This window comes from Brevibacterium sp. ACRRH, assembly GCF_022346365.1.
Classification (GTDB): Bacteria; Actinomycetota; Actinomycetes; order Actinomycetales; family Brevibacteriaceae; genus Brevibacterium; species Brevibacterium paucivorans.
On the sequence record NZ_JAKRMN010000006.1, the window covers coordinates 114634 to 168023 of the forward strand.

Here is a 53390-nt window from a genome sequence, read left to right on the forward strand (position 1 = left end):
ATCAAGCAGAAGCTAGACCGCTACAACGAAATCTCTGACGAGATGTCGAATCCGGACGCCGACTTCGACGCTCTGATGGAAGAGATGGGCAAGCTGCAAGAAGAAATCGACGCGGCCGACGCGTGGGACTTGGACTCGCAGCTCGACCAGGCGATGGACGCTTTGCGTTGCCCTCCGGGAGATGCTGATGTTCGTGTGCTCTCCGGTGGTGAACGTCGTCGTGTCGCTCTGTGTAAATTGCTCCTGGAAAAGCCTGACTTGTTGCTCCTCGACGAGCCTACTAACCACCTCGACGCAGAATCGGTCCTGTGGCTTGAGCAGCACTTGAGCACCTACCCAGGCGCCGTAATTGCCATCACCCACGATAGGTACTTCCTTGACCACGTGGCCGAATGGATCGCTGAAGTTGACCGCGGTCACCTGTACCCGTACGAAGGTAACTACTCGACGTACTTGGAGAAGAAGAAAGAGCGCCTCCAGGTGCAGGGTAAAAAGGACGCGAAGCTCCAGAAGCGTCTGTCAGAAGAACTCGAATGGGTGCGTTCGAACGCTAAGGCTCGCCAAACTAAGTCCAAAGCGCGTTTGGCTCGGTATGAAGAAATGGCGGCCGAAGCCGAGAAGATGCGCAAGCTCGACTTCGAAGAAATCCAGATTCCACCAGGACCACGCTTGGGTAACGTCGTTATCGAAGCTGAAGACCTTCACAAGGGATTCGACGACCGAACCCTCATCGATGGGTTGTCTTTCTCACTGCCACGCAACGGAATCGTCGGTGTGATTGGTCCAAACGGTGTCGGTAAGACCACGCTGTTTAAGACCATCGTGGGACTTGAGCCACTGGATGGCGGAAACCTCAAGGTCGGTGAAACTGTAAAGATTTCCTACGTTGACCAGTCCCGTGGCGGAATCGACCCAGAAAAGACCCTGTGGGAAGTTGTCTCGGATGGTCTGGACTACATCCAGGTGGGTGCGGTCGAAATGCCGTCGCGTGCATACGTGTCAGCATTCGGCTTCAAGGGTCCAGACCAGCAGAAGAAAGCCGGTGTTCTGTCCGGTGGTGAACGCAACCGCCTGAACCTGGCGCTCACCCTCAAACAGGGTGGAAACCTGTTGCTTCTTGACGAGCCCACGAACGACCTCGACGTCGAAACCTTGAGCTCACTTGAAAACGCTCTTCTTCAGTTCCCCGGTTGTGCTGTGGTCGTTTCCCACGACCGCTGGTTCCTCGACCGTGTAGCCACCCACATTCTCGCGTGGGAAGGCACAGAAGAGAACCCAGCCAACTGGTACTGGTTCGAAGGTAACTTCGAAGCGTACGAAAAGAACAAGGTCGACCGATTGGGTGAAGAAGCCGCACGCCCACACCGCGTGACGCACCGTCGCCTCACTCGCGACTAATCACAAACGTGTGGCCCTGCTTTTAGCAGGGCCACACATGTATTTACTGACTTTCTTTTACACGCACCATGCCCTGCTGGGCAACGGAGGCAACCAGATCCCCACTGTGGGTGAAGATGCTTCCCATACCCAGACCTCGGCCACCTTCTGCTGCGGGGGACCGGTAGTCAATGAGGTGCCATTCGTTGAGGTTGATGGGGCGGTGCCACCACATGGCGTGGTCGAGGCTGGCCATGCGTAAACGCGGGTCCGACCAGCTGAGCCCGTGGCGTCGCAGAATCGATTCCAGCAGGCTGTAGTCACTGGCGTATGCTGCGGTCGCGGCATTGATAACGCGGTTGGTGCTCAGAGGAGCAATAGCCCGTAGCCAATAGCGAGTGTGCGAGGTTTTTGCTCCGGAGAACCCAGTGTAAAGCTCCGGATCCACCGGGCGGATGTCGAACGGCCGGCGCGCAATCCAGTTCTTGATCAACGCGTTGTTGGTTTCGCCTAGAATTTCGTTCAGATCCTGCAGTTCTTCGGGACCTGGAATGTCATCAGGGAACGCGTTTGAGTGTTCAAGGCCGTCCTGTTTGGTTTGGAACGACGCAATCGCCGAGAAAATGGGCACCCCGTTCTGATAGGCCTGCACGCGGCGAGTCGAAAAGGATCCTCCGTCGCGCAAGTTCTCGACGCCCAGGAACAAGTCCGTATCATCGCGTCCGGCGCGTAAAAAGTAGCCGTGAATCGAGTGGATGAATCGGTCTTCGCTCATGGTTTGGGACGTCGCCGCTACGCACTGCGCAAGAACCTGTCCACCGAACAGCCGACCGCCTGGCTTCTTCTGATTCCACGCTTTGAAACAGTGAGTTTCACCGCCGGGTGCCGGGCCGTCGACTCTTTCGAGGCTGAGCACCTGCATAAGTTCACTCACGTTTTCTTCCATTTGAACCTTCATGCTGTGAATCCTAGTGTCACAGCGGTCTGTACAGGAAACAGGCTCCGCGATTGTTCGTGTTAATGTGCGGAATCGAACACTAACTGTGCGCAGTCCAACAATGTTTATGCTGTGGTTCGCATAACACAGGTGGCAAGATAGTGCTATGGCATTCCAATTAGTAAACCCACTGCTGACGGGCGAGTTTACCCGTGTTCTTCTTGAGTTGCGCTGGGGTGACATGGATGCATATGGGCACATCAACAACGTCACGCAGATGCGACTTCTGGAAGAAGCTCGAGTTCGCGCATTTGGTTCCCCGACAGCTGATAGGGATGCCGCTGTTGTTCCTGGCCCGCACGGAACGGTGCCATCGTGTGTGGGGCTCGAGATCCCTCCGGTGTTTGCCGAGGTTGCGCACACCCACGACATTTTGGTGGCTTCCCACGCGATTGAGTACCGTGCGCCTATTCCGTATCGCGAAGGCCCGGTGGCGATTGACACGGTGATCAGCAAAGTGGCCCCCGTTGTCATGACTGTTGGATATGTGATTGCAGAACCGGATGGGTCGAAGGCGTACACCGTCGCCGAAACGGATGTTGTTTTTGTCGACCGTGAGAGCGGGCGTGCTCAGCGTTTGCAAGAGGAGCACGCGCAGGCCCTGCGCTCGGTCGTGAATCCTGGACCACCTATGCGAAGGCGGAAATAAATGAGCATCGAGTTGCCAAGTTCCGAGGTTCTTGCTGACCTCAACCAGTACTTGTCGAGGGTTTTGCGTATCGACGAAGATGCGGCAGTGCGCATTACGGTTCACGGTACGGTCGCGGTTATTTCCACTGCGCCTCTGTTTCCGGTGGGCCTGGGCGATGACATGCCTCTGGCCCTGGCCATGCGCATGGTTCCGATTGTGTCGTGCGCAGATGGCAATATCGACGAGGTCGTGCCAGCTAGCGCTGTTGTCGACAGGTTGGTGCGTTCATCGAAGACTGACTCTTTGGAGTTGCGGGTGCCTCCGCAGCGAGTGCAAAAGTCGTGGACGGGTATCGCGCCACCGCGTACGGGTTGGGCTCCCGTCGCCGAGGTCGACGCTGAGTCCCTGCGCGACGTCGCCGATGCTGGGGTTAAGGAAATTACCGAGGGTGTTCCCGAAGGTGCGGGCGCTCACGCCGTGAGCGCACTGCGCACCGCCGTGTGGAAGCGACCGATCGAAGGTATCAGTGACGCGGTGAAGTCGCCTGTACCGGCAGGGTTGGCGTTTGCGATGGACGCGTGTGGTTTTCTGCGGGTTTCACGCCCGGTGAAGGTTTTCGCAGCACCTCAGTGGTTGCGTCTGTCTGCGCCTCACGGCCACGTGCTTACTCGTGTGTAGTGGGGTCCGGCTGGCCTTGTAGAGGTGGGGCCGGATAGTCGTGTGGGGTCGACGAGCCAGCCCTGATGTCCAAACGGGTGCGACCGTCTAGCGGGTCTGGCGTATTGATCATGGCTGCGGCGGCGCGTTCAAAGTAGTCCCACATGAGCTGGTCGTACATAGGCGGAAGTTTGACCGTGTCCAGTGCTTTGCGCATGTGGTGGAGCCAGTGGTCTCTGGCTTTTGAATCAACCGGGTACGGGTTGTGGCGCATGCGTAAACGTGGGTGACCGCGCTCTTCCTGATACGTGGTGGGGCCGCCGAAGTACTGCTCGAGGAACGTCTGAAGCCGGTGCTTTGCGCCGTCGAGCTCATGCCCTTCGGGGTACATGCTGATGAGGAATTCGTCCTCAGCGACTGATGCGTAAAACGCGTCGACAAGCGTGGTGAACGTGGCGTGGCCACCCACGGCGGCGAACACGCTGTCCGGGCGTTGCGGTGTGGTCATGAGTCACTGTCCTTGTTTTCGGTGCTGTCCGAGGTGGTTGTGGCTGTGTGTGTCTGTGGCCCGGGCACGGTGCCGATGAGCGACTGCGCTGGAATGGCGATGGTGATTCCACGTTTGCGCAGTTCGCGCTGGATCTCCGCTCGGAACGCGCGCGCTACACCCCACTGTTCATTGGGCTTGGTTTTGATGACGGTACGGATCGTGACGGCGTTTCCGCTGATTTCTTGAACACCCCAGATCTCTGGATCTTCCAGGATGGAAGGCGCTAGGTCAGGTTTGTTGCGCATCGATTCGACTGCTGCGTGAATGGCTGCGTCGACGACTTTTTGATCGGCATCGTAGGGGACTGGAAGGTCCATAACTGCCCGTGCCCATCCTTGCGATTGGTTACCGACGCGCAGAATCTCGCCGTTAGGAATGTGCCAGAGTGTCCCGTCGATCCCACGGACTTTAGTGGAGCGTAGACCTACGTCTTCGACGACTCCCACGGCCTCACCCAGGTCCACGGTGTCGCCAATCCCGTACTGATCCTCGGCAACGATAAAGAAACCGGAAAGGTAATCGCGGACCAATGACTGTGCGCCAAAACCAATTGCGACACCAGCGACACCTGCCGATGCCAGGATCGGAGCTGGGTTGTAGCCCAGTTCCTGCATGATCATGAGGGCCATGATCACGAAGATGATGATGGCGGCGATCGAGGATAGTAGCGAGCCGACTGTTCGAGCACGTTGTCCGCGGCGTTCTACCGAAGCCGGGTCGGTCTTGATGACACGGTCGCGAGCGTCCCCACCAAAGCGACGCGAAGAAACAGCCGTGGTTCCTTCTGCGATCTTGCGCGCAAACTTTCGAATGACAAAGCGCACCACGAACGTCACAACGATGGCAAGTACCACCAAGATGGCGATGCGGAGTGGCGCTCCGATCAAGAAGGTCCACCACTTGTCGACACCTTCGGCAGCACGATTCACCGTGTCGGAAATGGGAGTGGGCTGGGGTGTTGAAGCAGCAAGTAAGTAACACATACGTTGTTCAACCATAGACACTGAACCTGGACTTTCAATCAGGCGTCCCTCGAGTGCGACTGAGAGGTTTCACGAACTCTCAGAGAGCGCTCGGTGACGTCGAGTAGTTCGTGCATGATACGACGAGCTCCCTTGTGCGCGTCGGGGTGTGTTTCCAGCCATTCGCGAGTGCGTGAGGCAGTCGCGCGTGATGCTGGCGGGTGCAAACGGAGCGTGAGCGTCTGGGCGATTTCAAGTGTGCGGGTATTCCACCAGTCTTCGACGTGTGCATAGAAGAGGTCGGCGAAGCTGTTTTCGTCACCGCTGTCAATGAGTGTTCCGTCAGCCTGTTCAATACCCATGGAGAAACCACTTGTCACAGCAGTGATGACGGCGTTCGGGAGCGACGTGTCACCGGTAGCCAGGTCGTAAGCGCGCTTCTTGCTGTTGGTGGTACAGCGTGCGCTACGTGCTACGTGAGCGAACCGAATACCGGAGGCGGTGTTGTCCTCGTTCATGAGCGCGTCGATGTCTTGATCGCTGATTCGATCGTGGAGGGCCAAGTACGACACGATGCCCCATGCCAGGTCCTTGTCGATCGTGATTCCGTCAGGAGCATCAAGATTACCGGTGTGGATACCCTCGAGACGATCAAGTTGTTCCGGGGTAGTCGCGTGCGTGACAAAAGCCTTAAACAGTTGGAACTGCTGGTCGCTGTTTTCCGGGGACCTGAGCGTGGCTTCCCACAAGAAGTCGGCAACGCGAGCAGAAAGCTCAGCGCGTTCTTGCGGTGACGTAAAGCTCTCAACTGCGGTTTTAAGCTGACGGATTTGAACGGTCAACCCGGTCGAATGGGTCACTGCGTCAATATTTGCCTCGAGCAGTTCGATGTACCTCGCGAGCGGAAGCTCAGCATCGCGCACCATATCCCACACGGTCGAAAGAACCAAGAGCTGGGCCAGTGAGTCATCAATGCCTGACAAGTGTGCAAGCGCAGTTTCCAGGCTTGCGTCGTCGAAACGAATCTTTGCGTACGTGAGGTCAGTGTCATTGACCAAGACGAGGTCAGGCTTGGGAGTGTCAGGTGGCAGTGGAACAGATGTCACTGCCTGGTTGACGTCGAGGTGAATGAGCTCTGTACGCACAAGTTTGTCACCCTTTAAGGAGTACAAACCTACAGCCAACCGGTGGGGGCGCAAGGACGGTGTTGGCTGCCGTTCAATCACCCACGGTTCTTGGTGAATCAGAAGCTCAGTGAGAACCCCGTCGGAAACCTTCAGTTCGGGTGTGAGGAGGTTGACACCTGACTCTTGTAACCACACACGCACCCATTCGTCGAGGTCACGTCCCGACGCTTCTTCAAGCTCAACCAAAAGATCACGCAGTTCAGTGTTCTTCCACGCATGGGTGTCGAAGTAGGCTTTCAAGCCAGTGAAGAAGTTCTCGCGACCCACGTACGCAACCAACTGTTTGAGCACAGAGGCGCCTTTCGCGTACGTGATGCCGTCAAAGTTCACTTCGACATCGTGAAGATCTGCGATATCAGCTTCGATGGGGTGCGTGCTGGGAAGCTGGTCTTGTCGGTAAGCCCACGCCTTCTCCAAAGTCGCGAATGTGGTCCAAGCGTCACTGAAACGGGTTGCTTCAGCCGTTGCCAGCGTGGACATAAACTCAGCAAACGATTCGTTCAGCCACAGGTCGTTCCACCACTTCATAGTCACCAGGTCGCCAAACCACATGTGTGCAAGTTCGTGGAGAATTGTCACGTCGCGACGTTCAACGGTGGCTTCTGTTGCACGCGAACGGAAGACATAGGATTCGACAAACGTCACGCATCCGGCGTTTTCCATGGCGCCTGCGTTGAACTCTGGAACGAAAATCTGATCGTATTTTTCAAACGGATACGGCGTCTGGAAGTGTTCTTCGAAGAACGCGAACCCGGCCTTGGTCGTTTCAATGATGTTGTGGGCGTCCAAGTGCGACGCCAGCGAAGCACGACAGAAAACTCCCAAAGGCACAGTTTCACCGTCACTGCTCACAAGCGAGTCACGAACGCCAGTGTATGGACCGGCCACAATCGCGGTGATGTAGCTCGAAATCGGGGGAGTGGGAGCGAACTGCCACACGGCTGACTTTTGCGACTCGGCAAGGTCTGCGAACTCGCCGAGGTCGTGCGGATGTGGCGTGGGTGAGTTTGAGAAAACTTCCCAATGTTTGGGAGCGATGACGTTGAACGCAAACGTGGCCTTCATGTCAGGCTGTTCAAAAACAGGGAAGACGCGACGGGAGTCTGGTACTTCGAACTGCGAGTACAGATACGTTTCATTGTCAACAGGGTCGACAAACCGGTGAAGACCTTCGCCGGTGTTCATGTAGAAGAACGTGGCGTCGATGGTGAGAACGTTGTCTTTTGCCAAGCCAGGGAGCGCAATCCGCCCTTCAGAGACAACCTGCGAGACATCGAGTTCTTCACCGTTGAGAACAACAGAAGTCACGGTGTCGGTGATTGCGTCAATGAACGAATCGGTGCCGTCTTGAGCTGAAAACCTCACAGTTGTGATGGTCCGAAACGTGTCACCGTGACCATCAAGAACTAGAGTGATGTCATAGGAGTCAACGTTGATCAGTTGCGCACGCGTGCGAGCATCGTCACGGGTGAGGTTCAGTTGAGACACGTAGGCTCCTAACGTCAGAAGATCGATGTTCTCCCATTCAATCACGGGGGACTGACACAGTTTTTTAACGCGAACTTCTCACACGCGAAAGGTGATGCAGAATGGCGAAAGAAACCCTCCACTTGTGGTTTGACCCTACGTGCCCGTGGGCATGGATGACGTCGCGATGGGCGTTGGAAGTCGAAAAAGTGCGCGACGTCGAAGTCCAGTTCCACGTGATGAGCCTGTCCGTCCTCAACGAAGGACGCGACCTCGACCCGGAATATGTCGAGCTCATGGACAAGGCGTGGGGCCCGGTCCGCGTCATCATTGCCGCAGCCCAGGACTACGGAAACTCGGTCATCGCAGACCTCTATACGGCCATGGGAACTCGCATCCACCTCGGCGGTAATAAAGACTTTGACCAGGTGATCAACGAGTCGCTTGCCGAGGTAGGCCTGCCGGAGTCACTGGCGGATGCCGCGCACACGGACACGTACGACGACGCCCTGCGCGCCTCGCACAACGAGGGAATTTCGCTGGTAGGCGAAGACGTGGGTACACCCGTGATCGCAGTGGGCGACGTGGCGTTCTTTGGGCCCGTCGTCACGCCTGCCCCCAAGGGCGAAGACGCAGGGAAGCTGTATGACGGCACACTCCTGGTAGCAAGCACCCCCGGATTCTACGAAATCAAGCGCACGCGCACCGTTGGCCCGCAGTTCGACTAACACACACGAAGGGACGCTTATGAAAATCCACCTTGGAACTGACCACGCCGGATTCGAATTTAAAGAGACACTCAAGAAGCACCTCGAAGACAACGGTTACGAAGTTGTGGACCACGGTGCCCACGAATACGACGCGCTCGACGACTACCCAGCATTCTGCATCGCGGCCGCACAAGGTGTCGTGGCCGACCGGGCAGAAGGATTGGACTCGCTGGGAGTTGTCATCGGTGGGTCAGGAAACGGCGAACAGATGGCTGCCAACAAAGTGAAAGGGGCCCGTTGCGCGCTGTCGTGGAATCCCGAGATTTCCCGCCTTGCCCGCGAACACAACGACGCATGGCTGGTCTCCGTGGGTGCCCGTCAGCACAGCGAAGACGAAGCGATCAGCATCGTTGACGCGTTCATCCGCACCCCATTTTCCAACGACGACCGCCACGTGCGCCGCATTGGAATCATGAGTGAGTTTGAGGAGTCCGGGCGCGTCTAAGACTCGCACCCCAACCCGCACCCCCGCCGAGGTGGTTCCCACAGATCTGTTGGGGGGCACCTCGGCCTTTTAATACCAAAAAATAGGCAACGCCTGCGGATGGTGGGCATGCACAATCGACAGGAATACGACCGCATCAAAGAGCAGGTGTACGGTCACCGTGTACGGAAGCGACTTGGTGCGCGTGAAGATGACGGCCTGGACCAGGGCGAACGGGATCGTGATGAGCGGGGCCCACGACCGGTAACCCAACTCCCACAGGAACGACACGAAAATAATCGACGTGACGATGTTTGCCGGCCAAAACGAAAAGTGTCGGTGCAAAAGGGTGAAGACCGTGCAGATGAAGAACAGCTCGTCCCAAATGCCAACGGCGTTCACCCCAATGAACAGGCGGGAGATTTCGCTGGGGGTGACCACGGCCGGCCAGTTGAGATACGCGCCGGAATAAAAGAAGTAGCGGGGGAGGACCAACCAGCCCACGATCACTACGAAAGTCAGCCACCCGAATTCCAAACGCGACCACTTTCGACCCTTTCGGGTAGGGAAGCGGATGGCGTGATCGCGGTACACCCACCGGCTCAATGCGTACGGCACGAATACCGAGGCGCCGAGGACTGCGCCCATAAGGAACATGTTGGGCCATGAGATGTCGGCCTCGAGGGAGATCGTGCGCAGAATGCCCAAACCCAGGGCTATCAGCAAGATGTCCTTGGCAAACGGCTTGTCTGCGCACCATGACAGCGCCACTGAGGCTGCCAAGGCGGCGAATCCCCAGACGCGCAGAGGCTGGTCATACAGGCCAAAAAGCATGACAGCCGAACCGGCCAACAGGGCAACAGCTGCGTACTTTGCCAGGTCCGTTCGCGTGAAACTGGGCGGGTTCGTCGCATGTGGGTTCGTCACACTGTGGACAATACCCAAGGTTGCGAGGTGAATCAGGCCGCGCGTCCACATGAACGCGTGTAGTGTGATCTGTATGACACGATCAAAGGTGATTCGTTCCACGACAAAGCGACTCGACACTGTGCACTCTGCTTCATATTTCGCGCAAGAAATGGTGGCTGAACTTGATGCGCTTGGTGTGGAGCGTGACGCGCAGTACCTTGCGCAACGTGCGGCGCCATTGGGGCAAGCTAGCGCTGAACTGGTGACCGCGACCTTTTACAGTTTTGCTCCCGCTTATGTTTCTGCCCACGTTCCCGCGTGCTGGGAACAGGCGGCGCCGGAGGAGATCCACGCGACCCGAGTGCGTGCCGCGGAAAAGATTGTCGAAAAGTTGGTAGCGGGGCCAGGTGGTAGCGAACTACTGGAGTCCATTCCGCACATTCGCCGGGCGCTCGCCCCTGTTCTTGAGGCAAGTGACGTGTGCGGGAAGCCGTTGTATGCGGCGCATGTGAATGCGCGAAAGTCGGCTGGTGATGACGCTGGTGAGTTGGTGCAACTGTGGTGGGACATCACCTTGTTGCGTGAGTTCCGAGGTGACGCTCACCTGGCAGCCCTCGTTGCCACGGGCGTTGGGAGTGTGGAGTCGATCGTTTTGGACTCTGCCACGGGTAAGTCCTTTGCTCCGTATTACATGCGAAAGATGCGTGGGTGGACGTCAGAAGAATGGGCCGAGGTGGCAGAAAAGTTAGCGATGGCCGGTTTCCTTACCAGCGCGGATGATGAGGCGACATTGACGGAGGAGGGTGTCAAGCTGCGGGCGCATGTTGAAGCTCTCACCGACATGGGTGTGGCAAGTACGTGGGATGCGCTGTCGGATGAACAGGTGTCTGACTTGCAAGGTTTGGCGACGTTGTGGGCCACGGCTGTCGCGAAGTCGGAAATCATTCCGCCGAAGTTGTTTGGGTAGTTAGTAACCGGTAGCGACCAAGGTGACTTTAACGAAAAAGTCCCGGAACACGTGTTCCGGGACTTTCTGTGTGTTGTCGGGGTGACAGGATTTGAACCTGCGACCCTTCGCTCCCAAAGCGAATGCGCTACCAAGCTGCGCCACACCCCGTGTTTAGACAACTTGAAAAGCATATCCCATAAATCGGCGAAAGCAAATTCCGGCGTGGCGGATGGGTGGGTCTCTTCGGTGGAAGTCCCGAGGTGGGTGCCAGGTAAGTGCTCTGACCTGCGGAAACGTATTTTTGTGGCCAGGATTTGGTTTTTGGCGAGCGGTGTACTAGAGTTGGTTGAGCGCTCGGGGATGTAGCTCAATGGTAGAGCCTCAGTCTTCCAAACTGATAGTGCGGGTTCGATTCCCGTCATCCCCTCGGATGTGAAGTCCCGAGGCACTGTTTCGAACAGAGCCTCGGGACTTTTGCTTTGCGCAGAATCCTGCTGAACCCACAGGGCTACAGGCGTTTCCGATGTGCGTAAAGCGTAGATAAACCATTAGAATGGTCAGTTGTGTTCTGCGGGAGTATTGCCCGCGTAAGTTTTAACGAGAGGTAAAAAGTGAAGAGCTCCGTCGAGAAACTCGACCCAACACGGGTCAAGCTCAGCGTTGAAGTACCGTTTGCCGAACTCAAGCCGAGCATCGACGAGGCCTACAAGCAGATCGCTCGTCAGATCAACGTGCCCGGATTCCGTCGCGGTAACGTGCCTGCGAAGCTGATCGACCACCGTGTTGGCCGCCCAGTTGTCATGCAGGAAGCAGTCAACAACAGCCTCGATGGATTCTTCCGTCGTGCAGTTGAAGAAAACAACGTAGAGCCACTGGGCCAGCCTGAAGTAGAGGTATCGGAAGTCCCTGGCTTGGACGGAAAAGACGAAGGCGAACTGAAGTTCACCGTTGAAGTGGACTGCGTGCCAGAGGTTGAACTGCCTGCATACTCCGACATCAGCGTTGAAGTTGAACCCATCGAGGTCACTGACGAAGACGTAGAAGCAGAGCTCGATGCGCTGCGTAGCCGTTTCGGCACCCTCAACGCAGTAGACCGCCCAGCCGCAAACGACGACTTCGTGACGCTGGACCTGGTTGCTCTCGTCGACGACGAAGAAGTGGACTCCGCAAACGACGTGTCCTACCAGGTTGGCTCCGGCACCATGCTCAAGGGCATGGACGAAGCACTCGAAGGCCTGTCCGAAGGTGAAGAAACCAGCTTCGAAACCCAGCTCGCAGGTGGCGAACACGAAGGTAAGGACGCTCTCGTCAAGATCACCCTCAAGTCCGTTAAGGAACGTGAGCTTGCCGAGGCCGACGACGACTTCGCACAGATGGCCTCAGAGTTCGACACCATGGAAGAGCTCCGCGAGGACCTGAAAGAAACTGCCAAGCGCAACAAGGAACTTGAACAGGGCGTTGAGGCACGCGACAAGGTCCTGGAAGCTCTCCTCGAAAAGGTCGACGTTCCTGTGCCGGCCAAGCTCGTTGAAGCTGAAGTCAACCGTCACTTGGAAAACGAAAACCGCACGGAAGACGACGAGCACCGCAAGGAAGTCACGGAAGAAACTGAGCGCACCATGCGTACGCAGTTCATTCTCGACGCCATTGTGAAGGCTGAGTCGATCGAGGTTTCGCAGCAGGAACTCATCGAGTACATCATGACCGCATCGCAACAGTACGGCATGAGCCCGCAGGACTTCATGCAGGCACTCGGATCGCAGGGACAGGTTATGGCCCTGCAGGCCGACGTTGCACGTCGCAAGGGTCTCGCAAGCGTTCTGTCGGAAGCCAAGGTTGTGGACACCGAAGGCAACGAGGTCGACATGACTGCCTTCACCACCCCAGCCGCTGACGAAGAAGAAGTTGTAGAAGCTGAAGCCGAAGCAGAAGAAGCTGTTGAAGAAGCAGAAGCTGCTGAAAGCACAGAAGAAAAAACGGCAGAGGAGACCGACAAGTAGTCGCCACTGCCACAAAGCCCGCCACGCACACCCGGTGCGAGGCGGGCTTTTCTATATCCCACCTCGGCTGACTCTTTCACGCTGATGGCGAACAACGGGCGTACTGGGACTAAAACTGGCCGCAAGCGGGTTAAAGTTCGTAGAAATTACCTCTATTACAGGAGTGAAACGTGACGAACCACGAATGGACAATGGATGTCCCAGGCTCCGGCATGGGCCTGGACGACCACATCTACAACCGTCTGCTCAAAGAACGGATCATCTGGCTGGGTTCCGAAGTGCGTGACTCCAACGCAAACGCTATCTGCGCGCAGATGATGCTCCTGGCAGCTGAGGACCCTGAAAAAGACATTTGGTTGTACATCAACTCTCCAGGTGGGTCCGTGACCGCCGGCATGGCGATCTACGACACCATGCAGTACATCAAGCCCGACGTGGGAACCGTCGCAATGGGAATGGCCGCGTCGATGGGTCAGTTCCTCCTGTCCTCCGGTGCTAAGGGCAAGCGCTTTGCGACCCCGCACGCTCGTATTCTCATGCACCAGCCACTGGGTGGAATCGGCGGTACTGCGACCGACATTAAAATCCAGGCCGAACTGATTCTTCACATGAAGCGTCAGATGGCACAGATCACCGCAGACCAGACGGGTAAGACGGTTGAGCAGATCCTCAAGGACAACGACCGTGACCACTGGTTCACTGCAGATGAAGCCCTGGACTACGGCTTCATCGACAAAGTGGTGACCCACGCTGCCGATGTTCCAGCAGCTGCATCCAACTGATCGGAGACTTTCATGACACACATTGACCCATGGGCAACCGCTGGAAACTTGCCGACGTCGCGCTACGTGATGCCTCAGTTCGAAGAGCGTACGCCGTACGGTTTCAAGCGCCAGGACCCATACACCAAACTGTTTGAAGACCGAGTGATCTTCTTGGGCGTGCAGGTGGACGACACCTCGGCCGATGACGTGATGGCTCAGTTGCTTGTGCTTGAGAGCCAGGATCCTGACCGCGACATCACGCTATACATCAACTCGCCAGGTGGGTCGTTTACTGCGCTCACCGCGATCTACGACACTATGCAGTACATCAAGCCAGAAATCCAGACCGTGTGCTTGGGGCAGGCGGCCTCTGCTGCGGCGGTATTGCTGGCGGCGGGTGCGCCTGGAAAGCGTCTTGCTCTGCCGAATGCGCGTGTGCTCATCCACCAGCCCGCAATGCAGGGGCAAGGTCAGGGGCAGGCGTCAGACCTTGAGATTCAGGCGAACGAGGTCTTGCGCATGCGTCGCTGGCTTGAGGAGACGCTCGCTAAGCACTCGAACAAGAGTGCCGACGAGGTGTCGAACGACATCGAACGCGACCTGTTCCTCACCGCCGAAGAGGCAAAGAGCTACGGCCTGGTAGACCAGGTGCTCAGCAGCCGTAAAGGTGTGAAGTAACGGCTGTGAAGTAATGGTTTACGCGAAGCTGGCTTAAGCTAGCCGGTCACACGGCGCAAAGCGAGCAGGACGGCGCATTATATTGCGCAGTTTCGCTCGCTTTGCGCCGTTTCGCAATCTAACTGGAGTAAGCCCAGCGACACACCGTTACAGGAAAACCGCCAGCTTAAGCGCGTTTGTGCAAGCATGGAGCGAGCGGGCGTACTACTCTGGGTATGAGTTCTGTGAAAGGTTGTGACAGTGACACGCGCAGGTGCAGATTTACTTAAATGTAGTTTTTGCGACAAAACGCAAAAACAGGTCCGAAAGCTCATTGCGGGTTCGGGCGTATACATTTGCGACGAATGCATCGGTCTGTGCAACGAAATCATCGACGAAGAACTCAACGCCGGTAAAGAACCTGACCAGGCAATCGAACTCCCCAAGCCACAGGACATCTTCGACCACCTCAACGACTTCGTCGTAGGCCAAGAATCCGCCAAACGCGCTCTCTCAGTAGCGGTGTACAACCACTACAAACGCATCAACGCGATGCGGTCTGGCGATAAACCTGAGGTCGAAATCGCTAAATCCAACATCCTCATGGTTGGCCCAACCGGTTCCGGCAAAACCTACGTGGCCCAGACTCTCGCCAAGAAACTCAACGTACCTTTCGCAGTCGCCGACGCCACTTCACTCACCGAAGCCGGATACGTAGGTGAAGACGTCGAAAACATCCTGCTCAAGCTACTCCAAGCCGCTGACTTCGACGTCGAACGCGCCCAAACCGGCATCATCTACATTGACGAGATCGACAAGATCTCCCGGAAGGCCGAAAACCCGTCCATCACCCGTGACGTATCCGGCGAAGGCGTCCAGCAGGCACTCCTGAAAATCCTGGAAGGAACCCAGGCCTCCGTTCCTCCCCAAGGTGGTCGCAAGCACCCACACCAAGAGTTCATCCAGCTCGACACCACCAACGTACTCTTCATCGTGGCCGGCGCATTCGCTGGCCTCGAAGAGATCATCTCGGCACGCAAGGGCAAGCACGGAATCGGGTTCGGCGCGCTCATCCAGTCCAAGGAAGACGACGTTAACCACTTCGAGGACCTGCTCCCAGAAGACCTCCTGAAGTTCGGTCTCATTCCTGAGTTCATCGGCCGTGTTCCCGTGATCGCAACACTGGACAACCTAGACCGTGAAGCACTCATCGCGATCCTCACAGAACCACGTAACGCACTGGTCAAGCAGTACCAAGCCATGTTCAACATGGACGGCGTGGAACTCGAATTTGAACACGAAGCACTCGAGGCTATCGCCGACCTCGCCCTCCTACGCGAAACCGGTGCGCGCGGACTTCGTTCAATCCTCGAAGAAGTCCTCCAGCCCATCATGTTTGAACTGCCCAGCCGCGACGATATCGAACGCGTCGTCATCACGCACGACGTGGTCAACAGCAACGTCGCACCCACACTCGTCCCTAAAAAGGCGCGCAAAAGGCCGTCCCGAAAGACGGCCTAAAGCGAAAACAACCTCGGTCTAGTAAGTTTCTGCCGGCTGCACCACAACGAAACCAGGACCGTGGAACATCAGCTGAATCGTCTCTCCAGACTCACGCCCAATAAACGTTCCAACCGAAGCGTCCACCTTAATCTGAGGTGCTAGATTCGCTGACCAGCACACCGCAGCCTGCGGGTCCACATACGTTGGAGTCTGCGAACAGTCGAGAATCATGGGGTCACCGTAACAGCACACCGAGGCGCTACCTTGCCCCGACATCTCAATGTTGAACAGCCCCGACCCAGACGCCAACGCACCCATGCCACCTCGGATACGCTTGATATCCCAGTTGAGGTGCGCATCAAACGCCAACAACTGCGACGAGTTCACCGTCAACGCATCCTGGTCACCCTCGAGCTGCATGAGGAAGATGTTCGCCGCGTTCCGCGCGTAGAAAACCTCCCCGTGACCCTCAACACTCATCATAGGAGTGTCTTCGCTGGTCAGCTGCTTTTTAAAGAACTCGCCAACCGAACGCGAGCCCTTGTGACGGAACGTCACATTGCCCTGGTATGCAACCATCGCTCCCTTCGTCGCAACCATAGGCGCGTCGGGGGTGATGTAGGTGCGCAACATTCGCTTGGACTGCAGAGTCCAACGTTCGGTGTTGTTCTTTTCCTGGTGGATGTCGGCAAACAGTTCACTACGCATAGTGCCTCCGTTGATTATTTTTCTTCGACAGCGAACTCGATGTCAGTGACAGTGGGTTCGGTCTGCGCGTCGTCAACGGTGAGTTCCCACTCGCGAATACGGCCCGCAGCTTCCAAGTCGCCCCGCGCGGCCTCTGCCATCGCCACCACGGCGGCGGTTGCGCGCAGAGTCGCTGAGACGACCTCGGTCTTTTGGGAAACCTTCGCCTCGGTCTTGGCGCGGCGAACCTCTGCCAGGATCGTTGCGATGGTTTCAAGGTCCACGCCCGAGGTGTCACCGACCGTGATTTCGGTGGCACCTGGCCATGTGGTTCGGTGGATAGATCCGTCATGCCACCACGACCACACTTCTTCAGTGACGAACGGCATGAACGGAGCAAAGAGACGCAACAGCGCGTCAAGTGCGGTCGCCAGGGTCACGTGGGCCGACAGCTGAGCCTGTTCGCCCTGCGCACCATATGACCGGTCCTTAACGAGCTCCACGTAGTCGTCGGTGAACTCCCAGAAGAACGACTCGGTGACACGTAGCGCGTGAGCGTAGTCGTACTCGGCGAAGTGCGCACCCGACTGCCCGATCGTGGCACGCAACTTGGTCAGCAACGCCTGGTCAAGCGGATGAGTCACGTGGTCAAAGTTCTGGACGTGACCTGCGTGAACCCCCTGAGCCAAGGCAAACTTCGACGCGTTCAGCAACTTCATCGCCAAACGGCGACCGATCTGCATTTGCGACACGTCATATGCGGTGTCACCGCCCAAACGCGCGCTTGCTGCCCAGTAACGAACCGCGTCGGGCCCAAACCCAGGCTTGGTTTCCGCGATGATGTCGCTGGGCACAACCACGTTGCCCTTGGACTTGGACATCTTCTTGCGGTCCGGGTCCAGAATCCACCCGGACAGCGCAGTGTTCGTCCACGGGATCGAGCCGTGAATTGAATTGGCACGAACCACCGTGGAGAAGAGCCACGTGCGAATAATGTCGTGCCCCTGCGGGCGCAGATCGAACGGGAAAACCTTGTTAAACAGGTCGTCGTCCGTGGACCATCCACCAATCAGCTGTGGTGTCAGGCTCGACGTTGCCCATGTGTCCAGCACATCTGGGTCGCCCGTGAAGCCACCTGGCTGGTCGCGCTGCTCATCCGTGAAGCCCACAGGTGTGTGGGCCTGTGGGTCCACTGGCAACTGGTCATCGTGTGGAACGATCGGGTCGTCGTAATCCGGCTGGCCCTGCTCATCGAGGCGGTACCACAGCGGAATCGGAACGCCGAAGTAGCGCTGACGTGACACCAGCCAGTCACCGCTCAAGCCCTCCACCCAGTTTTCATAACGCGAACGCATAAACGCAGGGTGCCAGTCGATTTCGCGACCCCGCGCAATCAGAGCGTCACGGAGTTCCGCGCTTCGCCCACCGTTGCGGATGTACCACTGACGCGAAGTGACCACCTCAAGAGGCTTGTCACCCTTTTCATAAAACGGCACGGGGTGGGTGATCTGCTCAATGGGGCCGGTGAGGTCACCGGACTCTTCCAGCAGCTCAGCGATCTCCTTACGAGCCGTGAAGGTGGTCTTTCCGGCGAGCTTGCCGTACACGTCGGCCGCGTCAGCCTTTGCGGAACTCGCAATCCATTCCGGAACCTCGCGGCTCAGGCGCCCGTCACGGGTCACCACGGCACGCGTTGGGAGGTCCAACTCACGCCACCACGTGACGTCGGTGAGGTCACCAAACGTACACACCATGGCGATACCCGTACCCTTGTCGGACTTAGCGAGTTCGTGCGCCTTGACCTCAACCTCAACACCGAACAGCGGCGACACAACCGTCGAACCAAAGAGACCCTGGTAACGCTCATCGTCAGGGTGGGCCACAAGCGCCACAACTGCAGGAATGAGCTCTGGGCGCGAAGTCAGAATGACAACCGGCTCACGTGCTGTGTCGGCCAGACCGTCAGATCCAGTGGGGAAGAACTTGACCTTGTGGTACGCGCCCTCCTTTTCGCGGTCCTCGAGTTCGGCTTGCGCAACCGCGGTCCCAAACGTCACATCCCACATGGTGGGTGCGTCCTGTGAGTATGCCTGCCCCGCCTTCAAATCGTGCAAGAACGCACGCTGGGAGACAGCGCGGGACTTGTCGTCGATCGTGCGGTACGAATAGTTCCAGTCGACGGACAGCCCAACCGAGCGGAACAACTGCTCGAAAACCTTCTCGTCTTCAGCCGACAGCTTTTCGCACAGCTCAATGAAGTTGAGGCGAGAAACTGCCACAAAGTCGCGTGGGTTCTTCGCAGGTTTCTCCGGTGGCGTGAAGTCCGGGTCGTAGGCCAGTGAAGGTTCGCACTTGACGCCGTAGTAGTTCTGTACGCGACGTTCGGTTGGCAGGCCGTTGTCGTCCCATCCCATGGGGTAGAAAACGTTCTTGCCGGTCATGCGCATGTAGCGTGCCATGACGTCGGTGTGCGTGTAACTAAAGACGTGGCCCACGTGCAACGAACCAGACGCGGTTGGTGGGGGAGTGTCGATCGCGTAGACCTCTTCACGTGTGGTGTTACGGTCGAACGCGTAGACCTGTTCCTCACCCCACTTTGCGTCCCATTTTTCGGAAAGCCCTTCGAGGGCTGGTTTATCTGGAAGGTGCACCGAGTCGTGTGTGCTTGGGCCGTTATTCATAGCAATATCTTTTCACCTGGGTTGGGCAAAGGCCAAAGATCTTTTACAGTCCGGAGTTGCGCGCCACCTTGTGCTGTGCCGCCTGCGCGATAGGGCGAATGACCATGAGGTCGACGTTGAAGTGGTGCGGACGCGTCAGCGTGTACACGACAGCGTCAGCAACGTCCTCGGCCGTCAGCGGGCGCTCAACGCCTTCGTACACCTTGTCCGCGGCCTCCTGGGACCCCAGCCTCTTGAGAGAAAACTCGTCGGTCGCGACCATACCCGGGGCAATTTCCATTACGCGGACCGGCTGTCCCGCAAGTTCCAGCCGCAGGGTTTCCGCGACCGAGGTGGTGCCGTGCTTGGCAGCGACGTACCCACCTCCGCCTTCATAGGCAATGTGCCCGGCTGTGGAACTCATGATGCAAATGTCACCTCGGCCGGAGTCGACCAGGGCTGGCAGGAGCGCCTTCACTGCGCGCACAACACCCAGCACGTTGATGTCAAACATCTTCTTCCAGTCGTCGACGTTGGCATCTTTGACTTCATCGGTGCCCAGGGCGAATCCAGCGTTGGCCACGAGCGAGTGGACAGGTCCTTGGGCGAGCACTTCTTCAGCCATCCGGGTGACATCTTCGTCACTGGTCATGTCGGCCACGATGTAGCTGGCACCGGTTTCGTCTGCAAGCGCTTTGAGTTTGTCTTCACGCCGAGCAACCGCAACAACGTTCCAATCAAGAGCTCGGAGCTGGCGAACGGTGGCCGCGCCTATTCCAGAGCTGGCACCAGTGACAACTGCGCGTAGTTTCTGTTCAGTCATTCGTCCTCCTCCATGTACGTCCCACACTACACACGTATACACGGGCTTCTATGCGGTAAGCTAATACCGCTACGATCCGGCCATCACCGGGGAGCATCCGGAAGAAAAGCGGTTGTACAAAAGCATGCGTATATAGGCAGCAGAGCATTCGCCCAGTAGAACCGGACGGGTAGGCCCGTAACAGCCTTATGAGCGATCTGTCCTTGCCACCTCGGGAAGAACAGATAAGCGGGGTGGTACCGCGGTGGCCAACTGGCCTTCGTCCTCGCACGGATGACACCGTAAATCGGGTCAAGTGCGAATCACTCGGCCCCTGAAAGTTAAAGGACGCTCATGACCGAAACAACCGGCTCAGAAGCTCACACCCAACGGGTGTACCCCCAGGCGACGACGTTTACTGGCGGGCTCACACCCAGCCCCACATTTCCAGAACTAGAAAAAGACATTCTTGCTTACTGGAACGAAAACAACACATTCCGCAAGTCCGTCGAACAACGTGACGCTGGCGTCGACGGTGAAAACGAGTTCGTTTTCTACGACGGTCCTCCGTTTGCGAACGGTCTGCCACACTACGGCCACCTGCTGACCAGCTACGTCAAGGACGTCGTTCCGCGCTACCAGACCATGCGTGGGAAGAAAGTCGAGCGACGCTTTGGGTGGGACACGCACGGCCTTCCCGCCGAACTCGAAGCCATGCGTCAGTTGGGCCTGAAAACCAAGGACGAAATCCTGGACATGGGCGTCGAAAAGTTCAACGACGCCGCGCGTGCTTCCGTACTCAAGTACACCAACGAGTGGGAAGAGTACGTCAACCGCATGGGTCGCTGGGTCGACTTCGAAAACGACTACAAGACACTCAACCCCGAATTTATGGAATCGGTGCTGTGGGTGTTTAAGACCTTGTACGACAAGGGCCTTATCTACGAAGGCTTCCGTGTTTTGCCCTACTGCTGGTCGGATGAGACACCGCTGTCGAACCACGAACTCCGCATGGACGAAGAGGTCTACAAGGACCGTCAAGACCCGTCGGTCACCGTCGGTTTGACGTGCTCGGGTGGCCCGCTCGAACGCCTGCACGGCGCTAAGTTCCTGATCTGGACCACCACACCGTGGACCCTTCCTTCTAACCTTGCGATCGTGGTGGGCTCGGACATCGACTACGTGGTTGTGGAGTCCGAGGTGCCAACCGGTACCGCTGAAAGGTACGTGATCGCTCAGGCTCGGCTGGCAGCGTACGCAAAGGAACTGGGGGAGGACCCCACGGTTGTTGAAACGCTCAAAGGCTCCGACCTTTTGGGCCACACCTACAACCCGCCGTTCACCTACTACGAAGGCCACGAAAACGCCTTCCGGATCCTCGAAGGGGACTTCGTCACCACCTCGGACGGTACCGGACTTGTTCACACCGCGGGAGCGTTCGGTGAGGACGACTACGTTGTCACCCAGGCTGCCGGCATCGAAGCCGTCATGCCCGTGAGCGCGAGCGGCCAGTTCACCGCGCCAGTGAAGGAATTCGAAGGCCTGCAGGTGTTCGAAGCTAACGCGCCACTGATCCGACAACTCAAGAACGCCACCAAACAGGACGGCGAAACAGGATCTGTGTGGGACGGCACCGTGCTGGTACGTCACGAAACCTACAACCACTCCTACCCTCACTGCTGGCGCTGTAAAAACCCACTCATCTACAAGGGAGTGAGTTCGTGGTTCGTCGAGGTCACCAGGATCAAAGACAAGATGCTGGCCAACAACGAAAAGATCACGTGGGTGCCGGACAACGTCAAGCACGGCCAGTTCGGAAAATGGCTCGAAAACGCACGCGACTGGTCGATTACCCGTAACCGTTTCTGGGGAAGCCCCGTTCCCGTGTGGAAGTCAGACAACCCGGAATACCCACGTCTGGACGTCTACGGTTCGTTTGAAGAGATCGAACGTGACTTTGGTCGACTGCCAACCGGGCCCGACGGCAAACCAAACCTGCACCGCCCGTACGTCGATGAACTGACCCGCCCTAATCCGGACGACCCCTCTGGGAAGTCCACCATGCGTCGCGTCGAAGACATCTTGGACGTGTGGTTCGACTCCGGTTCCATGCCATACGGGCAGGTCCACTACCCGTTCGACAACAAAGACTGGTTCGAACACCACTACCCGGCCGACTTCATCGTTGAGTACATCGGGCAGACACGCGGGTGGTTCTACACCCTGCACATTCTGGCGTCCGCACTGTTCGACAAGCCAGCGTTCATGGACGTGATCTGCCACGGAATCGTCCTGGGCTCGGACGGGCAGAAGATGTCGAAGAGCCTGCGCAACTACCCGGACGTCAACGAAGTGTTTGAACGTGACGGCTCTGACGCGATGCGCTGGTTCCTCATGTCCAGCCCCATCTTGCGCGGTGGAAACCTCATCGTCACGGAACAGGGAATCCGTGACGGGGTTCGACAGGTGATCCTGCCAGCGTGGAACGCGTGGTACTTCTTTGCCACGTACTCCAACACGGCTGAATCAGCAGAAGGCGAAGACACCCGCGGCTACAGCGCCAAGAAACGGTATGAGTCGAGCCAGGTTCTGGACCGCTACCTCCTTGCTAAGACTCACGACTTCCTGGTGGACTTCCAGACGGCCATGGACGCGTATGACTTGTGGAATGGGTGCCAGCTGATCCGTGAGTACTTGGATATTCTGACCAACTGGTATGTGCGCAGGTCGCGCCGTCGTTTCTGGGACGGCACCGTGGCCATGCACGAAAGCTTCGACGTGTTCTACACGTGTTTTGAAGCGTTCATCCGTGCTGCGTCCCCACTCATGCCGTTCGTGGCAGAAGAAACTTTCCGTGGCCTCACGGGCGAAGAATCGGTCCACTTGGCTGACTACCCAGACGCAACGCTGTTCCCTGCAGATCCCGATCTGGTTGAACGCATGGACGCAACCCGCGGCGTGTGCTCGGTTGGCTCGAGCCTGCGCAAGGCACAGCACCTGCGCGTGCGCCTGCCACTGTCCACGCTGACGGTCGCAACTGACATCGAGCTCGGCGAGGACTTCACATCCATCATCGCCGACGAGCTCAACGTGAAATCCGTCGAGGTACTTCGCATGGCCGAAGCCGCCGAAGCCGGATTCTCACTCGACCACAAACTCACGGTGAACGCCCGCGCTGCCGGCCCGCGTCTCGGGAAGGACGTGCAGACGGCCATCAAGGGTTCAAAGACCGGCGACTGGTCGGTCAACGACGGCGTGGTGGTCTCCGGTGGGATCGAGCTTGTGGAAGGTGAGTACACCCTAGAAGAGGTCGCCGAGGCGGCAAGCGACAGTGTAGTTCTGGCACCTACCGACTCTGGTTTCGTGGCGCTGGATACGACTGTGACGCCGGAACTGGAAGCGGAAGGACTGGCACGTGATGCCGTCCGCGCAATCCAGAACATCCGTCGTGAGCTCGACTTGGATGTTTCTGACCGCATCCGCGTCACCCTCTACACCGACGACGCAACCGCGCAGGCACTCACTCCGCACCGCCTGCTCATTGCAGGTGAAACGCTGGCTCTGCAGTTCGAACTCAGCACAGATGAAGCAACGGGTGACGATCTGCACAGTGCGAATGAACTGAACGCGAACATTCGCGTGGTGAAGGCCTAATGGATCTCACGTCTGAACTCGCCCGCGCCCAGGCTCTCCTGCAGGCGCGGGCCGGTGAAACTGAAGTTGAACTGCGTCTAGACGCTACACGCCGAGCGTGCGAACTTCTAGGTGACATACACACCTCGGCGCCGGTGATCACGGTGACGGGCACCAACGGTAAAACGTCCACAGTGCGCATGATCGACACGCTCATCCGGGCCCACGACCTGCGCACGGGACGGTTTTCCAGCCCGCACATGCAGAACCTCACCGAGCGTTTCAGCGTGGACGGCGAGCCCGTAAGCGCCCAGAAGTTTGTCGAGATTGTCGACGACATTCAGCCGGTTCTTCACATCGTTGACCAGGAATTGGCCCAGTCGGACCGACCGCCTCTGACGTTCTTTGAAGCGCTCACCGTGGTTGCGTTCGCCATCTTCGCCGACGCTCCAGTCGACGTCATGATCCTCGAAGTGGGCATGGGCGGCGAATGGGACTCCACAAATGTCGCTGACGCTCAGGTGTGCGTGTTCACCCCTGTGAGCCTGGATCACCAGCAGTTCCTGGGAGACACGGTCGAAGAGATCGCGCGTACAAAAGCGGGGATTCTCAACCGCACCGTGGACCCGTCGCCTGCCCCGCACCCGGTTGCGGTGGTGGGCCCCCAGGTTCCCGAGGTGGAAGATGTGTTCGCCTCGGAGTTCGCTGATCGTGGTGTTGAGTCCAGGTGGCTTGGTCGCGAATTTGGTTTGCAAAGCCGGGTCAACGCGGTCGACGGCCAAGTGATTCACGTGCGCACTCAGCTGGAGGATTACCCCGACCTGTTCTTGCCGCTACACGGTGAGCATCAGGCGGTCAACGCGACAGTTGCTCTGGCCGCGGTCGAAGCATTCTTGGGAACAGAAGACAAACCGTTGAACGTTGACGTGGTTGGTGAAGGTATGAGCGCTGTGACCTCACCTGGGCGTGTTGAGATTCTGCGGTCAGAACCCACGGTGATTGTCGATGGCGCGCACAACGCGCACGCTGCCCAGGTTCTCGCTGAAACGGTGGGTGACGCTTTTGACTTCGCCGAGGTCGTGGCAGTCGTCGCGATGTACGCGGACAAAGACCCGCACGGCGTCTTTGAGCACTTGAGTCGATTCGCGCGACGCGTGATCGTGACGCAGGTCCAGTCTCCTCGTGCCATGGGGGCCGACGAGCTCGCTCACGCAGCCGGCGAATGGTGGGATGCCGACGACGTTTTAGTCGAAAACGACATGAACTCCGCGCTCATGAAGGCGCTCGATTTGGCGCTCGATGAGTCGGGGACGGGTGTTGTTGTGACCGGGTCGCTGTCAACGGTGGGCGAAGCCCGCACGCTCTTAGGACGGAAGGAGCAGTCGTGAGCCAAGCGCTTCCTACACTGCCTCTGAAGTCGAAGCTCCCGGTGTTGTGTGGCACGATTCTGATTTCGGAAATCCTGGTGGTCTACCTGGCGTTCCTCGTTGGCTACGGACTGAGACCAGTGTCGTTAACGTGGCTCATCGTGGGAGCTTCGGTGATCACCGTTTTGTGTGTGGTTGCAACTGCCACCTTGCCACGAAAAGCTATGGGTTCGGGTGTTGGACTCACGCTGGGTCACATAGCTCAAGCATGTGTCCTTCTCACAGCCTTCGTCATGCCCATGATGCTCATTGTGGGTGTGATCTATACAGCCATGTGGGTTGTGGCGGTGTATTGGGGCAAACGCATCGACCGTGAAGCCACAGAATGGGCCAAGGAAGAGATTGCCGCGGACGCCCAAAAGAAAAGCTAACCTAGTAGTGGTTGCTCAATTTCAACGTTAGGAGAATATTCGTGAGCGAACGGACTCTTGTCCTCGTCAAACCCGACGGCGTGAGGCGCGGTTTGATTGGTGAAGTCATTTCACGCATCGAAACCAAGGGCTACACCATCGAACGTTTGAAGATGATGGAAGCCTCACGTCAACTTCTCACGGAACACTACGAAGAGCACGAAGGTAAGCCGTTTTTTGAGCCGCTGGTCGACTTCATGGCCTCCGGCCCAATTGTGGCCATGGTTGTTGAGGGCGACGGTGCAATCCTCGGTTTCCGCACGCTCGCCGGGGCCACCGACCCAACGACAGCTGCTCCAGGTAGCATTCGTGGCGACCTCGGACGTGACTGGGGGACCGTGGCACAGCAGAACGTGGTCCACGGTTCAGACTCGTCGCTGTCGGCTGAACGTGAAATCGGCCTGTGGTTCCAAGACTGAGCCACCCGCATCTGTGAATACGAGTCACCCCGGCGCCCACGCGCCGGGGTGACTGCGTGTGGTTTGCTTTTAGAAGAGCGTGCTGAAGTAATCCCAGAAGCGAATCACAATCGACACGTAGATAACAAAGACCAGCACCACGCTGATGAGAAGTGAACTCGACGCAAATACGCGGACAGTGACGTTGTCGCGAATGCGTGTTCCAAAGTTACCCACTAGCGCGTTATAGCCAGTTGTAGTGCAGAACAGCGGAATGGTGACCGTCCACACCACGATGCACCAGGGACACCCGATTCCAATCACCCAGATTGAACTGATGTACAGGAATGTCACCAGGGCCACACCGCCCAGGAGCCCAATGTTCAGGCCAACCATCACCCAGCCGGGAATCTGTGCACGACTGATCAGCAAGACTCCCAGCAGAAGAGGAAAGACAAACGCGGCGATTCCTAAGAACTGGTTAGGAAAGCCAAACAGCTGTGATTGCGGGTACTGCATGACGCCACTGCACGAAAAGAACGGGTTCATATCGCACGACAGGATGTACTCCGGATTCTCAAGCTTCTTCACCTTTTCAATCGAAAGGTCATATGAAGCAAGGAGACCGATCACTGAGAACGCGACCATGTAGATCCCATGGACCACAGGATTGAGAAGCCACGATGACGACTGTGTTTCCAGGGCCTGGGGGTGCTCATCTGTTTCAGCTACTTTTGCACTCACGCAGTTAAGCATGCCACGGGGAGGCGTCACCGTGCACGCGATCGCAACGTGTGGCACTGTGCCGTTCACTGAATGGACAGCAGTGACGGCGCGTATCCAGGGTTTGTACATGAACCGTGTGACATAATGATGGACGAGCGAGGTTGAGCACCAGACCTCGAGCTTCCACCTTGTGGGTCTTGATCCGCGTGGTTAAAGAGAAGCAGGCCACCGCGCCATTGCGCGAGCCTCACTGCTCAAGAGTTTTTGCGTACAAACGCGTAGACAGTGTCAGTTCCCGGACAGTGTGCGAAAGGTGCATCGCGTTCTGGAAGGGTCAGGAGTTTAACAAAATGAATACACAGGACCTCGATCCTAAGGCCGGCATTCTTGCCGACCTCGAAAATTTACGGAAATCCCGCGGTAAAACTGGTGTCGAAGATGACCACCAGGAAGCTACTGAAGTCAATCAAGAAAACCGCGATGCCCTGGAGGACATCGCTCGAGTAGCTGAAGACAAACGTAAAGAAGCGACAGCGTCAACAGAGTCGGTAACGACCACTGAGGACGATCAGAAACCCGAAACTCAGCAAGAACGCCGTCCGCTCGACCCGCTTTCGGCGATTTTCTCCAACCTGCCCGGGCAGGTAGCGCAACCCGAAAACCTGGTAACCACCTCGGCGGGGGATTCTTATGACCCCAAAGCGGTATTTTCCGCTGCCCAACAGGACGAAGACGAAGAGGTGGAGCCCATCAAGGCTCCTAGCTCAAATATCCTGACGTTTCAACAGCCCCAGGCGGAACTCGGCGAAGTCGTTGACCCCACGTGGACCGGCGATGACGACGATGCCAACGACAGCGACGACGAGGACAACGACAGCACGGACGACTCTGACAACACAGACGAGTCCGGTGACAATGATCGGCGACGTCGTCGCCGTGGTGGTCGAGGTCGTCGCTCCCGGTCGCGCGATGACTCCGGGAACTCGGAAGGTAAAGACTCCTCGGCTAAAGGCGACAGGGACTCCGACAGTGGCAAGCAGGCTGACTCAAAAGAGTCCGATGATGACGACAACCACGAATCGTCACGCCGTCGCCGTCGCCGCCGAGTCCGCAACGCGGAAGACTCCGTCACTGGTGTGAAGGGCTCTACCCGCCTCGAAGCGAAGCGTCAGCGCCGTCGCGAAGGGCGTGAAGCTGGCCGTCGCCGTCCGCTCATCACGGAAGCGGAGTTCCTTGCACGTCGCGAATCAGTCGAACGCACCATGATCGTGCGTGAGCACGACGGGCGTACGCAGTTGGTGGTGACCGAAGACGGAATTGCGGTAGAACACTACCTCTCGGAAGCCAAAGCGCAGGCGTCGCTGATTGGCAACGTGTATTTGGGTAAGGTGCAGAATGTGCTGCCCAGCATGGAAGCGGCGTTCGTTGACATTGGCAAGGGGCGCAACGCGGTCCTCTATGCCGGTGAAGTGAACTGGGACGTTCTGGGAATGGACGGAAAGCCTCACCGTATTGAAGTGGCACTCAACCCAGGTGACTCGGTACTGGTGCAGGTAACCAAAGACCCCATCGGACACAAGGGCGCCCGACTCACTAGCCAGATTTCTTTGCCTGGTCGCTTCCTGGTGTACGTCCCCAACAACTCCATGACGGGAATTTCGCGCAAACTGCCAGACAAGGAACGTCAGCGTTTGCGTAAGTTGCTGGGCGATGCCGTCCCAGAAGGTAACGGTGTCATTGTTCGCACCGCCGCTGAAGGTGCCAGCGAAGAAGAGCTCACACGTGACATCGAGCGTCTGGCCAAGCGTTGGCAGACGATCGAGAAGAAATCGACTTCGACAAAGGTATTGGCTCCACAGCTTCTGTACTCAGAGCCAGACATGATCGTGCGCATTATTCGTGACGTGTTCAATGAAGACTTCTCCAAGCTGGTCATCGACGGTGACGGTGTCTATGACACGATCCATGAGTATGTGGAATCGGTTGCGCCGGATCTGGTGGAACGCGTTGAACGCTACACAGGCGAATACGACGTTTTCGACCACTTCCGCGTATCCGAACAGATTGAAAAGGCGCTGTCACGCAAAGTGAATCTTCCTTCTGGTGGTTCGCTCGTCATTGACCGCACAGAGGCCATGACGGTTATTGACGTCAACACGGGAAAGTTCACCGGTTCCGGAGGCAACCTCGAAGAAACGGTGACCAAGAACAACCTTGAAGCGGCCGAAGAAGTGATTCGCCAGCTTCGCTTGCGTGACATCGGCGGAATTATCGTCGTTGACTTCATCGACATGGTGCTGGAATCCAACCGCGACCTTGTTGTGCGACGCTTGGTTGAGTGTTTGGGACGCGACCGTACAAAGCACCAGGTGGCAGAAGTGACGTCGCTTGGGCTTGTCCAGATGACGCGTAAACGAATCGGAACTGGTTTGGCTGAAAGCTTGGTTGCCGCTGGCGAAGACCTGTCCGGACGCGGGCTTGTCCTACCAGGAACCGAAGTCGACAACTCCAAGCAGTACAAGTCACGGAAGAAGCGTTCCCGGTCAAACGAGAAGTCATCTAAGCCTTCGAGTAACGAGCTCACTGCTATTGCCGCTGCCACAATGCGTTCTCGTCAGGACGAAAGCACGGATTCGCAAGATGAAACGCAGGCTTCGGAGCCACGCAAGCAAGAGGTCACCGAGCAAAAGCCACAGAAGCCGGAAGCCGAAGAGCCCAAAGTGGTTGAGCCTGAAGTGCGTGAACCCGAGCCGATTGTGCACGCACCCGGCACGGTGATGATTGGGGACGACACTGAAACGAAGATTCAGAAAGCCGAACCCAAGAAACGTCCTGCTGTGACACCAAAACCTGAGAAAACTCAAGGCGGGGAAACGCAAAAGCCAAAGGACGAGACCCCGGCTCTTCCAGTACTCATCATCGGAGACGACGAGTAGCTCGACGTCTGCTGTTTGAAGTTGCAGTTCAGCCCGTCAGTGCGAAGTGATTTCGCGCTGGCGGGTTTCTGTTTTGCAAGTTCAGAGTTACACCCCAGATAACGGTTCGATAACACAGTGTGGCCCACGACACATTTCATGTTGCGAAAGTCGAAGGTACCCGTGAATCTATTGTGAGATGTAACTCACACTAAGGTGGTGGACGCATTGAGTAATGCGAATCAAATTGAAGAGGCGATTAACACCGGTTTTGAACCGATCGCCACGGGACTCGAAAAAATTGTTTTCTTCGCAGTCCCAGTAGCTGGAGGTGATCTCCCGCTCGTGCTGGTCTGGCTGATTGTCGGTGCGACGATCTTTACGATCATCACCGGATTTATCCAGTTCCGCGGATTCGGCGTCGCACTGGAAGTGGTGAGAGGAAAGTTCTCATCAAAGGACGACCCAGGTGAAGTGACGCACTTCCAGGCTCTCGCGTCTGCGGTTTCCGGAACGGTGGGTCTGGGTAACATCGCCGGTGTTGGTGTTGCTATGTCTGTCGGTGGTCCAGGTGCGGCCTTCTGGATGATGGTTGCAGGTATCTTGGGTATGGCTACCAAGTTCGTTGAATGTACGTTGGGTGTGAAATACCGCGAAATCGATGAAGATGGCGTGGTTCACGGTGGTCCATTCAAGTACTTGCCTATTGCGTTTAAGCGCTTCGGTGGCCCAGTCGCCAAGGCCCTCACGGGAATCTTCGCTATCGCGATTCTGCTGTTCGGTGTTGTCGGTGGAGGTATGTTCCAGTCGAACCAGGCCTTCGTTCAGATGCGCGAAGCAACCGGTGGCGCTGAAGGTCCTTTGGGTGGGCCGCTTGGTGGTCTGTTCACAGGTATTTTGATCGCAGGTCTCGTTGGTCTGGTTGTTATCGGTGGTATCAAGGTCATCGGTTCTGTCACCGACAAGCTTGTCCCTGCCATGGCAGTTCTGTACATCGGTTCGTGCCTCATTGTGATCTTTGGGAACTTCGGTCACGTTCCAGCCGCTTTCGCAGAAATTTTCGCGGGAGCCTTCACTCCTGAAGGTGGTCTGGGTGGAATGATCGGTGTGATGATCGTGGGCTTCCAGCGTGCGGCATTCTCGAACGAAGCTGGAATTGGATCATCGCCAATCGCTCACTCGGCTGTAAAGACGCGACGCCCAGTTTCGGAAGGTTTCGTAGCGCTACTGGAACCCTTCATTGACACAGTGGTCGTCTGCCTCATGACCGCGCTGACCGTGATTATCGCCGGTGGCGAAACCTTTACCAAGGCACGCGAAGATGCGGCCGCTGGTGAATCGGTTGCAGGTGTTGAACTTGTTTCGAGTGCGTTCTCCACAATCACCGGTTGGTGGCCAATTCTTCTGGCAATCGCGGTCGTTCTGTTCGCGATCTCGACCCTGATTACATGGGCCTACTATGGTGAAAAAGCGTGGCACTACCTGTTCGGTCGTCGTAACTGGTCTGACACGCTCTTCCGCCTGATCCTCATGGCGTTCATCTTGATTGGTTGCTTGGCTTCGTTCGGATCGATCGTGGCGTTTGCTGATGCAGTTCTGTTCATCTGCTGCTTCATCAACATCTTCGGTCTGTACCTGCTGGTACCTGAAGTGTTGCGCGAAATGAAGCAGTACCTGGCTGACCGCAGGGCCGGCACCCTCTACGAATTGGGTGCTGAGTCTGAAGCGGAACTCCAGGAGATTCGCGAAGAGCAGGGTAACGCGTAAGCAATAACTTTCTCCTTCAGGGCCCGGAGCATATTTGATGCTCCGGGCTCTTTCGTGTGATTTACACTAAAGAAATGACGTCTCACCCTGAACTCGAACGCCTGCGACAAAGTATCGACAATCTGGACTCGGTTCTTATTCACGTGCTTGCTGAGCGCTTTAAGCTCACTGAACAAGTCGGGCAGTTAAAAGCCCAGACGCAGTTACCTGCGGCAGACCCGGAACGCGAGAAGCGGCAGGTGAAGCGTCTACGAGCACTTGCTGCCGATGCTCAGCTCGACCCAGAGTTTGCGGAGAAGTTCCTCGCGTTCATTGTTGCCGAAGTGATCAGGCACCACGAAAGAATTGCCGACGAAAAGGCTTCGCAGGGTTAACCGGCTTTCTGACTTGCTCAGCGAGTGCTTTGTCAGTAGAATAATTCGTCGGTGCATTTAGCGCCTCGGCTGGATTTTCCTCGTAATGGGACATGTGGTCCAAGGAACGTCTGCTGATACAGGAACGCTCGCCAGAGCGCATCGAGAAGGAAGGTATCGTACATGGTTTATGCCATCGTCCGTGCCGGCGGTCACCAGGAAAAAGTGAGCGTTGGCGACACTATTACCGTAAATCGGATCAAAGCTGAGATTGGTGACTCCGTTGATCTTGACGTAGTCCTGCACGTAGACGGTGAGACCGTTACCCACGAGCCTTCTGCTCTGGCAAAAATGGCAGTGACTGCTGAAGTTGTGGGCGAGCACCGCGGACCCAAGATCGTCATTCAGAAGTACAAGAACAAGACTGGGTACAAGAAGCGCATTGGTCACCGTCAGGACCTGACGCGCCTCAAGATCACCGGCATTAAGTAGCGCTAGGAGAGTTTAACAATGGCAAGTAAAAAGGGAGTCTCCTCGACTCGAAATGGTCGCGACTCAAACGCTAAGCGACTGGGCGTTAAGCGCTACGGTGGTCAGGTCGTGGGCGCAGGCGAAATTCTTGTTCGTCAGCGTGGAACCAAGTTCCACCCTGGTGTCAACGTAGGCCGTGGTGGCGACGACACTCTGTTCGCACTCGCAGCTGGAACTGTTGAGTTTGGTGCAAAGGGTGGACGTAAGGTCGTTAACATCGTTGCAGGCTAACTGAGTTATTTACACTGGTGGGGTGAGTCGTTATGGCTCACCCCACTTGCGTTTATTGGGAAAGTTTAAGGGAGAACCGTGGCTATTGAGTTTGTTGATCGCGTAACACTTCATGTGACAGCAGGAAATGGTGGGCACGGTTGTGTGTCTGTTCGGCGCGAAAAGTTCAAGCCACTTGGTGGACCGGACGGCGCTAACGGTGGCGACGGCGGCGACGTGGTTTTGCGTGTGGACGATCAAACCACCACGTTGCTCCCGTACCACCGCTCACCTCACCGGAACGCTGAAAATGGGGGAGTGGGCAAGGGTGACCTCCGCCATGGTGTCAACGGTGAGAACTTGGTACTTCTCGTTCCTGAAGGGACAGTAGTAAAGACCAAGGATGGCCAGGTGCTCGCCGATCTCATGGGCATCGGCACGGAGTTTATCGCCGCACGCGGTGGGCGAGGTGGCCTAGGTAACGCTGCACTTGCCTCGACCAAACGAAAGGCGCCGGGCTTCGCGCTTCTGGGTGAACCGGGCGAAGAGCGCGAGCTTGTCCTCGAAATTAAGTCGGTAGCTGACATTGCGCTGGTCGGCTTCCCCTCGGCTGGTAAATCCTCGCTCATTGCAGCGCTTTCCGCTGCGCGCCCTAAAATCGCTGACTACCCGTTCACTACCTTGAAACCAAACTTGGGTGTGGTTGAGGCTGGTGACGTACGCTTCACGGTCGCAGACGTCCCCGGTTTGATTCCAGGTGCCGCCCAAGGCCGAGGTCTTGGTTTGGAGTTCTTGCGTCACATCGAACGCTGTGCCGCCTTGGTTCACGTGATTGATATGGCTACGTGGGAGTCAGACAGGGATCCGGTCACTGATTTGCACGCGATTGAATCCGAGCTCGCGGAGTACGAGGTCGATGTTATGCCGTCAGGTGACCTTCTTCCCTTGACGAAGCGACCAGTGCTGGTTGCGTTGAACAAAACCGATTTGCCGGACGGGCAAGACATGTCCGACATGGTGCGCTCAGAGCTTGAAGCGGCTGGGTACCGCACGTTTGAAGTGTCCGCTGTGAGCCGTAAGGGTCTAAGAGAGCTGTCCTTCGCGATGGCTGAGCTAGTCAAAGAAGAACGCGAGCGGCGCAGCCAGATCGAGGACGCTCCGGTTCGCCAGGTGATCAGGCCAATTGCGGTCGACGATGCTGGGTTCGACATCGTGCGTGAAGAAACAGTTGAAGGTCCGATGTATCGCATTCTGGGCTCCAAGCCTCAACGGTGGGTCCTGCAAACAGACTTCTCAAATGACGAAGCGGTTGGCTATCTGGCTGACAGACTTGAAAGACTGGGCGTCGAAGAGCAGCTCTTCTCCATGGGCGCTCACCCTGGCGACACAATCGTGATCGGTCCAGATGACAACTCAGTTGTCTTTGACTGGGACCCAACAATGGTCGGTGGCGCCGAACTGCTTGGAGCCCGTGGAACAGATATGCGTCTTGAAGATGACCAGCGCGCGACACGCAAGGAACGTAAAGCTGCCTTCCACGAACGAATGGACGCAAAGGCCGAAGCGCGTGCTGAACTCGAAGCCGAACGCATCGCTGAGAAGCGCGCGCGGCAAGAAGGAAGTGAGTAGTGAGCACATATGAAGAAACACGCAATGCAATTGCGGGTGCTTCCCGCGTAGTCGTCAAAGTGGGGTCCAGTTCCTTAACGACCCCCACTGGCCTTAACACCGAGGCGTTAGAGAAAATCGCACGCACTCTTGCAAAGTTTCGACTCGACGGAAAAGAAGTCATCCTCGTGTCATCGGGCGCGGTGGCAGCTGGTATGGGGCCCATGAAGGCCATTACTCGTCCGAAGGATCTTGCTACGCAACAAGCTGCCGCCGGTATTGGCCAAGGAATTCTCATGTCTGCGTACTTCACTGTGCTTGCCGAATACGGGCTCGTGCCCGCGCAGGTGCTTCTCACGGCAGATGAACTTATCCGTAGGACGCAGTATCGCAATGCTCAACGTGCAATCGACAGAATGTTAGCGCTGGGGTTCATGCCTATCGTGAACGAGAATGACGCCGTTGCCACCTCGGAGATTCGGCTGGGGGACAACGACCGACTGTCCGCGCTTGTTGCTCAGCTCTCCCACGCCGATGCTCTGGTCCTCCTCACCGATGTCGACGCGCTCTACACTGCGCACCCCGCTGACCCGGCCTCCAAGCGAGTCGAATTCGTATCTCACCCCAGTGAAATCGAGGAGCTGAACATTGGGGGAGCAGGATCGAGTGTGGGTACTGGCGGAATGCGTACCAAGGTCCAAGCCGCCACCATGGTGACTGACTCGGGCATCCCAACTCTTGTCACCTCGGCGGACAACTGCGCAGCCGCACTCAGGGGCGAGGACATAGGAACCTACTTCGCCGTCACCCATAAACGCCGCCAAACACGAATGCTGTGGTTGGCGCACTTGGCGTCAACCAACGGAACTATCCGGATTGACGCGGGAGCCGCTAAGGCAGTTCTCAAACGAGGGACTAGCCTCCTTGCTGCCGGGGTAACGCAGGTGACTGGAGAATTCGAGTCAGGCGACCCGATCGACATCCTGGACCCACAGGGGAATGTCATCGCGCGAGGCATGACGAACTTTTCCTCAGAAGAGCTTCCACGTATGTACGGTTTAACGACTGAGGCCTTGGGAGAGCGCTATGGTAGTGACTATCGTAAGGAAGTAGTGCACCGGAACGACTTGGTGCTTACCGAAAGTGCTTATGAAGGACGTCTATGACCGAGGATGTTAACCCCAAGATCTCTCGCGCAGTTACGAAAGTTGTAGCGGGCGCAAAGGACGCATCAGCTGTTCTCAGCGTTTCTTCTACCGCGGAACGGCACGCGGCGCTTGAACAGATTGCGCTTACGCTCGAAAACAATGTGGAACAGATCCTCGAAGCGAACAACGAGGACATTGAAAAAGCACGCGAAAAAGGAACGGCCGAGGGGCTGATCGACCGTTTGCGCTTGACAGAAGAACGGGTGCGTTCGATCGCTCAGGCTGTGCGTGACGTTGTTTCACTTCCCGACCCAGTGGGTGAAATCGTTGAAGGGCGTAGGCTCCCCAACGGCATTCACCTCTCACAGGTGCGCGTGCCTATGGGCGTGATTGGCGCTATTTACGAAGCACGCCCCAATGTGACTGTCGATATCGCCGTGCTTGCTCTCAAATCGGGAAACGCGAGTGTCCTGCGCGGCGGGTCGCTCGCGCAGTCGTCAAACACGGTGCTCATCAGTCTTCTCCGAGAGGCTCTGGTGACTGCAGGGTTGCCGGAAAACTCGATCAATGGAATCGACCAGTGGGGCCGCGAAGGTGCGCGAGTTCTCATGAACGCGCGCGAACACGTAGACCTGTTGATTCCACGTGGTGGTGCTGAACTCATTCAAACTGTTGTCATGAACTCGACTGTGCCAGTCATTGAGACTGGCGTGGGTAACGTTCACATGTTCATTGACTCGTCGGCTACGGTGCGCTCAGCTACGAAGCTCGTGGTTAACTCAAAGACACAACGGCCCAGTGTGTGCAACGCGCTTGAGACTCTGCTGGTTCACGAGAAGGCCGCACGTCGAGTTCTTCCACGCATCCTTGAAGGGCTCAGTGATGCCAACGTGGTCATCCACGGTGACCCAACGGTTGCAGAATACGCGCCAGATGGCGTGAAGGTTCAACGTGCCACCCGCAAAGACTGGAACACGGAGTACCTCGACCTTGAGATTGCCATCAAAGTTGTCGAAGATATCGAGGCCGCGATCGAACACATTCGTGAGTACTCGTCGGGCCACACGGACGTCATTGTGACGAATGACTTGTCAAATGCCGAACTGTTTGTGTCCACAATCGACTCTGCGTCCGTAGGTGTGAACGTTTCAACACGTTTTACAGACGGGGGCGCTTTCGGATTGGGTGCCGAAGTAGGGATCTCAACACAGAAGCTTCACGCGCGTGGACCAATGGGACTCACTCAGCTCACCACAACTAAGTGGATCATGCGTGGGTCGGGTCAGGTTCGTTCGTAGTTTCGTGAGAGACTAAGAACTGCCGTAAAATCTTACAAACATCTATAAAAGGAGAAGACGTGGCGTCTGCTTTGGTAGTGCTGGCACAGGAAGCGCACGAAACCGTCGTTGAGTTGCCAATGCACCCAATCTGGTACGGAGTCATTGCGTTCAGCATTTTGATGCTGTTGGGCATTATTACGCTGTCGTGGAAGGGCATTTCCCACCGGCACTGATATGGCAAATTCTGTGCGCAGAGTCGGTGTGATGGGTGGAACATTCGACCCCATCCACCACGGACACTTGGTTGCAGCAAGTGAAGTTGCAGCCAAGTTTGATCTAGATGAAGTCGTTTTTGTGCCCACGGGTCGTCCGTGGCAGAAGTCCGATCGTGATGTGTCGCCTGCCGAGCACAGGTACCTCATGACTGTTGTCGCAACGGCGTCGAATCCGCAGTTCACAGTTTCGCGAGTGGACGTCGACCGGCCGGGGGCAACCTACACGATCGATACGTTGCGTGACCTATCGCAAGTCTATGGGCGTGAAACCGAGCTTTTCTTCATCACAGGTGCCGATGCTCTTGCGCAGATTCTGTCGTGGAAGGACGTTGACGAACTGTTCTCTCTCGCGCACTTTGTGGGAGTGAGTCGGCCGGGCCACGACCTCACCAGAGAGGGACTGCCTGAACATCGGTTGAGCCTCATGCACATTCCGGCTCTCGCGATCTCGTCAACAGATTGCCGTGACCGCGTCGCGAATGAAATGCCAGTGTGGTACTTAGTACCTGACGGAGTAGTGCAATACATCAACAAGCACAATCTTTACAGGAGTGAAAATGGCTGAGCAGTACATGTCGAGGCGAGAGCGGAAAGAAGCTGAAAAGCGCGCCGCCGAAGCCCAGAAGCTCAAGGAAGCTGCTGAAACTCCTGTCGCTGAGGAAACCTCTCCGGCAGTCTCCACCCCGGCTAAACCACAGACTCCTCCACAGGCCCAGCCGAAAGCGGATCAGCCTCCAGCGGACAAGGAACCAACTCCTGCTGAGCCTCCGCAGTTTGCGTCTCGAGCTGAGCGTAAGGCGTGGATGCGGAAACATGGGCAGGCTCCTGAGGTAGCCGATGAGCCCGACCTCACACTACGTCGCCAGTCAAAACAGGAACCTACTCCCGCTCCCAAGGAGACCGAAGCTGAAAAGGCTGAGGTCAAGAAGCCAGAAGCGCAGGAGCCAGCGACCAAGAAACCTGAGGCGAAGAAGCCGGAGCCTAAGAAACCTGAATCCCCGAAGTCGGCCTCTAAGGCTGCGGAAGCCAAAAAGCCTGAGGCGAAAAAGCCGGAAGCCAAAAAGCCTGCGGTAAAAAAGCCAGAGGCCAAGAAACCAGTTCCGGCGAAGCCAACGACGCAACCCGGAGTCGCTCAGTCGGCGGCGAAAGCACCGGCTGAGAAAAAACCAGCTGATAAGAAGCCTGTAGAAAAACCAGCTGAAAAGAAGCCTGTCGAAAAGCCAGCTGAAAAGAAGCCTGTCGAAAAGCCAGCTGAGCAGAAAAAGGCCGCAGAGAAGAAAACAACTTCGGAAAAACAGGGCGGAAACAAGCCAGCCGTTGCAAAGCCGGCTCAAGCACCGCAGGCTAAGAAAACGAGCGCAGAGGAAAAGAGCGCTGACAGTGCTGACAAAAAGAGCCTTGACAAGAAGTCAGATGACGCACAAAAATCAGCTCCGCGTTCGCGTAAGTCACCAGTCGTCAAACCACCAAACACTGAGGGTATTCGTGTAGTCAGTGGCGCAGTTCCTGTTGTCAGCGCAGAGGGCAAAGGCCAAGGGGACACTAAGCAGGATTCGGTTTCTGCTGACGATGAGCGGTCTCGTGCTGCATCTTGTGCGACTCGCCCCTTGGAGTCGGTTGAGGAAGACCCCGAGGTGACGCGCGAAGAATGGCCTCTCAACGACGAAATCGGAGTGGCCCAGCCCATGTCTGCACGCTCGGTGACCAATCAGGACGGGGAAATCCTCGTAGGAGAACGCTCCTCGGTTTTGCCGTATATCGTTTTAGGTGTCGGTGGCTTGTGCGCAATCGTGCTTGTTGTCGTTGCTCTGATCATGCTGTTCTAGAAAGGTTTTCTTTTGCCCGCAACCGATGAAACCATCGAGTATGCCCGCAGCGCCGCGAAGGGTGCTATTCAGAAACTCGCTACTGACGTCGTTGTTCTCGACGTGTCAGAACAGCTCGTGATCACGGATGCTTTTGTGATCGCATCGGCTTCAAACTCTCGACAAGTTGATGCCATTGTTGACGGTGTCGAAGAAACGCTTTTGAAAGAGCACGGCCTGAAACCGAAGAATCGTGAAGGTCGCGGAGAAGGCACGTGGGTCCTCTTGGACTACTCCGATATCGTGGTTCACGTATTCAACCACGACGATCGCGAATTCTACGGACTCGAAAGACTGTGGAAGGACAGCCCGGTCATTTCGATTCCTGAGCTTCAAAACCCAGACACTGTGAACGACACCGACAGCGCCTACAACGAATAGGGACAGTATGGCACGCGAGCTTTATCTCATCCGGCATGGTCGTACAGCCTTTAATAAAGAGGGCCGGTTCCAGGGCCAGATCGACATTCCGCTCGATGAAACCGGTGAACAACAGGCTCACGCTATTGCAATCACCCTGCAAAACTGTGGCATCACACGGATCTTCGCCTCGGATCTGACGCGTGCCCGTTCAACCGCTCAGGCATTAGCAACTGCCACGGGATTGCAGGTGACCCTGGACGAAGGCTTACGAGAGATCAGCGTAGGCGAGTGGGAAGGTTTCACTCGCGACGAGATTGAGCAGAAGTGGCCAGACCTTCTGGCTAAGTGGAAGAGTGGCGCCGAGGTGCGTCCGCCTGGTGGCGAAAGTCGCCTAGAGTCCTCCCAACGTGTGTACGACTCCGTCCACAGGCTTTTAGACACTTGCGACGACACTGACGTAGTCGCAATGGTTGCTCACGGAGCAGTGATCCGCGGGGCCACTGAACTGATGATGGGCCTGTCGCCTGAAACAACCCATGCACGTTTAGGCGTGCTCGACAACTGCGAATACGTTCACTTTGTCAAGCGAAACGACGCATGGATGCTCCGGCGTTTTGCCGGGGGAGCCTGTGCGTGAAACTCGCTGTCGTATGTGACTACTCCCTTCGCTATACCGGTGGTGCGCAGACCGCACTCATGGCGCAGGTGCGCGCGTGGTCACAGCAGTTTCCAGTCGTGCTGATCGCCCCTGACGTCCCGCCCACTCACCTTCCCGGCGTGACCGTGGTACAACCGCCTCGGGGGATTCGAAGCCTTGAGCTTCCCGTTGTCCGTGCCAACCCCGTTGTACATGCATGGATGCGCCGGACTCTCAAACAGCATCAGGCACAAGCGGTTATGGTGCATTCGGAGTTCGGGCTGGCAGCAAGTGCTGTTGCGCAGGCGAAACAGCTGGGACTTCCATCGTTGCACACCGTTCATACGTTTTTTTGGCGCGCTCCGCTCATTGCGCAGCCTTTTGCGCCTGTTGCACGCGGTTTTCACCGGCTGGTGACAGGACTTGAACAACCGCGTGTGCGGTTGGCTGATCGGCCGCTGGATTCCGCGTTGCGGGGCATGACTTTGGCGTTGGGACGGCAGGCAGACGCAGTCATATCGCCGTCGGCGCATCAAGGTGAGCGCTTGCGTAACGCCGGGCTTAACAACGTGAGTGTGGTGTCAAATGTCGCCGAGGTCGTCCCCGGCGGACGCTCATTGGTCCCGGGGACGCCGTTGAAGCTTCTGTGGGTGGGCCGGTTCGCTCCCGAAAAACGGTTGGACGTGGCCATCGACGCGGTGCGGTTGGCGCGCCGTCAGGGAGCGCACGTGGAACTGACGGTGGCAGGTGGGGAACCACCTCGGGGTGTGAATGACCCTTTCATCCATTTTCGTGGCGTTGTCCCACACGAGCGCGTGGTGGACCTGATTGACGACGCTCATGCGACGCTGCTGACGTCGTGTGGGTTTGATAATCAGCCCATGGTGATTCTGGAATCAGCGGCCCGAGGTCGTCCCACCCTGGTGTGTGACCCGGTGTTGGCAACGGAGTTCGGCGGCGCTGTCGTGGGAAGTGCCGGGAACACGGCCACGGATCTGGCAGACACGATTGTGGCGTGCGCTCAAGCACCGGAAACGATCGTGAGGGCGGGGCGTGAGGCCAAGCTGCTGGCCCAAGAGTCGTCGCCACGTGCGCACGTGAAGAACCTGCAAAACGTGATTTCTCTCATCAATATGTCTTGATGTGGACGGTTTTGGTCGTTAAGTCCACATATAGGTAGCATTGTCTGGACGCGCAAGCGTCGTGTGATGGTCGTAACAGAAGGAGTTCCGTGGCAATTTCCGCAACTCTGGGACTCTTAGCTCTGATCATTCTTCTCACCCCGATCCTCTGCCGGGTTGTTGGCCGTTCCACCGGGTGGTTCTTGGGCCTGGGTTATTTGGGTGCGGCAGCACTGTTCATGCCAGCCGCTACCGCCGCAGTCACGGATGGTACTGCGTTTCCAACAGCTCAAGAAACAATGTGGTCGCTTGCGTGGATGCCCAGTTTCGACGTGAATCTTGCTTTCGCCGTTGACGGTGTGGGCGCAATCTTCACAATGATCGCGCTGGTCATTGGTGCGTTCGTGTTGTTCTACTCCACACGGTATTTGTCACGCGGCCCCAACTATTCGTTCTACCTGCTCATGGCCACCTTCACGTTTGCCATGGTGGGGCTGGTGCTGACCGACAACCTGTTTGTGCTCTTCGTATGCTGGGAGATCACGTCGATAGCGTCGTTCATGCTGATTGCGCGCTCCGGCCGTGCCGCCGAAGGCGCCAGCCTGCGCACCATGTTCATGACGTTCATGGGTGGAGTGCTCCTGCTGGTTGCGGTTTCGGCCATGTACGGTGTGGTGGGAAGCGCCAGCATCCGTGAGGTGCTGGGCTCTAGCGTGTGGCAAGAAAAGCCCGGGTTCACTGTTGCAATGGCGCTGCTCGTGGCAGTCGCAGCCATGACGAAATCGGCACAGTTCCCGTTCCAGTCGTGGCTGCCCGACGCAATGGCGGCCATCACCCCAGTCAGCGCGTATTTGCACGCCGCAGCGGTGGTAAAGGCTGGTATCTTCCTGCTGTTCCGCTTTAGCCCCGCGTTCAGCGATGTCTTGGCGTGGAATGTTCTGTTGGTCAGTGCCGGGATTGTGACCGCGTGGATCGGTGGCTGGTGTGCTCTGACGCAAAACGACTTGAAGAAGCTCATGGCGTACTCCACCGTGAGTCAGCTGGGGCTCATCGTCGCTGCCGTGGGAGTCGGAACCGAATTTGCTCTCACCGCGGGGCTCGTCCACGTCATTTCCCACGCCATGTTCAAGTCTGGCCTGTTCATGATGGTGGGTGTGATTGACCACCTGGGCCACACGCGCACGTTTGGCAAGATTCCTCGTTTGATCAAGGTCGCGCCGGTCAGTTTTGCGATTACGGCAATTGGTGCCGCGTCGATGGCTGGCGTCCCGCCCCTGATGGGATTCGTGTCCAAGGAAATGCTCCTGACAGCGGTGAGTTCTGCCGGGGGAGAGGGCCACGCTTTGGGCTGGCTCGCTCTGATTTTGGTAGCGGGTGCCTCCGTCCTGACAATCAGCTACTGCATCAAGATTCTGTTTGGGGCATTCATTGACGGTCCCGAGGTGGATGCTGAGAAAGTGGGCCACAGCGACTTTGTGATGGTGACGTTCGCAGCCCTGCCGATCGTGTTGTCGGTTCCGCTCGCCTTTGCGCTGGGAGTCATCGAACCAGGGGTAGCTGCTGGCACCTCGGCGGCACAGGGAGAAGCCGCCCACCACGTTCACCTGGCGATGTTCCACGGAGTCACTCCTGAACTGATTGCCTCACTCATCATCATTGCGTGCGGTGTGCTGGTCGCGTTGAACCGCACGCGAGTGTGGGCGTTCTTTGAGCGCGCTGCTATTCCGTTCACCGGCGCCGATGTGATTGACCGGATTGTCGCTGGTCTTGAACGGCTGGGGGGTGTCCTCGTCTCAGCTGTTGCAAGCGAACGTGCGTCCCGACACGTCATGATGAACCTCGGGTTCTTGGCAGCGGTGATTTTCGGTTCGGCCATTGCGATCTACACCGGTCCTGGTCTGCCCAACTTTGTGCCTAACCTGAACCGGCCCATCGACTACGCCCTTCTTGTTGTTATTACGTTTGCGACTCTCGTTGTTTGTCTGTCACGTTCGCGACTGACAGCGGTCATCGGTTTATCCGCGGTCGGAATTATGGCCACGGTGCAGATCATGGCTCTTGGAGCACCCGACGTCACACTAACGCAGTTGTTAGTCGAGACCATGACCATCATCGTGTTCATGCTGATCATGCAGAAGCTTCCTCGCACTTTCTGGAAATACTCGGTCAAGGTGCAGGTCATGCGTGGGCTGTTTGCTATCGCCGTGGGTAGCTCGGTTGCGTTGGCCGTGTGGATGTTGTCCGGGCGAAGGGCCCGGTCAGACATTGCGATGTACTACCTGAGTAAGGCGCCCGAAATTTCGGGTGGTGACAACATTGTCAACACGATTCTGGTTGAGTTCCGTGCCCTGGATACGCAAGGTGAGCTTGCAGTTCTGGGTATGGCCGGGATCGCAATCGTGGCTGTGATGTCTTCTGTCCGTGACCGCTATATTGACCCGCCGGCATCTGACGTTCCGGAAATGCCGCGACGCCCGTGGCTGGCGATTCGCCCACGAGGAAGTACGGCGTTTGCAGCTGTCACGGAAGCGTGGCCAAATGTCATTGCCATGCAACTCATGGTGAAAGTCGTTGGTCCGTTGCTAGGACTCGGTTCGTTGCTGATCTTCTTGCGCGGACACAATGAGCCAGGCGGAGGGTTCATCGCCGCTCTGGTGGGATCCGCGATCGCCGGACTGCTGTATATGGCTACGTCGAAGGACCGCGCAATTGGTCCGCCGCGACTGCCCATCCTGCTCATCGGTGGCGGTATTTTGGTTGCCGTTCTGACAGGTATCGTGGGGCTCATAGTTAAGGGCTCGTTCCTCGAACCGATCCATGGATATGTTCTTGGTCAACACTTAACGACGTCTATGGCGTTCGACGTAGGTGTGTACATGGCAGTTGTGGGTATGTTGCTGGTGTCGTTCAACCTGTTGGGAACCTCAGACTCGGCGTTCACGCCGGCCGGAGACGACGTTTTGGTCGATGGAATGATGGTGCGCGATATCGACGTCATTGAGCGAACCCGTGAACGTACCGACGAAATGCTCTACGGTGAACTTCGCGGTCCACTGGAGACCATGCGTGGTGACAGGCCAAAAGCAAGCGAGTTCACGGAGCCCGAAAAACCGGACGATAAGAAGAGGGTAGGACTGCGAACCAGGCACATTGCATACGGAGATCAACCTAAGGAGCGTGGCGAATGATTATCGCAATCACGGTCGGGGTCTTGGTTTCCGGTGGCGTCTACCTCATGATGCAACGGTCAATGGTGCGCGCGATTTTTGGACTTGCGCTCATTTCTCACGCCGCGAACTTCGCTCTCCTGTTGTCTGGTGTACCGGCTTGGCGCGGTGAACCGATCGCAGGTCGCACGCCCGTTTCAGAAGCGGCTGACCCTCTTCCACAAGCGTTTGTGCTGACGGCGATCGTCATTACGCTTGCTGTCACCATCTTCATGTTGGCGCTAGCGGTTCTGGGGCACGACGATGACCAGGACCGTATTCCCGAAACGGGAGAAAGGCGCACACAGTGAACGGTTCGCTTCTTCTCCTGTTTATCGTTGTCCCTCTTGCGGCCTCGGCAATCACGACGTTTGTGAGGACCCGTTGGATCAACCTTTGCTTCCTGCTGGGAGTGCCACTGGCTACTGTGGTAGCTGGACTCTACTTGATTGGTGCAACCGCGAACGGGCACACAATTGCGCACTCCGTTGGTGGATACGTACACGGGTTGGCAATCCCGTTTGTCGCCGATACCTTCACCGCTGTCATGCTGGTGATTACATCACTTGCAGTGGTCGCATCGTGCGCGTTCTTGCGAACCACAGGTGAAGATCAGTACCGCTTCGTCCCCACCTTGATTCTCTTGATGCTTACCGGTGTCAACGGTGCAATGCTCACGGGAGACCTGTTTAACTTCTTCGTGTTTATCGAAGTGATGGTCCTTCCGTCCTATGCGCTCATTGCCGTTACCGGAACATGGCGTCGTTTGGGTGTGGGGCGCATGTTCGTGATCGTGAACCTCTTGACCTCCACGCTTTTGGTCATTGGTGTCGGCTTCATCTACGCCGCAACAGGTACGGTCAACATTGCCGTACTGGCTGACCAAACCCGATTCGGAGACGTGTCACCACAAGCGGCGCTTGCGGTTGGAATCGTCGTCCTGTCGCTTCTCATTAAAGCCGGTGCCGCACCGGTCCACGGGTGGCTAGTACGTTCCTATCCAAACACCTCGGGCGGAATGATGTCGCTGTTCGCAGCGACCCACTCAAAGGTGGCCATCTACGGAATCTACCGTGTGTACGTTTCTGTGTTTGGCGGACACCCCCGGTGGGAAGACGTGCTGCTCATCATCGTGGTGCTCACGATTGCAGTGGGAGCGTTTTCAGGATTCGGCGAAATTCGCGTGCGTAACATCTTTGCGTTCCAGATGACCGCGGGTGTGGGGCACATACTCATTGGTGTAGCGGTGCTCACGACAGCTGCAGTGTCAGCAGGTATCTTCTACATGGTCCACCACATTGTCACCATGTCTGGTCTCTTGTTAACGATTGGCGCGATTGAGCAGACTTACGGAACTGGGGCGTTCAAGAAACTCTCTGGTTTGATTAGACGAGAACGTGTCGCATCTGTCCTCATGATCATCGGACTTTTCTCTCTCATCGGACTGCCACCCACCTCGGGACTGTGGGGCAAGATGGGGCTGGTGCGCGCCCTCATGGAAAACGTGACACCGGCAACCATCGTCATGGTGATCACCGTAGTCTTGGCGTCGATCGGTTCGTTGCTAGCCTTGCAACGCTTGTGGAAGAACACATTCTGGGGCGATGACATGACGCAGTACCACCCCGACTCACCAGCAACCGGCCGTGCGCCGGCGACGGACCTGTCCGACGATGTTCGTGTGCGGTGGACGCTGTTGGTTCCGGGTGCGTTCATGATCGCCATATCCGTGGCGATGTTTGTGGGTGGGCAAGCGATCATGCCTATCATCCAGGAAGCTGCGAATGCGCTTCTGCACGTTGACCCGTATGTAGAGGCGGTGCTTGGACAATGATGTTGGCACTGAGATCGATTGTGTACCTGGCGTGGCTGGGCAAGGAGATCATCAGCGGAACGCTCGACGTGGTTCTCAACCTGTTCAAAACAGGAGACTATGGCAAACCGATGATTGTGGAAGTGCCCATGCGGTGCGTGACCGACGTCGAGATTACGCTGTTTGCCTCGTCGATTACGATCACGCCGGGAACCCTGGTGGTTGCGACGGGACCGGGAACGGCGACCGCGCCACCCACGCTGTTCGTGCATAGTATGTTCGCGGATTCCGAAGAGGAAGTGCTCGAAGGGCTGTTCGATATGGAGTCGCGTCTTCTGAGGACACTTCGCGGGCGAGCCCCGGGGGAGATCCCTGAATCGGCGGGCCTTACCGCTGGTGACGGGGATGCAAACAAACGCCAGGCGACGGAAGAGGAATCATGACGATCATTCTGTGGACGTGTATCGCGATTCTAGTCGTCTCGATTGTCTTGGGTTTGGTGCGCGCGCTCACCGCACCTGAGTCCGGGTCGCGTGCCGTGGTGGGAGACCTTGTGTACTTCGGGGCGGTGGGAATCCTCGCATTTATTGGGATGTTGGTGAACATCTCCATCGTTATCGACGTGTTCTTCTTGTCGTCGTTGCTGGGGATCTTGGCGACCGTGGCTCTGTCTCGCATTCTCACTCGAGGGCACAGGTGAGTGGCATGGATATAGTTTTCACAGTCCTGGTAGGCGTGTTTGGAATTGGCGGATGCCTCATTGTGTTGGGGTCGTCCCTGGCCATGTTCAGAGCGCGTGACGCACTGTCGCGTATCAACGTGTTTTCGCCGGTCACCGGCCTGGGTATGCCCATGATTCTGGTCGCTGCCTACGTGCATTCGCTGTGGGCCGAAGGCTTCAGCGTGTGGCGCACGTTTGCCACGGTGGTGGCCTTTTTGGCGTTGATCGCGGTGTCGTCGGTGGCGTCGAACGTGCTGTCCCGTGCCACGTTTGTGTCAGGGTCTCCCGTGTCTAGGGCGACTGTGCCTAACCGCCTGGCGTACGCGAAAGACCCTGACGAGGATTCGAAGCTGGCGGCTCAGGCCTACCGCGAAGCCAAGCAAGCTGAACGGGACGGCAATTCTAAGCCTCAGCGTGACTTCTACGGTGAGTGGCGGTAGGCCCAGCCCGGTAGCTTAGAGTTCTACAACCTCGAACTCGAGCATCCCTTTAGCCGCAGAGACGGTCTCGTTTGGGTTGCGCGGGTGGCGCTTAGCAACCCAGTTCTGAAACGACTCTTCATCTTCCCAACGGGTCACAACGAAGTAGTCGGTGTTGTCGCCAGTTGGGCGCAGAAGCTCGAAACCTAGAAAGCCCGGCTCCTGGTCAACTGATTTCTTGCGTGCGGCGAAACGCGCCTCAAGCTCTTGGGCCTGGCCAGGTTCGACTGAGAGCTGGTTGATCTTAACGAGTGCCATGGGCGATCCTTTCTGATTGCGTGTAGTGTGCAGAATCGCTGAGTTCATCAGCGAAGTCTTCAATTGCCCGAGCTGTGGCTTCGGCCGCTTCGTAGTGGACCAGATGGCCCACTCCGTCGAAGACGCGGGCACGGGCGTTGGGAAGTGTCTCGATGAACTTGTTTGTTGACTGGATGGGCACAATCAAGTCGCGCTGCCCGGCAATCACTAACACGGGCATGGTCAGCCGGGCTGACACCTCGGCGACGCTGGCGGTCATGGACACGTCGAAAGCGTCACTGAGCGTGTGGGGGTCAGAGAAGGTGGAGAAGTAGCGGTGGTGCTGCTCGTGGATGTATTTGCGCAGGCCAGGGTCGTTGGTGGTGGCCATGGTCATGCTCATGGCACGGACGATCAGCCAGTTGGAGAGCAGGCTACGGCCCAGGTGTGTGGGCAGGTCCCGGCCGAGATGGTAGTACAGTTCGGTGATTTTGGTTGCGATTTTGCCGGCGCTGTCGCGAGGGGAAATGGTGATGGGGTTCATGAGCACGAGCCCTGGGATAGTGGGGTTGTTCGCTGCCCAGTGGGCCGCGAGGATCGAGCCGAACGAGTGGCCGGCCAGCACCGGTTCTGTGCCGAAGTGGTTCGTAGCTTGTGCGTACAGTTCGTCAATGAAGTCTGTGTACGAGTTGAGGGTTGTGGTTGGCAGTGGGGGAGTCTGGCCGAATCCGGGAAGGTCGGGGACCAGAGCTTCGTGTGTGCGCAGGTTGTGTGCGATGAGGGCCATGCCGTGGTGGTCACCGCGGAATCCGTGAATGAAAAGGATGGGGCGGTGTGAGGATGTCGCCGAGGTGGTTTCTACGTGGGTGGGAGGGTACAGACACGCCGAGGTGGTAAGCGTTCCTGCTTCCACGGGGATGTCGAAAGTCGTGGCGACTGAGTCAATAAAGTCCATGATGAGACCAGCTTATTGGGTCATTCTGGGTGTTTGGTTTGAGAGCGGTTTTGCATTCCGTGAGCTGAAACTTTAAGATAAGTCGAGTGCTCGGGGGTATGGCGCAGTTGGTAGCGCGTCTCCATGGCATGGAGAAGGTCAGGGGTTCGAATCCCCTTACCTCCACAGTGTGAAATCTCGGGACATCGTTCACTCGATGTCCCGAGATTTTTTGTGTTTTGGGGTGTTGATGTGTCGGGTCATCGTTCCCTTATGTGCTGCAACCCAGTTACTCACCACAAGTAAGAGGTTTGCGCATAGGGGTGGTGAGTAACTGGCCGATTTTGAGCCGAAAAAGTGAACAAAACGAACAAAAAGGGTGTTTACTCACCAACCTTGTTCGAGGGGTGGTGGGTAAATGAGGTCGGAGCGTGTGGTGATGTAGCCGACCTTAGGTGGCGCAAAGCTGAGCGGTGCGGAGGCGATGGCCCAAGGACAGACAGCGCAAAGCGAACAATACGGCGCTTTATATTGCGTAGTTTCGCTCGCTTTGCGCCGATCTATAGAACCTCTTAAGGACCTATTAAGGACAAGGTGTTCCCTCTCCGGGCTGCGGTGGTGTGTGTGGTTTCGGTGGGTCCAAGTGGGTTTCGGTGACATGGGCAGGTATATCGATGCTCATAAGGGTTGTCGCCCGGATGGCTTGGGTGTTGCCTGGGCTCCGATAGAAGTCGCTTGATTTGGCTTTAGGATGGTCTGATGACTGACGAGTTCGAGATTAAGATCAGGCCCCTCGCGGTATCTGATGCTCGGTCGATGTTTGAAGAGCTCCAAGACATGCGCATCTATACCTTTATTGATGAGCGACCGCCTGAGAACCTCGAACAGTTGCAAGAGCGTTATAGGGTCCTCTGTGGGGGAGCACCGCAGGGTCTTGGTGTGAGATGGCTCAACTGGATCATCTTGAACGACAGAGACGATGAACCACTGGGCACACTTCAGGCAACGATCGACGAGGAGGCTCATCGTGCTTCCATCGCCTACGTGTTGTTGCCCAAGATGTGGGGCAAAGGGATCGCCTCGAGGTCGACAGAGTGGCTTTTAGGCTGTTTGCATGATGATTGCGGGGTCACTGAGGCTCAAGTCGAGATTCACGAACATAATGTGAGGTCGCTGAACCTTGCCCGTCGTTTGGGTTTCGTTGATGCCGAGGTGCGTCGAGAAGGCGATCACAATGAGGTTGTCCTGCGCCTTAGTCTTGGTGCTGACCGCGATTCGTCGAGGGTGTGACGCTCATGAATGCTGATTAGAATCTTCCGCGTAGTTCACGCCTCGCCCATTCTTCGGAGGCAAGTCGCGCGTAAACGAGGGTGTCGGTCCATTCGCCCTTGCTGAACCAGTCCTGGATGTGATGTGCTTCTAGCCGGAGCCCGACGCGGCGAGCGAGGGCTGCGGAGGCATTGTTGCGGGCATCTATCTGCGCGGTGATGCGGTGGAGCTTGTAGTGGTCAAACCCGAGGGCGAGTACCGCTCGGACGGCTTCGCTGGCGAAACCTTGCCCACCGTGTGCCGGGTCAAGGACCCACCCGATCTCGCCCTGGCGGTGTTCGTGATCTGTGAGCCACAATGCGACGTCCCCGATCGGGGCGTCGGCATGTTCGATGACCAGCGCAAGTGCACCAGTCTCGCCATCGATGCTGCTCTTCGCTAGCCGCTCGGCGAGTTTTTCGCGGGTGACTTCTGCGGTCCATGGCTCGTCCAACAGGTAGCGAGCAACGTCGGGTTGCGAATACAGCTCGTGAAGCCATTCGGCATCGTCAGCATTATGCAGACGAAGTCGGAGCCGTTCCGTCACCAACGGCCACTGGGTGCTTGGTATGAGATCGCGCCGGTAATGAAACAGTTCCTCTTGCTGTCCTGCGGGCGTGGTCCCTGCGGATCGCTCGACCTCACGGAACCCTGCGGTCGTCAAGCATTGCTGGGAGGCCTTGTTCTCCGGGAGTGTGCGCGCCGTCAAGGTTCGAAGCCCACTGCTCCGTGCGAAACGCGACGCCAGATCCAACCCCCGACGGGCGTGCCCTTCTCCGCGAGCATTGGAATGAATCCAGAACCCGACCTCGGCGCCCTCGGAGCTGACGTCGAAGAGCACCAGTGATCCCACGAACCGGTTTGTCTCGGTATCCGCAAGCGCGAGGACTGCCAACGTGCCGGACGATAGGCCTGCTGCGACCTCTTCGCGGATCATCCGCCGCACAGAGTCGGGGGTGTAGTTTGGTTCGGGAAGGTGGCCGAAGCGCTGTACAGATTCATCTCTGGTGCCTGCCGCAAATGCTTCTGCGTCCAGATCGGACAAGGCGCGTAAACGAGTGTTTCCCAAGACGATCGGAAGGGCGGTGGCATCAAGCATGCACCAAACCTAACATAGTGCGGATAGCTAACTGAAGCGTGTTTGGTTAGGCTAGTCGGGTGAGTTACTGGGAACATCGCAAACCTGTGCAACGCCTCCGTGCTGTGGATATCGTCGAGGTTGCGAGGGTGTCGGTGAGACTGCTGGACGGCGGTGGGTTGAAGGCCCTCACCTTGCGAGCCGTAGCGGAGCAGGTGGGAGTCGCGCCAACTAGCCTGTACTCCCGCGTGGAATCAGTTGACGATCTATTCGATCTTGCCCTCGACACGGCGCTCGCAGATGATCCCTTAATGTCAGAAGCGATTCGCAGCGCTGACCTGCCAGCCCTGATGCACACCTTCTTCACACACCTCACGACTCACCGGTGGGCCGGTCAGGTCATCGGCATGCGAGCCCCCAGGGGCCCGGCATACCTGGCCCTTTCCGAGCGGATGTGCGTCTTGCTAGAACAAGCGGGTTCCCCAGATCCGCTGGGAACTGCTTACCGGTTGTCTAACTTGGTGATCGGAGCATCCCTCACTGCACCCATGGCATCTGACGAGAAGCGCGTAGCCATCGACCCTAAGCAAGCTCCCACCTACGCACGCCTCCACGCGACCCACCACATCAGTCCGCGAGAGATCCTCTCCGAAGGCATCACGGCGCTCCTGTCGTGAGGGGGCCCTTTGATTCGGGGCTGCCCTGCGTGGCTGATGGCCACGGGCTGGTCTCCGTGAGAGTGCGCCCAATCGCAGTGCGCCGATATTCGGACGGGCTGATCCCGACAATGTCGGTGAACTGCCGTGCGGCATGTCCACGGCTGCGCCACCCGACGTTTGTCATGGCGACGCCGATGGGAAGATCAGTCTCGACCAGAAGGTGAGCCAGCCGATGGGCCCGAATGTGAGCCAGGTACCGCATGGGTGGCATCCCGAATCGTTGTGTGAACGCTCTGCCCAGCTGTGACACCGAGAGGTGAACCAGTGCGGCAAGGTCACGGAGTCGCCAATCCCGTTGAGGTGCTTCTGCGAGCAGCCGCGCTGCCAGTTCTGTGGATGTTTCACCGGAACGGTGCTCCGTGGCACTCCTAGCTGTTGACGTGTAGCGGCAGGCCTGGCGCCGCGCTGCGATGGTCATCGACGGCGACTCCTCGACTTCACCTGCTGCGTCCGCTTACGGTGTGCAGGCGCTGAAGAACCGGTGGTCTTGAACAAGTCCACCCATGCCTCGACGGGCATGTCCTTCGGGAGTCCTGCAGCGGTCATGCCTTGGCGTGTCAGCCACGCCTGTGCGGTCTGTGGTGACCCGAGTGAGGTGGTGCGCGCGAGGATCTGGGCCAGCCCGCGGCCGGGACCGGTGTAGACGTGGTGGACCAGGGCGTGGAACTGGCGCCGCTCGGCCGGAGTCAGCAGCGGATGTTCGCGACGGTGGATGGTGAGGATTCCACCGTCGACTCCCGGACGCGGGGTGAACGCGCGAGCGGGAACACGACTGTGCAGCGTGAACTCGAACCAAGGCGCCCATTGCGCCGTCATCATCGTGGCACCGCCGACGCCCGCTCTGCGCCGCGCAACCTCCCATTGCACGAGCACGATTGCATCAGTCCATGCCGGGGCGTGCAGAATGCGGCGCAGTATGGCCGTGGTCTGGTGAAACGGTAGGTTGCCGACGAGCACATGCGCAGACGTGGGAAGCCGGTAGGTCAGGAAGTCGTCGGCGACGACCTCCACGTGCGACGGGAGTCGTTGGGTCAAGCGTCGGGCGAGCCGGGTGTCGATCTCGACGGCTGTCACAAGTCGCCCAAGCCGGGCCAGCGGGGTGGTGAGTGCTCCGGCACCGGGGCCGATCTCGATGATCGGGCCCTCGGTGGCAGCCACGAGTCGTGTGATCGTGGCAATGGTGGATGGGTCAGTCAGGAAGTTCTGGCCGTGCTCATGACGGCCACCTCGATAGGTAGACACTGTTTACTCCGTGGTTGTTGCGGAGCCGGGCACGCTGAAAGAGCCGCCCGGCCGTGATCACCGGGGCGGGAGCAACAACCTGTGGAGGGTGCTCGCCGCTGTTAGCGGCTGCGCAGTCGCAGCGAAGCAGTGCCGTAGAACAACATGCCCACCAGCATAGGTGACCCCGCTGCCGGTCAGCGACTCAATATCCCGTCTCTGCCCAAAGACGCGGAGATCCGTATCAATGATGGCCAGTACGAATCCCGAGCTAACCCACGGCCGCAGAGCCTTGGCATCATCGAGATTCGTTCCGTGAGAGACCTCGACAGATCTGCCACGCCTCTTGCAGATAGAGGCTTGCTTGGGGTCGGTACTCTGACTGTGCGACGTAGTGAACGTCGCGCCCAAAAGGAGGTGGTCGGCATGCCGACGCTTTCTCTGCTGGACGACGCCTGCGGCATGTGGGAGTCGTAAAACGCTCGTGGAGGGGCCGTAGGTCCGTGGATAACCTCGCGGCTGGAACCCTGAGAAGCGAGAAGCGCGTCGCGGCGTAGCCACGTGGCGCATTCCATCCTGGCAACGGGGTGGCGTTCCCGAGACTTCGGTGAACGGCAAAACCTCCAGAGTGCGAAAAGATCCAGGAGGTTGGCGGCGACGCCGCCGAGGGGGTGGCCGTATAGGTCACCCCCTCTCTCGCATCTAGGACGTGAGCACCTTTCGGGGAGAGAGGTGGTTCGTCTTGACGGTGTCGATGCGGGTGATGTCGGCTGGCGACGGCTAGACGTACCTGCTGCGCACTGTGGCGGCTGGTGATGGTGACCGGTCGCTGTCGACTCCGTTGACCCGCTACTACGCCGAGGCTGGCACCCCACCTGGACGCTGGCTTGGTTCCGGTGTCACTGCTTTGGGTAATGGTGAAATCGCCCCTGGAGCGCAGGTGTCGGAGGCGCAGCTTCAGTTGCTGGTGGGGATGGGGCGGGATCGGATTGCTGGTGTGCCGTTGGGGCGTGCGTATCCGGTGTACAGCTCGACGGTGGAGCGGGTCGCGGAC

52 protein-coding genes and 3 tRNA genes (1 of these 55 running past the window's edge) are annotated in these 53390 nt (G+C 57.4%); 40 read left to right on the top strand and 15 right to left on the bottom strand.

Going from position 1 to position 53390, the window contains the following annotated elements; genetic code table 11:
* On the top strand, positions 1-1398 hold the 3' portion of the coding sequence (gene ettA, locus MHX53_RS07810; protein ID WP_239271998.1) for an energy-dependent translational throttle protein EttA. 285 nt of this gene lie to the left of the window's left edge; the window shows 1398 of its 1683 coding nt (coding positions 286-1683); the start codon falls outside the window, past its left edge; the stop codon is at positions 1396-1398.
* A gap of 43 nt (positions 1399-1441) precedes the next feature.
* Here the strand turns inward: ettA and MHX53_RS07815 are convergent, their stop codons facing one another.
* Positions 1442-2335 carry an acyl-CoA thioesterase II gene (locus tag MHX53_RS07815; RefSeq protein WP_239272000.1) on the bottom strand — a complete coding sequence of 298 codons (894 nt, stop codon included), beginning with the start codon at positions 2333-2335 and terminating at the stop codon, positions 1442-1444.
* Positions 2336-2480: 145 nt separating this feature from the next.
* Here MHX53_RS07815 and MHX53_RS07820 point away from each other — a divergent pair, with 145 nt between their 5' ends.
* Together MHX53_RS07820 and MHX53_RS07825 are read left to right on the top strand one after the other, a co-directional pair.
* Positions 2481-3023: an acyl-CoA thioesterase gene (locus MHX53_RS07820; protein WP_204514455.1), complete on the top strand. Its 543-nt coding sequence runs from the start codon at positions 2481-2483 to the stop codon at positions 3021-3023.
* Positions 3024-3683 (top strand): hypothetical protein, encoded by a 660-nt coding sequence (locus MHX53_RS07825; protein WP_239272002.1) that lies wholly within the window; start codon positions 3024-3026, stop codon positions 3681-3683. It abuts the gene before it with no gap.
* On the opposite strand, the gene MHX53_RS07830 is transcribed toward MHX53_RS07825, so the two are convergent.
* From MHX53_RS07830 to pepN, 3 genes are read right to left on the bottom strand one after another with little or no spacing between them, the layout of a single operon-like run.
* A complete protein-coding gene (locus tag MHX53_RS07830; protein WP_239272004.1) occupies positions 3670-4170 on the bottom strand; it encodes a globin in 501 nt (166 codons plus the stop codon). The two genes, MHX53_RS07825 and MHX53_RS07830, sit on opposite strands and share 14 nt — an antisense overlap.
* Entirely contained in the window at positions 4167-5210 is a 1044-nt protein-coding gene (locus MHX53_RS07835; RefSeq protein ID WP_239272006.1) for a mechanosensitive ion channel family protein, read from the bottom strand. Before MHX53_RS07835 ends, MHX53_RS07830 begins: the two co-directional genes overlap by 4 nt.
* A 23-nt stretch (positions 5211-5233) precedes the next feature.
* The gene (pepN, locus tag MHX53_RS07840; protein WP_239272008.1) at positions 5234-7849 is read right to left on the bottom strand and encodes an aminopeptidase N; all 2616 of its coding nucleotides are present in this window, start codon (positions 7847-7849) and stop codon (positions 5234-5236) included.
* A gap of 101 nt (positions 7850-7950) precedes the next feature.
* Between pepN and MHX53_RS07845 the strand changes: the two genes are divergently transcribed.
* Both MHX53_RS07845 and MHX53_RS07850 read left to right on the top strand, forming a co-directional pair.
* Positions 7951-8556: a disulfide bond formation protein DsbA gene (locus MHX53_RS07845; protein WP_239272010.1), complete on the top strand. Its 606-nt coding sequence runs from the start codon at positions 7951-7953 to the stop codon at positions 8554-8556.
* Between the two features lie 19 nt (positions 8557-8575).
* Complete coding sequence (locus MHX53_RS07850) at positions 8576-9043, top strand: ribose-5-phosphate isomerase (RefSeq protein WP_239272012.1); 468 nt, start codon at positions 8576-8578, stop codon at positions 9041-9043.
* Between the two features lie 69 nt (positions 9044-9112).
* On the opposite strand, the gene MHX53_RS07855 is transcribed toward MHX53_RS07850, so the two are convergent.
* Positions 9113-9949 carry a type II CAAX endopeptidase family protein gene (locus MHX53_RS07855; protein WP_343212359.1) on the bottom strand — a complete coding sequence of 279 codons (837 nt, stop codon included), beginning with the start codon at positions 9947-9949 and terminating at the stop codon, positions 9113-9115.
* A 73-nt stretch (positions 9950-10022) separates the two neighbouring features.
* On the opposite strand from MHX53_RS07855, the gene MHX53_RS07860 reads away from it, so the two are divergent.
* A complete protein-coding gene (locus MHX53_RS07860; RefSeq protein WP_204514449.1) occupies positions 10023-10898 on the top strand; it encodes a hypothetical protein in 876 nt (291 codons plus the stop codon).
* Positions 10899-10974: 76 nt separating this feature from the next.
* On the opposite strand, the gene MHX53_RS07865 is transcribed toward MHX53_RS07860, so the two are convergent.
* Positions 10975-11048 (bottom strand) — tRNA-Pro (locus MHX53_RS07865).
* 188 nt (positions 11049-11236) lie between these two features.
* On the opposite strand from MHX53_RS07865, the gene MHX53_RS07870 reads away from it, so the two are divergent.
* From MHX53_RS07870 to clpX, 5 genes are all read left to right on the top strand, one after another.
* A tRNA-Gly gene (locus MHX53_RS07870) sits at positions 11237-11307 on the top strand.
* 184 nt (positions 11308-11491) lie between these two features.
* Positions 11492-12880: a trigger factor gene (gene tig / locus MHX53_RS07875; protein WP_102237811.1), complete on the top strand. Its 1389-nt coding sequence runs from the start codon at positions 11492-11494 to the stop codon at positions 12878-12880.
* Positions 12881-13071: 191 nt separating this feature from the next.
* Complete coding sequence (locus tag MHX53_RS07880; RefSeq protein WP_102238335.1) at positions 13072-13662, top strand: ATP-dependent Clp protease proteolytic subunit; 591 nt, start codon at positions 13072-13074, stop codon at positions 13660-13662.
* Positions 13663-13674: 12 nt separating this feature from the next.
* On the top strand, positions 13675-14322 hold the full coding sequence (locus MHX53_RS07885; RefSeq protein WP_102237812.1) for an ATP-dependent Clp protease proteolytic subunit: 648 nt from the start codon (positions 13675-13677) through the stop codon (positions 14320-14322).
* Positions 14323-14562: 240 nt separating this feature from the next.
* On the top strand, positions 14563-15822 hold the full coding sequence (gene clpX, locus MHX53_RS07890) for an ATP-dependent Clp protease ATP-binding subunit ClpX (RefSeq protein WP_239272016.1): 1260 nt from the start codon (positions 14563-14565) through the stop codon (positions 15820-15822).
* An 18-nt stretch (positions 15823-15840) separates the two neighbouring features.
* Here the strand turns inward: clpX and MHX53_RS07895 are convergent, their stop codons facing one another.
* Genes MHX53_RS07895 through MHX53_RS07905 form a run of 3 tightly spaced genes read right to left on the bottom strand, consistent with a single transcriptional unit; the run spans position 15841 to position 19974 of the window.
* Complete coding sequence (locus MHX53_RS07895; protein ID WP_239272018.1) at positions 15841-16512, bottom strand: AIM24 family protein; 672 nt, start codon at positions 16510-16512, stop codon at positions 15841-15843.
* A gap of 14 nt (positions 16513-16526) precedes the next feature.
* Positions 16527-19172: a valine--tRNA ligase gene (gene valS / locus MHX53_RS07900; RefSeq protein ID WP_239272020.1), complete on the bottom strand. Its 2646-nt coding sequence runs from the start codon at positions 19170-19172 to the stop codon at positions 16527-16529.
* A 43-nt stretch (positions 19173-19215) separates the two neighbouring features.
* Complete coding sequence (locus tag MHX53_RS07905) at positions 19216-19974, bottom strand: SDR family oxidoreductase (RefSeq protein ID WP_239272022.1); 759 nt, start codon at positions 19972-19974, stop codon at positions 19216-19218.
* A gap of 333 nt (positions 19975-20307) precedes the next feature.
* On the opposite strand from MHX53_RS07905, the gene ileS reads away from it, so the two are divergent.
* From ileS to ndk, 4 genes are read left to right on the top strand one after another with little or no spacing between them, the layout of a single operon-like run.
* The gene (gene ileS / locus MHX53_RS07910; protein ID WP_239272024.1) at positions 20308-23607 is read left to right on the top strand and encodes an isoleucine--tRNA ligase; all 3300 of its coding nucleotides are present in this window, start codon (positions 20308-20310) and stop codon (positions 23605-23607) included.
* Entirely contained in the window at positions 23607-24974 is a 1368-nt protein-coding gene (locus MHX53_RS07915) for a folylpolyglutamate synthase/dihydrofolate synthase family protein (RefSeq protein ID WP_239272026.1), read from the top strand. Before ileS ends, MHX53_RS07915 begins: the two co-directional genes overlap by 1 nt.
* Positions 24971-25384 (top strand): DUF4233 domain-containing protein, encoded by a 414-nt coding sequence (locus MHX53_RS07920; RefSeq protein WP_239272028.1) that lies wholly within the window; start codon positions 24971-24973, stop codon positions 25382-25384. The genes MHX53_RS07915 and MHX53_RS07920 overlap by 4 nt, the downstream gene beginning before the upstream one ends.
* Before the next feature lie 41 nt (positions 25385-25425).
* Positions 25426-25842: a nucleoside-diphosphate kinase gene (ndk, locus tag MHX53_RS07925; protein WP_204514440.1), complete on the top strand. Its 417-nt coding sequence runs from the start codon at positions 25426-25428 to the stop codon at positions 25840-25842.
* 69 nt (positions 25843-25911) lie between these two features.
* Here the strand turns inward: ndk and MHX53_RS07930 are convergent, their stop codons facing one another.
* Positions 25912-26565, bottom strand: a complete 654-nt coding sequence (locus MHX53_RS07930) for a vitamin K epoxide reductase family protein (RefSeq protein WP_239272030.1) — start codon at positions 26563-26565, stop codon at positions 25912-25914.
* Between the two features lie 170 nt (positions 26566-26735).
* Between MHX53_RS07930 and MHX53_RS07935 the strand changes: the two genes are divergently transcribed.
* The 20 genes from MHX53_RS07935 (at position 26736) to MHX53_RS08030 (ending at position 46800) form a co-directional block, all read left to right on the top strand.
* Positions 26736-29483: an Rne/Rng family ribonuclease gene (locus MHX53_RS07935; RefSeq protein ID WP_239272073.1), complete on the top strand. Its 2748-nt coding sequence runs from the start codon at positions 26736-26738 to the stop codon at positions 29481-29483.
* A 198-nt stretch (positions 29484-29681) separates the two neighbouring features.
* Positions 29682-31229, top strand: a complete 1548-nt coding sequence (locus MHX53_RS07940) for an alanine/glycine:cation symporter family protein (protein ID WP_239272032.1) — start codon at positions 29682-29684, stop codon at positions 31227-31229.
* A 74-nt stretch (positions 31230-31303) separates the two neighbouring features.
* Entirely contained in the window at positions 31304-31603 is a 300-nt protein-coding gene (locus MHX53_RS07945) for a chorismate mutase (protein ID WP_239272034.1), read from the top strand.
* 162 nt (positions 31604-31765) lie between these two features.
* The gene (rplU, locus tag MHX53_RS07950; protein WP_102237823.1) at positions 31766-32074 is read left to right on the top strand and encodes a 50S ribosomal protein L21; all 309 of its coding nucleotides are present in this window, start codon (positions 31766-31768) and stop codon (positions 32072-32074) included.
* 18 nt (positions 32075-32092) lie between these two features.
* Positions 32093-32344, top strand: coding sequence for a 50S ribosomal protein L27 (gene rpmA / locus MHX53_RS07955; protein WP_102237824.1), 252 nt, complete (start codon positions 32093-32095; stop codon positions 32342-32344).
* 78 nt (positions 32345-32422) lie between these two features.
* On the top strand, positions 32423-33952 hold the full coding sequence (obgE, locus tag MHX53_RS07960) for a GTPase ObgE (protein WP_239272036.1): 1530 nt from the start codon (positions 32423-32425) through the stop codon (positions 33950-33952).
* Positions 33952-35097 carry a glutamate 5-kinase gene (gene proB, locus MHX53_RS07965; protein WP_239272038.1) on the top strand — a complete coding sequence of 382 codons (1146 nt, stop codon included), beginning with the start codon at positions 33952-33954 and terminating at the stop codon, positions 35095-35097. Before obgE ends, proB begins: the two co-directional genes overlap by 1 nt.
* Positions 35094-36377 carry a glutamate-5-semialdehyde dehydrogenase gene (locus MHX53_RS07970; RefSeq protein WP_239272040.1) on the top strand — a complete coding sequence of 428 codons (1284 nt, stop codon included), beginning with the start codon at positions 35094-35096 and terminating at the stop codon, positions 36375-36377. The genes proB and MHX53_RS07970 overlap by 4 nt, the downstream gene beginning before the upstream one ends.
* A gap of 59 nt (positions 36378-36436) precedes the next feature.
* Positions 36437-36592, top strand: a complete 156-nt coding sequence (locus MHX53_RS07975) for a hypothetical protein (RefSeq protein WP_180965256.1) — start codon at positions 36437-36439, stop codon at positions 36590-36592.
* A gap of 1 nt (position 36593) precedes the next feature.
* Positions 36594-37199, top strand: a complete 606-nt coding sequence (nadD, locus tag MHX53_RS07980; protein ID WP_102237828.1) for a nicotinate-nucleotide adenylyltransferase — start codon at positions 36594-36596, stop codon at positions 37197-37199.
* Positions 37192-38460, top strand: a complete 1269-nt coding sequence (locus MHX53_RS07985; RefSeq protein ID WP_239272042.1) for a hypothetical protein — start codon at positions 37192-37194, stop codon at positions 38458-38460. The genes nadD and MHX53_RS07985 overlap by 8 nt, the downstream gene beginning before the upstream one ends.
* A 12-nt stretch (positions 38461-38472) precedes the next feature.
* Positions 38473-38880: a ribosome silencing factor gene (gene rsfS / locus MHX53_RS07990; RefSeq protein ID WP_239272044.1), complete on the top strand. Its 408-nt coding sequence runs from the start codon at positions 38473-38475 to the stop codon at positions 38878-38880.
* A 7-nt stretch (positions 38881-38887) separates the two neighbouring features.
* On the top strand, positions 38888-39499 hold the full coding sequence (locus MHX53_RS07995) for a histidine phosphatase family protein (RefSeq protein ID WP_239272046.1): 612 nt from the start codon (positions 38888-38890) through the stop codon (positions 39497-39499).
* Entirely contained in the window at positions 39496-40641 is a 1146-nt protein-coding gene (locus tag MHX53_RS08000) for a glycosyltransferase family 4 protein (protein WP_239272048.1), read from the top strand. Before MHX53_RS07995 ends, MHX53_RS08000 begins: the two co-directional genes overlap by 4 nt.
* Before the next feature lie 89 nt (positions 40642-40730).
* Positions 40731-43808 (top strand): DUF4040 family protein, encoded by a 3078-nt coding sequence (locus MHX53_RS08005; RefSeq protein ID WP_239272050.1) that lies wholly within the window; start codon positions 40731-40733, stop codon positions 43806-43808.
* On the top strand, positions 43805-44137 hold the full coding sequence (locus tag MHX53_RS08010) for a cation:proton antiporter subunit C (protein ID WP_239272052.1): 333 nt from the start codon (positions 43805-43807) through the stop codon (positions 44135-44137). The genes MHX53_RS08005 and MHX53_RS08010 overlap by 4 nt, the downstream gene beginning before the upstream one ends.
* Complete coding sequence (locus MHX53_RS08015; RefSeq protein ID WP_102237835.1) at positions 44134-45660, top strand: monovalent cation/H+ antiporter subunit D family protein; 1527 nt, start codon at positions 44134-44136, stop codon at positions 45658-45660. The genes MHX53_RS08010 and MHX53_RS08015 overlap by 4 nt, the downstream gene beginning before the upstream one ends.
* Positions 45660-46082, top strand: a complete 423-nt coding sequence (locus tag MHX53_RS08020) for a Na+/H+ antiporter subunit E (protein ID WP_343212360.1) — start codon at positions 45660-45662, stop codon at positions 46080-46082. The genes MHX53_RS08015 and MHX53_RS08020 overlap by 1 nt, the downstream gene beginning before the upstream one ends.
* Entirely contained in the window at positions 46079-46339 is a 261-nt protein-coding gene (locus tag MHX53_RS08025) for a transporter (protein WP_102237837.1), read from the top strand. The genes MHX53_RS08020 and MHX53_RS08025 overlap by 4 nt, the downstream gene beginning before the upstream one ends.
* A gap of 5 nt (positions 46340-46344) precedes the next feature.
* Complete coding sequence (locus tag MHX53_RS08030) at positions 46345-46800, top strand: monovalent cation/H(+) antiporter subunit G (protein ID WP_239272054.1); 456 nt, start codon at positions 46345-46347, stop codon at positions 46798-46800.
* Positions 46801-46815: 15 nt separating this feature from the next.
* Here the strand turns inward: MHX53_RS08030 and MHX53_RS08035 are convergent, their stop codons facing one another.
* Positions 46816-47097, bottom strand: coding sequence for an antibiotic biosynthesis monooxygenase family protein (locus MHX53_RS08035; RefSeq protein ID WP_239272056.1), 282 nt, complete (start codon positions 47095-47097; stop codon positions 46816-46818).
* On the bottom strand, positions 47084-48031 hold the full coding sequence (locus tag MHX53_RS08040; RefSeq protein WP_239272058.1) for an alpha/beta hydrolase: 948 nt from the start codon (positions 48029-48031) through the stop codon (positions 47084-47086). Before MHX53_RS08040 ends, MHX53_RS08035 begins: the two co-directional genes overlap by 14 nt.
* Positions 48032-48123: 92 nt before the next feature.
* Between MHX53_RS08040 and MHX53_RS08045 the strand changes: the two genes are divergently transcribed.
* Positions 48124-48196: transfer RNA gene (locus MHX53_RS08045), tRNA-Ala, on the top strand.
* Positions 48197-48769: 573 nt separating this feature from the next.
* A complete protein-coding gene (locus tag MHX53_RS08050) occupies positions 48770-49300 on the top strand; it encodes a GNAT family N-acetyltransferase (protein ID WP_239272060.1) in 531 nt (176 codons plus the stop codon).
* Positions 49301-49316: 16 nt separating this feature from the next.
* Here MHX53_RS08050 and MHX53_RS08055 read toward each other — a convergent pair whose 3' ends face one another.
* Positions 49317-50417, bottom strand: coding sequence for a GNAT family N-acetyltransferase (locus tag MHX53_RS08055; RefSeq protein ID WP_239272061.1), 1101 nt, complete (start codon positions 50415-50417; stop codon positions 49317-49319).
* 59 nt (positions 50418-50476) lie between these two features.
* On the opposite strand from MHX53_RS08055, the gene MHX53_RS08060 reads away from it, so the two are divergent.
* Positions 50477-51073, top strand: a complete 597-nt coding sequence (locus tag MHX53_RS08060; protein WP_239272062.1) for a TetR family transcriptional regulator — start codon at positions 50477-50479, stop codon at positions 51071-51073.
* Here the strand turns inward: MHX53_RS08060 and MHX53_RS08065 are convergent.
* Both MHX53_RS08065 and erm read right to left on the bottom strand, forming a co-directional pair.
* Entirely contained in the window at positions 51054-51533 is a 480-nt protein-coding gene (locus MHX53_RS08065; RefSeq protein ID WP_239272063.1) for an AraC family transcriptional regulator, read from the bottom strand. The genes MHX53_RS08060 and MHX53_RS08065 overlap by 20 nt on opposite strands.
* Positions 51530-52357, bottom strand: a complete 828-nt coding sequence (erm, locus tag MHX53_RS08070; RefSeq protein ID WP_239272064.1) for a 23S ribosomal RNA methyltransferase Erm — start codon at positions 52355-52357, stop codon at positions 51530-51532. The genes MHX53_RS08065 and erm overlap by 4 nt, the downstream gene beginning before the upstream one ends.
* A gap of 144 nt (positions 52358-52501) precedes the next feature.
* Here erm and MHX53_RS08075 point away from each other — a divergent pair, with 144 nt between their 5' ends.
* Both MHX53_RS08075 and MHX53_RS08080 read left to right on the top strand, forming a co-directional pair.
* Positions 52502-52813 (top strand): hypothetical protein, encoded by a 312-nt coding sequence (locus MHX53_RS08075; protein ID WP_239272065.1) that lies wholly within the window; start codon positions 52502-52504, stop codon positions 52811-52813.
* A 313-nt stretch (positions 52814-53126) separates the two neighbouring features.
* A partial coding sequence (locus MHX53_RS08080) for a relaxase domain-containing protein (protein ID WP_239272075.1) occupies positions 53127-53390 on the top strand: 264 nt, incomplete at its 3' end.

Bases quoted from the DNA above. Each gene is read 5' to 3' on its own strand.
- MHX53_RS08010 (WP_239272052.1), top strand. From the start codon at position 43,805: ATGATTATCGCAATCACGGTCGGGGTCTTGGTTTCCGGTGGCGTCTAC.
- MHX53_RS07895 (WP_239272018.1), bottom strand. From the start codon at position 16,512: ATGCGTAGTGAACTGTTTGCCGACATCCACCAGGAAAAGAACAACACC.
- MHX53_RS07970 (WP_239272040.1), top strand. From the start codon at position 35,094: ATGACCGAGGATGTTAACCCCAAGATCTCTCGCGCAGTTACGAAAGTT.
- MHX53_RS07860 (WP_204514449.1), top strand. From the start codon at position 10,023: ATGACACGATCAAAGGTGATTCGTTCCACGACAAAGCGACTCGACACT.
- MHX53_RS07825 (WP_239272002.1), top strand. From the start codon at position 3,024: ATGAGCATCGAGTTGCCAAGTTCCGAGGTTCTTGCTGACCTCAACCAG.
- MHX53_RS08020 (WP_343212360.1), top strand. From the start codon at position 45,660: ATGTTGGCACTGAGATCGATTGTGTACCTGGCGTGGCTGGGCAAGGAG.
- MHX53_RS07915 (WP_239272026.1), top strand. From the start codon at position 23,607: ATGGATCTCACGTCTGAACTCGCCCGCGCCCAGGCTCTCCTGCAGGCG.
- MHX53_RS07995 (WP_239272046.1), top strand. From the start codon at position 38,888: ATGGCACGCGAGCTTTATCTCATCCGGCATGGTCGTACAGCCTTTAAT.
- MHX53_RS08050 (WP_239272060.1), top strand. From the start codon at position 48,770: ATGACTGACGAGTTCGAGATTAAGATCAGGCCCCTCGCGGTATCTGAT.
- MHX53_RS07845 (WP_239272010.1), top strand. From the start codon at position 7,951: ATGGCGAAAGAAACCCTCCACTTGTGGTTTGACCCTACGTGCCCGTGG.
- MHX53_RS07885 (WP_102237812.1), top strand. From the start codon at position 13,675: ATGACACACATTGACCCATGGGCAACCGCTGGAAACTTGCCGACGTCG.
- MHX53_RS07850 (WP_239272012.1), top strand. From the start codon at position 8,576: ATGAAAATCCACCTTGGAACTGACCACGCCGGATTCGAATTTAAAGAG.
- MHX53_RS07830 (WP_239272004.1), bottom strand. From the start codon at position 4,170: ATGACCACACCGCAACGCCCGGACAGCGTGTTCGCCGCCGTGGGTGGC.
- MHX53_RS08030 (WP_239272054.1), top strand. From the start codon at position 46,345: ATGGATATAGTTTTCACAGTCCTGGTAGGCGTGTTTGGAATTGGCGGA.
- rplU (WP_102237823.1), top strand. From the start codon at position 31,766: ATGGTTTATGCCATCGTCCGTGCCGGCGGTCACCAGGAAAAAGTGAGC.
- MHX53_RS08025 (WP_102237837.1), top strand. From the start codon at position 46,079: ATGACGATCATTCTGTGGACGTGTATCGCGATTCTAGTCGTCTCGATT.
- MHX53_RS08035 (WP_239272056.1), bottom strand. From the start codon at position 47,097: ATGGCACTCGTTAAGATCAACCAGCTCTCAGTCGAACCTGGCCAGGCC.
- MHX53_RS07985 (WP_239272042.1), top strand. From the start codon at position 37,192: ATGGCTGAGCAGTACATGTCGAGGCGAGAGCGGAAAGAAGCTGAAAAG.
- rpmA (WP_102237824.1), top strand. From the start codon at position 32,093: ATGGCAAGTAAAAAGGGAGTCTCCTCGACTCGAAATGGTCGCGACTCA.
- MHX53_RS07815 (WP_239272000.1), bottom strand. From the start codon at position 2,335: ATGAAGGTTCAAATGGAAGAAAACGTGAGTGAACTTATGCAGGTGCTC.
- valS (WP_239272020.1), bottom strand. From the start codon at position 19,172: ATGAATAACGGCCCAAGCACACACGACTCGGTGCACCTTCCAGATAAA.
- MHX53_RS08075 (WP_239272065.1), top strand. From the start codon at position 52,502: ATGCCCACCAGCATAGGTGACCCCGCTGCCGGTCAGCGACTCAATATC.
- ileS (WP_239272024.1), top strand. From the start codon at position 20,308: ATGACCGAAACAACCGGCTCAGAAGCTCACACCCAACGGGTGTACCCC.
- MHX53_RS07820 (WP_204514455.1), top strand. From the start codon at position 2,481: ATGGCATTCCAATTAGTAAACCCACTGCTGACGGGCGAGTTTACCCGT.
- MHX53_RS07835 (WP_239272006.1), bottom strand. From the start codon at position 5,210: ATGGTTGAACAACGTATGTGTTACTTACTTGCTGCTTCAACACCCCAG.
- MHX53_RS08040 (WP_239272058.1), bottom strand. From the start codon at position 48,031: ATGGACTTTATTGACTCAGTCGCCACGACTTTCGACATCCCCGTGGAA.
- MHX53_RS08055 (WP_239272061.1), bottom strand. From the start codon at position 50,417: ATGCTTGATGCCACCGCCCTTCCGATCGTCTTGGGAAACACTCGTTTA.
- MHX53_RS07905 (WP_239272022.1), bottom strand. From the start codon at position 19,974: ATGACTGAACAGAAACTACGCGCAGTTGTCACTGGTGCCAGCTCTGGA.
- MHX53_RS07945 (WP_239272034.1), top strand. From the start codon at position 31,304: ATGACGTCTCACCCTGAACTCGAACGCCTGCGACAAAGTATCGACAAT.
- MHX53_RS08065 (WP_239272063.1), bottom strand. From the start codon at position 51,533: ATGACCATCGCAGCGCGGCGCCAGGCCTGCCGCTACACGTCAACAGCT.
- MHX53_RS07880 (WP_102238335.1), top strand. From the start codon at position 13,072: ATGGATGTCCCAGGCTCCGGCATGGGCCTGGACGACCACATCTACAAC.
- nadD (WP_102237828.1), top strand. From the start codon at position 36,594: ATGGCAAATTCTGTGCGCAGAGTCGGTGTGATGGGTGGAACATTCGAC.